The organism is Bradyrhizobium sp. SZCCHNS3016 (assembly GCF_032484535.1).
In the GTDB taxonomy this organism is placed as follows: Bacteria; Pseudomonadota; Alphaproteobacteria; order Rhizobiales; family Xanthobacteraceae; genus Bradyrhizobium.
This window is the reverse complement of the sequence record NZ_JAUETE010000001.1, coordinates 848,092-900,271: the sequence shown is the minus strand read 5'-3', so window position 1 is coordinate 900,271 and position 52,180 is coordinate 848,092. Positions and strand designations below refer to the sequence as shown.

The window sequence follows — 52,180 nt, the reverse complement described above, 5'->3', positions numbered from 1 at the left end:
CGGCTGCGCTTCATGCTCTGGTCCTCGTTGGGGCCAGAACGAACTTCAAACTGGATTAAGCCCCAGGGGCAAGGTCATCCTCGTCGGCGTGCTGGCATGCCGAGGGGATCGCTGGTTCTCGCTGCCGCCGCAATGGTCTTGTCGTCACCGGCGAAGTGTCTGAGATGCCGTGGCGCCGAATGTGGCCGGTAACACGCAGGCATTTTCTCGCGTACATCTAACCCCTCGCCGACGGCGTCGGCTTGCCGTATACGGCGCCCTGACAGCCTGAGACCGTGAGCCGAATGTCCCCGCCCCGCTTCCCTTCGCCGCGCCGCCTGCTCTACGTGGCCAACGAGGACTACGCCTTCCTGATGCATCGCCTGCCGATGGCGCGCGCGGCGCGCGAGGCCGGCTACGAGGTGCATGTCGCGACCAACGTCAATGCCGGCGCCGCCGCGATCGCCGCCGAGCGCTTCATGCTGCATCCGATCCCATTCCAGCGCGGCGGGCTGTCGCCGTCATCAGCCCTGCCCACGATCCGCGCGATCCGCGCCGTCGAGGCTGCGATCAGCCCCGATGTGGTGCATCATTCCGGGTTGCAATCGAGCGTGCTCGGATCGCTTGCCGCGCTCGGACGCACCACCCCGGTCGTCAATGCCATGACCGGCCTCGGCTATGTGTTCACGTCGGCGAGCTGGCGCTCGCGTCTGCTCAAGCAGGGCCTGCTGTGGCTGCTGCCCCGGCTGATGAACCGGGCACCGAGCTGCGTGCTGGTGCAGAATCCGGATGATCGCGACGCGCTTCAAGCCATGGGCGTCCGGGGCGACAAGATCACGCTGATCCCGGGCTCAGGCGTCGACACCGACCGCTTCCAGCCGCTGCCGGAGCCGGACGGACCGATCACCTTCGGCTTCGCAGGAAGGCTGCTGACCGACAAGGGCGTCCGCGCCCTGGTCGCTGCGCACCGCATGCTGCGCCAGCTGGGCCGCGACGACCAGTTGCTGATCGCCGGCTCGCCTGATCCGGCCAATCCTGCCTCGGTCTCGGCCGAGGAGGTCGAGGCCTGGCGGAAGGAACCCGGCATCACCCTGCTCGGCCAGATCAAGGACATCACCGAGCTTTGGCGCCGCTGCCACGTCGCCGTGCTGCCGTCGCATCGCGAAGGACTTCCGGTCAGCCTGCTGGAGGCCGCCGCCTGCGCCCGGCCGCTGATCTCCACCAATGCACCCGGCTGCCGCGAGATCGCGATCCACGGCCAGACCGGCCTCTCCGTGCCGGTCGAGGACGCGCCCGCGCTGGCGCAGGCCATGGCGCAGCTGGCGACCTCGCCCGAGCTGCGCGCCCGCTATGGCGCGGCGGCCCGTCAACTGGTCGAGGACAAGCTCTCGGCCAGGATCATCGGCCGCTCAGTGGTCGCGCTCTATGACCGCCTCACCTCGGCGCCGGACGCGCGCGGATGATCGCCCATCCAGTCGCAATTCTCGTCACCATTGCCGTGCTCGCGGCCGCGATGTGCGGTGTGCTGATCGTGCTGCTGCGCCCGGTGCTGCAGCGCTATGCGCTGGCGCGGCCGAATGCGCGCTCGTCGCACAAGATCCCGACGCCGCAAGGCGCCGGCATTGCCGTCGTCGGCGCAACGCTCGTGGTCGGCGGCGCCTTTGCATCCGTGATGGGCTTTGCACCGCTGCTCGTGCTGTTCGTCGCGGTGCCGATGTTGGCGCTGGTCGGCCTTGTCGACGACATCAGGCCGATTCCCGTGCTGCCGCGGTTCGTCCTGCAGGGGCTTGCCGTCGGCGTGGTGGTCTTCACCGCGCCGGACGATCTCAGACTCTTTCAGATCCCGCTGGCGATCGAGCGCACGCTGCTGCTGATCGCTGGCCTGTGGTTCGTCAACCTGGTCAACTTCATGGACGGTCTCGACCTGATGACCGTGGCCGAGGCTGTGCCGATCACGGCGACTCTCGCCCTGTTCGGCGTGTCCGGATTGCTGCCGTGGCCGGCAACGGCGATCGCCGCCGCACTTGGCGGCGCCATGCTGGGCTTCGCGCCATTCAACCGTCCCGTGGCGAAGGTCTTTCTTGGCGACGTCGGCAGCCTGCCGATCGGGCTCCTGCTCGGCTGGGGCCTGCTCCACCTGGCCTGGCAGGGCTACGTGGCCGCCGCGCTGCTGCTGCCGCTGTATTATCTGGTCGACGCCACCTTCACCCTGTTGCGGCGGATGGCGCGGTGCGAGCCGTTCTGGGCCGCGCACCGCACGCATTTCTATCAGCGCGCCACCGACAACGGCTTTACCGTCACGGGCGTGGTCGGCGAAGTGTTCATCCTCAATGTCATGCTTGCGACGCTCGCAGCCATCTCGGTCGCGCAGCGTTCCATGACGGTCGACGCCATCCTGCTCGTCTTCGGTCTCGGCGCCGTCACCTGGGTGCTGAGCCGCTTCTCGCGGCGGCGCCATTGAAGACTCAGGCCGCGCTCGAGCCGAATTCCGGCACCGCATCCTTCAGCACCGACTTGATCGTCACCGGATCATTGCGCGCGATCGCCTGATCGAGCGCCGCGATCCATGCCTTCAGCGTCTGCATCGGAGGCTCGTTCGGGGTCGCCGCCATGACGCCGGCGACGCCGATCTCGACCGGCGGCTCCTCGCTCGCAAACAGGATCTCGTTCAGGCGCTCGCCGGGCCGGATGCCCGTGAACACGATCTCGACGTCGTAGCCGGGCTGCAGGCCGGACAGGCGAATCATGCGCTCGGCCAGATCGACGATGCGGACGGGCTGGCCCATGTTCAACACATAGACCGAGACATCCGGGCGCTGCGGCGCCAGCGCATGCGAGGCCGCCGTGATCACGAGATCGCAGGCCTCGCGGATGGTCATGAAGTAGCGCACCATGTCCGGGTGCGTCACCGTGACGGGGCCGCCCGCCTCGATCTGCGCCTTGAACTTCGGCACCACCGAGCCGTTGGACGCCAGCACGTTGCCGAATCGCACCGAGATCAGCCGCATCGGCGGCCGTCCCGTCGGCCGGTCGGCGAGCTGGCGATCGAGCGCCTGGCAGTACATCTCGGCGAAGCGCTTGGTGAGGCCGAGCATCGACACCGGCTCGATCGCCTTGTCGGTGGAGATCATCACCATGGCCTCGGCGCCTGAGGCCACCGCGGCATCGGCCACGTTGATGGAGCCGAAGATGTTGGTCTTGACGCCCTCGCTCCAGTCGCGCTCGAGGATCGGCACGTGTTTCAGCGCCGCCGCGTGGAAGACCAGATCCGGCTTGAACTCGCCGATCAGCGCGAACACCCGGTCGCGATCGCGGATGTCGGCGATGCGCCCCTCGACGGCGACGTTCGCCTCGGGATCGGCCGCGAGCGCCTCGGTGATCGCATAGAGCGCCGGCTCGGAATTCTCCAGAATGAGCAGCCGCGCCGCCCCGAACGCAACCACGCGCTGACAGATCTCGGCGCCGATCGAGCCGCCGCCGCCGGTCACCACGACGGTTTTGCCACGCACCAGCGCTTCCAGCCGGCCGTAGTCGATCTTCTCGCTCGGCCGCAGCAAGAGGTCCTCGACCGCGACCGGCGCGAGCCTCGGCGCATCGCCACTCTCCAGCGACGGCAGGCGGCTCACGATCAGGCGCAACCGGCGCGCCCGCATCAGGAAGGTCTCCGGATGACAGTCCGGATCGAAGGCCGTCGGCATCATCAGGGCACGCGCAATCGGCCGATCGCGACGGGCGAAGTCGGCGGCGACGTCCTCGACATCGTCGATCCCGCCCAGCACCGGCACGCCGCGGATCAATTGGCCGCGGTCGGCGGTCGACGGCGAGAGAATGCCGATCGGCCAGATGCGCTTGACCGCACCACTCTCGATCCCGCGCAGCACGACCTCGGCATCGGCCGCACGGCCGATCAGGAGCGCAGGGGCAGCGTCCTCGGACCGAGCGTGCCGTCGCACCCGCGTGTAGCGGAAGTAGCGATAGGCGAAACGCAGCGCGCTTAGCGCAAAGATCTCCAGGAACCAATAGAGAATGATCGTGAGCTTGCCGAAGAAGAAGGTGCCGCGGACGTTCGGCGCGACGATGATGTAGTCGAGAACCAGCAGCGCCAGCGTCAGCACGGTCGCGACCCGCACGATGTTCAGCGCGTCCGGCAACGAGATGAACCGCCACTTCGTCGTCAGAAGGTTGGAGAAGTAGAAGACGACGAAGCTGAAGGCGATGAAGTACGGCAGGATCTGCAAGAGCAGCGGCACCCGCTCCCAGAAGGTGCTGGCGCCTTCGAAGCGGATATAGAACGCCGCGAACAGCGCGACGACGCTGACCAGGAGGTCATGCGCGGCGATCAGCAGGTTTCGGGAGGTGAGTTGCGAGAGGCGCGTCATGCTGTGACGGGCTCCGCATCGGGCTTTATCCTCGATCGCAGCACCATGCCGCCGGCCACGCCGACGCCGATGACATACATCCACCCCTCGTGGAAATCGAAGATGTGGGAGTTGAACAGCGAGGTGAAGATGTTCTGCACGACCACGAGAAGTCCGATCCAGGGCACCAGCCCGTCACCGCGGAACAGCAGGAGGTGCACGGCCCACATCGCGTAGAGAATGACGATCCCGAGCGCTCCCCATTGGACCGCGACGTAGAGCGTCTGATTGTGCGGATTGCCGACGACCTGACTTGAGGAGAGGTCGCGCGACCCGCTCACGGCCAGCTCGAACAAGTGACGCGTCGAGCCCGAGCCGTGTCCGATCAGCGGCGCGTCGGCCAAGAACCGCAATGACTTGCGCCAGAATTCGAGCCGCTCGCCGATCGACGTGACGGCGCGATCGTTCCTGTAGTCCTGATATTGGCTCGTGAACGTCGCCACCTTGCCCTGCAATTGCGGGGATACGGTCCATGCAGCGAGACCCAGCGCAAGGGCACCGGCCGCGATCAGCAGGTTGTCGCGCCATTTCAAATGGATCAGCCCGAACACCGCGAGCAGGATCGGGATCGTCACCAGCGCGGTGCGCGAGACCACGATGAAGATCATGTTGGCGAGGAACGCGATCATGATCGCAGTGAGCAGGCCGGCCGGCACGAAGCGGCGGGCGCGCAGCAACTGGGCTATCGGATAGGCCAGGGCCACGGCGCAGAGCGAGAATTCCTGGCCCTGGTCGATGTAGTTCTTCACGAAGATGCCGCGGTCGGCATTGGCCTTGAGCGCGAGCGCGGGATTGAACGCGACCGCGGTCGACATCACGACCATCAGCACGCAGGAGGCGAGAAACGCGGTGAAGACCCACAGGCCGCGCTCCGACCGCTGGAAATGGTAGAGCAGCGCGGGCAGCACCAGAAGCTTCGCCGCCGGTCCCACCGCGTAGAGCCGCGCGCCCCACGCCACGTCCGACCACAGCGTTCCGACCAGCGCCAACAGGAAGAGCGCGATCGGCGCCAGCGAGATCGGCCGCTTCAGGACCTGCAGCAGCCGCTCGACGTCGAGAAACGGCAGCATCGTGATCAGCATGACCACGCCCAGGATCGACACCAGCGAGGTCGACCACGGCAGCGACGCCGCGAGCAAGATCGCCACGACATCGACCGTCGTGCGCCATGCCGCCGGATCGCGCCAGCGGCGCGCCAGCAGCGCTGGGCCGGGATGACCTGCCAGCGCGCTCATCGCGCCTCGCTCCGGGCGCGATCGACCAGCGCAGTCGTGCTGTGCCCTTTCAGGATGTCGATCAGAATCACCTCGCCGCCGGCGGCTTCGACGATCTCGTGCCCCACGACCTGCTCGCGCGTATAGTCGCCGCCCTTGACCAGCACGCTTGGCCGGACCAGCTCGATCAAGCGGAGCGGCGTGTCCTCCGCGAAGATGGCGACGACATCGACCGCCTCGAGCGCGGCCAGCACCTCGGCGCGCGCGCGCTCGTCCTGAACCGGGCGGCTCTCGCCCTTCAGCCGCCTGACCGAGGCATCGCTGTTCAGCCCGACCACGAGACGGTCGCAGGCGGCGCGCGCCGCGGTCAGCACCTTGACGTGGCCGGGATGCAGAATGTCGAAGCAGCCATTGGTAAAGCCGACGCGCAGGCCCTCTCCCCGCCACCCCTCGACACGGGCGGCGAGTTCGTCATCGCTCTCGATGATCTTCTCCTCAGCGGCACGATAGGCATGCGGCAGGATCTTTCCGCGCAGTTCGGCCGATGTCACGCTGGCGGTGCCGTGCTTGCTGACGGCCACCGCCGCAGCGGCGCTCGCCATCCGCAACGCATCCGCCCAGGCGGCGCCGGCCGCGAGCGTCGCGGCAAGCACGGCAACAACCGTGTCGCCGGCGCCGGAGACGTCGCGCACCTTCACTTGATAGGCCGGCACGTGAATCGGATCGCCCTCGCGCGGGACCAGCGTCATGCCGCGCTCGCTCTGCGTCACCAGGATCGCCTCGCAGTCGGCGAGATAGATCGCATCCTGCGCGGCCGCGGCGATCTCGTGCTCGGTTTCGGCCCGGCTGCGGGTCGCTTCCGAAAACTCCTTGCGGTTCGGCGTCAGCACGCTCGCGCCGCGATAGATCGCGAGATTTGCGCTCTTGGGATCGACGATCACGCGCTTGCCGGCCTTGCGCGTCGCGTCGATCACGTTGCGCAGGACGCGCGCCGTGAGCACGCCCTTGGCGTAGTCCGACAGCAGCACGATGTCGGCCCGCGCAATCAGCGGCAGGATGGCCTCGATCAGCTTCTGCTCGACCTCGCCGATCGCCGGTGAGGCGCGCTCCCAGTCGGCGCGCAGCATGTGGGTGGAGAAATGCTCGGAGACGAAGCGCACCTTGCGCGTCGTCGGCCTCGAGGGATCGCGCACGAGCACGCTCTCGATGCCGCCCTCCTTGGCGAGCTCGGCCTCCAGCTGGTCGCCGGCCGCATCCTGCCCGACGAGACCGACGAAGATGCAGCGCGCGCCGAGCGCGGCGATGTTGCGCGCCACGTTGCCGGCGCCACCGATATTGGTCTCGCTGCGCTGGACCGCGATGACAGGCGCCGGCGCCTCGGGGGAAATCCGCGACACCTCGCCATAGACGAACTCGTCCAGCATCAGGTCGCCGATGCACAGCACCGTCTGGCGGGCGATCGCTTGCGAGAGATCGTCAAAGTCGAACATCAGCGGCAGTCTCGGTGAGTGGTCAGAACCAGATCGTCTAGCGGAAGCGGTCGGCGGAATCGAGATAGTCTCGGACATAGCGAGCGACCGCGTCCTCGAGCGACGTGAAGCCGCCGTTGTAGCCGGCGGCCAACAGCCGGTCGACCTTGCTCTGGGTGAAATACTGGTAGCTGCCGCGAATCGCTTCGGGCATGTCGATGTACTCGATCTGGGGTGTCGCACCGAGCGTGGCATAGACCGCCACCATCATGTCCTTGAAGCTGCGCGCCTGTCCCGTGCCGACGTTGAACAGGCCCGAGACGGAGGGAGAGGCCAACAGCCACAGCATCACGCGGACGACGTCGTCGACATAGATGAAGTCGCGGCGCTGGTCGCCATCGGCGATGCCTTCACGGTGCGACTTGAACAGTTGCAGGGTGTGCCCGGCCTTGATGTCGTCGAAGCGTCGGGTCAGCACGCTCATCATCGATCCCTTGTGGTATTCGTTGGGACCGAACACGTTGAAGAACTTGAGCCCGGCATATTGTGGCGGCAACCTTTCGCCGCGCTCGGCGCGCGCAGCGATCGCCATGTCGAACAGATGCTTGCTCCAGCCATAGAGATTCATCGGCCGCAACGTCTTCAGCGCCGCCAGCGACGGATCATCCACGAAGCCCTGCGCGCCGTCGCCATAGGTCGCCGCCGACGAGGCGTAGATGAACGGCGTGGAATTTTCGGTGCACCAGTCGAGCAGGCGCAGCGAACTCCGGAAATTCTGCTCCATCACGAGGTCGCCGTCGGTGACCGTCGTGGCGGAAATGGCTCCCATGTGCAGGACGGCGTCGAGCCGACGGCCCCTCAGCCATTCGCCCAGATCGGATGGCGGCACGACGTCCGCCAGCTGCCGCTTGGCGAGGTTGCGCCACTTGCCCTCGCTGCCGAGCGTGTCGCAGACGACGACATCCGTGCGTCCCGCGTCGTTCAACGCCGCAACCAGATTCGATCCGATAAACCCGGCGCCGCCGGTCACCAGCAACATTGAGCAACCCGTCCTGATCCCGAAAACCCCGCCCTCGCGTAGCGCATGCGACGGCAAAGTGTAAGCGCTTTGGTGTCGGCTCGCTCGGCCCACTTTACCTGCGGCGGCCGAGCGGCTACCAGCGCGCCAAAGCCAGGCAGACAAAGAATGAATTCGAATTCGACCAAGGTCGAGGTGGACGCGGCGGACACCAGCCCGATCCTGATCATTCCCTATATGTGGATCGGCGATTTCGTGCGCGGCCACACCGTCGTGCGGGTGCTCAAGGAGCGCTGGCCGAACCGGCCAGTCGACCTGCTGGTGACCTCGCTGTGCGCGCCGTTGGTGGATTACATGCCCGGGGTCCGCTCCGGCATCGTCTGGGATCTGCCGCGCAGCCGGCTGGCGCTCGGCCGGCAATGGCAGCTCGCCGCGATGTTGCGCGAACGTCACTATCAGACCGCCCTGGTGATGCCGCGAACCTGGAAATCGGCGCTGGCGCCCGCGCTGGCCGGCATCCCCGAGCGGGTGGGGTTCGTCGGCGAGGTCCGCTTCGGCCTGCTCAACCGCTGGCGCTGGGGCGAGAAGGCGCTGCCCCGCTTCATCGACAAGAATGCCGCGCTGGCGCTGCCCGACGGGGCGCCGCTGCCGCCGGAATGGCCGGTACCGCAGCTCCGGGTGCCGCCTGAGGACGTCGCGCGCTGGCGCGAGGCCAATGGCCTGGGGAACCGCCCGGCCGTGGCGCTGGCACCGGGATCGGTGGGTGCCGCCAAGCGCTGGCCCTATTACGGCGAGGCGGCCCGGCTGCTGCGCGAGGCCGGCCTCGACGTCTGGGTGGTCGGCGGCCCCGGCGAAAAGGCGCTGGCCGCCGAGATCGTCGCCACCGGCGGACCGGCCGTCCGCGACCTGACTGGAACCGACTTGCGCAACGGTATCCTGGCCATGGCCGCGGCCGGCGTCGCCATCTCCAATGATTCGGGGCTCATGCACATTGCCGCGGCGCTGGGGACGCCGACCATGGGTATCTTCGGTCCGACCAGCCCCTACCACTGGGCGCCGCTGAACGGTCTTGCGGCGACGGTTCAGACCAGGACACAGGTCCCCTGCCAGCCCTGCCACCGCCCGGTCTGCCGGATGAACGACCACCGCTGCATGCGCGACATTCCGGCGACCGATGTTGTCACCATCGCCCAGCGGATCCTTGCCGACGCGGCGATACCGGTCGCGCACTAGCTTGCGAAGCGGCACCGCGCCCCATACACCGGCCCTGACGTAACCCGAGCCGCCACGTGACCCGCGCACCCGACCCGATCGCCAACCATCTCGCCCGCTCCCGCGCCGCCATGGAGCGCGCCGCCGACGATGCCGCGATGCTCGCCAGCGCCCGACGGATCGCGGCGAGGATCATCGCGGCGCTGCGCGGCGGCCACAAGCTGCTCATCGTCGGCAATGGCGGAAGCGCGGCGGACGCCCAGCACATCGCGGCCGAGATCGTCGGCCGCTACAAGCAGGAGCGGCCGGCCTACGCCGCCATCGCGCTGACCACCGACACCTCGGCGCTGACCGCGATCGGCAACGACTACGGCTTCGATCACGTCTTCGCTCGCCAGGTCGAAGGGCTCGGTACACCGGGCGACGTGCTGCTGGCGATCTCGACCTCCGGCCGCTCGCCGAGTATCCTCAATGCGCTGCGCAAGGCGCACGAGCGCGGGCTGGTCACGGTCGGCTTCACCGGCGCCAAAGGCCTCGCGATGGGCGAATCGTGCGACGAGCTGCTGGTCGCGCCGAGCGACGACACGCCGCTGATCCAGCAGATCCACCTCGCGACGGCGCACGGCATCTGCGAGGTGATCGAAGCGGCGCTGATGCAGGACGAGGGCTAGATGACGACTGCTCAGCTCAAGCCGGCGGCGTTTCTCGACCGCGACGGCGTCATCAATCACGACGACAACTACATCGGCTCGCGCGAGCGCATCCGTTGGATGCCGAATGTGGCCCACGCGATCCGGCGTCTCAATGACTCCGGCTATCACGTCTTCCTCTTCACCAACCAGTCCGGAGTTGCCCGCGGTCTGTTCAGCGAAGACGACGTCATGGGTCTGCACGACTGGATGCGGGCGGAGCTCGCGGCGCAGGGGGCTGTCATCGACGACATCCGCTATTGCCCCTACCACACCGAAGGCTCGGTTGAGCGCTATCTGCGCGAGCATCCCTGGCGCAAGCCGGCGCCCGGCATGATCCTCGACCTGATGCAGCACTGGCCCATCAGGCGCGAGGGCAGCTTCGTGATCGGCGACCGCACCTCGGACATCGCCGCCGCCGAGGCGGCCGGCCTGCCCGGCTTCCTGTTCGCCGGCGGCGATCTCGATGCGTTCGTCGCCGACATCATCGCTCAGACCAGTCGCCGATAAACGGCGGCGATCTTGTCGGCCTCGGCCTCGAGGCTGAACCTCTCCACCACGCGCTGCCGCGCCCGCTCGCCCATCGCCCGCGCCGCATCCGGATCGCGCATCAACGGTTCGAGCGCAGCGACCAGCGCATCGACGTCGCCCGGCGGCACCAGCACGCCGGTGATGCCGTCCTCGACCACGATCTCCGCCGCGCCGGCGCGCGCCGCGACCAGCGCCGCTCCTGCCGCCATCGCCTCGATCAGCGTGAGACCAAAGCCTTCGTTGCGCGAGGTGAAGGCGTAGATCGTGAGACGCTGGTACCAGCGCTGCACCTCGGCGATGTCGAGCTCGCCGGTGATGACGATGCGCTGCTCCAGGCCCGCGGCGGCGATCTGCTTCTTCAGCTCGCTCGCGAACGGCATCTGCTCGGGCGTCACGGCGCCGACCAGCACGGCGGAAAAATCCGGAAAACGCGGCAGCAGCCGGCACATCGCGGCGACGAACACATCGCTGCCCTTCTGCGCACGGACGCGGCCGAAGCAGCCGATGGCATGTTTTCCCGGCAGTCCGCTCTCGGCGAAGGCCGCGGCGCGATCCGCTGGCGGCGTATAGATCTCGGTGTCGACGCCATGCGTGATCACCGTCGCGTCGCGCTTCAGATACGACGCCGAGATGTCGCTGGTGGCGATGATCGCGTCCATGCGGCGGATCAGCCAGCGCGTGATCCAGCTGTGATGGCGCTGCGCGGCCGAGGTGAACACCAGCTTGAACGGCCAGCCGAGCGCGCGCATGATCACGCCGACGATCATCTCGTTGTTGCGGCGCGCGTGCCAGATCAGCGGCCGCCGCCGACCCCACAGCTTGAAGAGACCGCTCGCACCGATCCGCGCAATCCCATCCGGCGCGTATGAACCGAGCCAGGCGGCGCGCACGCGCTGCGCCAGCTTCGGCGCCACCATCCGGTTGGTCGCCGTCACGCCGGAATAGCGCCGGTGCAGGTTGGGCACGATCACGTCGAGATCGGCGGCAGAAACACGCTCGGCTTGCACCACTCACTCCAATTGCAGCGGTTCCCTATACGCAACATTAAGCATCGCCGCCAGTTCGCTATGCACGCAAGAGGTCCTTCACTTCGCCGGCGTTAGTTTGCCGGAAAACAAGCAGGGATCGCGTCAAACAATGACCGTGCTCGTGACCGGCGGCGCCGGCTATATCGGCAGCCACATGGTGCTGGCGCTGGCGGAAGCCGGCGAAAGCGTCGTGGTGATCGACAACCTCTCGACCGGCTTTTCCGCATTCGTCCCGGACGGCGTACCGCTGTTCATCGGCGATGCCGGCGATGAAAATCTCGTGGATGGCGTCATCAGCCAGCACGGCGTCGACAGCATCATCCATTTGGCGGGCTCGGTGGTGGTGCCGGAATCGGTGCGCGATCCGCTGCTCTACTACCGCAACAACACGATGACCACGCGCAGCCTGTTGAATGCGGCGGTCAAGCGCGGCGTCAGCCGCTTCGTGTTCTCCTCGACCGCGGCCGTCTACGGCAATCCGGACGAGGTGCCGGTGCCCGAGAGCGCGCCGACCCGTCCGACCTCGCCCTACGGCACCTCGAAGCTGATGGCCGAGATCATCCTGCACGACGTCGCCTCGGCCTATGACCTCAACTACGTGGTGCTGCGCTACTTCAACGTCGCCGGCGCCGATCCGTTCGGACGCAGCGGGCTTGCCACGGTCGGCGCGACGCATCTGATGAAGATCGCGATGGAGGTCGCGACCGGCCAGCGCGCCAAGATCGACGTCTTCGGCACCGACTATCCGACCCCCGACGGCACCTGCATCCGCGATTTCATCCATGTCTGCGATCTCGTCCAGGTGCACCGCGCCGCGCTGGCCTATCTGCGCACCGGCGGCGGCTCGGTCACGCTGAATTGTGGGTACGGCCGCGGCTATTCCGTGCTCGAGACCATCGAGGCCGTCCGGCGCGTCTCCGGCCGCGCCATTCCCGTCCAATACGCGCCGCGCCGCCCCGGCGACATCATGAGCATGGTCGCCGACACCAGCCGTTTGAAGGCGCTGCTCGACTGGACCCCGACCTATGACGATCTGGAAACAATCGCCGCCCACGCCCTGACCTGGGAGGAGAAACTGTTCCTGGAACGCCACAGCGGCACGCTGCAGCGGGCCTCGGCCTAGAATCAACGACTTAGCCGGACGCCGGGGGGCTTGAAAAAGCCGCCCCGAGCGGGCAAGCACTGCTGTCCGCCCGGCGATTTGTCCCGGCGGCCAGGGACCAGAATGGCCGAATTTCCGAAGAAGATCACCGACGATCCCTATGGCGCCGCGATCCTGATCCGCCGCCTCGTGATGGAACAGGGCATCCTCTACTGGCGTCGCTATCTCACCGCTTTTGCGCTGATGGCGGTCTCGGCCGGCGCCAGCGCCGGCGCCGCCTACATCCTCGGCCAGGTCATCAACAAGGCCTATGTCGACAAGAGCATCCCCGGCATCGCGGTGCTCTCCGGCGTCACCGTGCTCCTCTTGTTCGTCAAGGGCGTCTCGACCTACGGCTACGCCGTCATCCTGTCGAAAATCTCGAACGCGATCCTCGCCAACAACCAGCGCCAGCTGTTCGCCAAGCTGATGAGCGAGAGCATCAGCTTCTTCTCCGAGCGTCACTCGTCCGAGTTCCTCGCGCGCCTCACCGCCGGTGCCAAGTCGATCACCGACGTCCTGACCATGCTGATCAACGCGATCGGCCGCGACCTGCTGCTGCTCATCAGCATGATCGCCGTGATGGTCGCGCAGGATCCCTGGATGTCCCTGCTCGGCCTGGTCGTCGTGCCGCCGGCCATGCTGGTGTTGCGCAAGCTGGTGAAGCGCATCAAGGGCCTCGCCCACAGCCAGTTCACCGGCAATGCGGACATCCTCGAGACGATGCAGGAATCGCTGCAGGGCATCCGCACCGTGAAAGCGTTCACGCTCGAGGACGCGATGCGCGCCCGCATCGACGAGAACATCGCGGTGGTCGAGCGCAACGCCAACAAGATGGCCCGCGTCTCCAACCGTTCCAACCCGCTGATGGAGATGCTGGGCGGCTTCGCGGTCGCCGGCTGTTTGATGTATGGCGGCTATGCCGTGGTCGCGCTCAACGCCACGCCCGGCCAGTTCTTTTCCTTCATGACCGCCTTCCTGATGGCGACCGAGCCGGCCAAGCGGCTGGCGCGGCTCAACATCGATCTCAACAGCCAGCTCGTCGGCGCGCGCATGCTGCTCGAAGTGGTCGACAGCCCCGCCAGCGAGCAGCCTGACGACGACAAGCCGGCGCTGAAGCTGACGCAGGCCAGGATCGAGCTGCGCGACGTCTCCTTCGCCTATCGCGACAACGAGCCGGTGCTCAACCGCATGAGTTTCGTCGCCGAGCCCGGCAAGGTCACCGCGCTGGTCGGCCCGTCCGGCGGCGGCAAGTCGACGGTGCTGGCGCTGCTCCTTCGCTTCTACGAGGCGACCGAAGGCGACATCCTGATCGACGGTCAGTCGATCTCGAACGTGTCGCGCCGCTCCCTGCGCGAGCAGGCCGCCTATGTCGGCCAGGACGTCTACCTGTTCCGCGACTCGATCCGCGCCAACATCGCCTTCGGCAAGCCGGGCGCGACCGAGGCCGAGATCATCGAGGCGGCGAAGGCCGCCTGCGCGCACGACTTCATCATGAGCTTCCCGCTCGGCTACGACACGCCGGTCGGCGAGCACGGCACCCAGCTCTCCGGCGGCCAGCGCCAGCGCATCGCGGTGGCGCGTGCGCTGATCCGCAACGCGCCGATCATCCTGCTCGACGAGGCCACCGCGGCACTGGACTCCGAGTCGGAGCGGCAGGTGCAGGAAGCGATCGAGCATCTTTGCCAGAATCGCACCACCATCGTCATCGCGCATCGCCTGCACACCATCATGAACGCCGACGCCATCCTGGTGGTCGAGGCCGGCGACATCGTCGAGCGCGGCCGGCATGACGATCTGTTGCGCCGTGGCGGCCGCTATGCTTCGTTCTTCCGCCTGCAACAGCGCGACATGGGGCCGAACGTCATCCCCATGACCGCCACCTCCTGACCCGCCCATTTCACCGCACCCGAGATCGTTTCATGAGCGCCTCCACCGTCATTCCGGCCCTGCCGCAACCGTCGCTGCCCGTGGTGGGCGAAGCCGGCGTTTTTCCCGTTCGCCGCATCTGGTGCGTCGGCCGCAACTATCTCGAGCACATCCGCGAGATGGGCAATGACGAGCGCGATCCGCCGTTCTTCTTCGCCAAGCATGCCGACATGCTGGAGCCGGACGGCGCCGTGATCCCCTACCCGCCGCTGACCAAGGACATGCATCACGAGGTCGAGCTGGTGGTCGCGCTGAAGAGCGGCGGCCTCAACATCCCCACCGACAAGGCGCTCGACCACGTCTACGGCTACGCCGTCGGCATCGACCTCACCCGCCGCGACCTGCAGCTCGCCTCCCGCAAGATGCAGCGCCCCTGGGAGGTCGGCAAATCGTTCGACCATTCCGCGCCCTGCTCGGCGGTGGTGCCCGCGGCCAAGATCGGCCACCCCGCGACGGGCAAGATCTGGCTGTCGGTCAACGGCACCGAGCGCCAGAAGGGCGACCTCTCCGAGCTGATCTGGAACGTGCCGGAGATCATCTGGAAGCTCTCCCAGCAGGTCGAGCTCGCCGCCGGCGACATCATCATGACCGGCACGCCCGCGGGCGTCGCGGCGATCGTCCCCGGCGACAAGATCGAATGCGGCGTCGACGGCGTGGGCACGCTGAAGGTCTCGATCGGGCCTGCGGCGGCCTGAGCGGCGGCTGCCTGAAGGCAGCGGCCTGCCCCTTGCTTGCAGACATCGCTTTCAAAAAGGCCGCGCCGTGCGCGGCCTTTTCGTTGGTCATCCTGCCCGAAGGCGGACACGCTGCCGACGCCACGGACGGTCCACTCCCCTCCCCCTTGCGGGGAGGGGTCGGGGGTGGGGGTCCACGAATCCCGCTCTCTCGATCGACCGAGACAAACTCGCGCAACGTCATCAACTCTCACATCGGCGCTCCAACGCGTAGCTCGGCCCATCTGCGTCCTCGCGCCCCCGAAGCGCCGTCCAAGAGGAAAGATCGGACGCGCTCCTCATATCGTTCAGCGCCCGGAGACCCCCACCCCCAACCCCTCCCCGCAAGGGGGAGGGGAGCTCACCGTCTCCGCGGCGAGACGTCGCGTCCCCGACGGACAAGGCCCGCACACCCCCTGCTCCGCCCGCGCTTGATCACCGCGCCCGACCACAGCTGATGACCGGGCTCCACCCTCCCCTGGAGGGGGAGGGTCGCCTCACGAGGAGCGCAGCGACACGTGAGGCGGGGTGGGGTGATCTCTCCATGGACGCTCGTGCCCGCGGAGAAATCACCCCACCTCGCTCGCCCGCTTCGCGTGCGATCGACCCTCCCCCTCCAGGGGAGGGTGAGCACCGCGCTCGCGGTATCGTCTGATCCACAATCTCAAACAGCATGCAGGGCTGAGTCAGGCATGAGCACCCACCTCTCGCGACGCATTCCGCGCCCGAGCTATGCCCGAAAGTCCCACCCTCACCGAATGGAGGGCGCGAGGAAGGCCGGACCTCGGCTGAGGCCCGTGGCCCGCCTGCAGAAAAAAAGCAGGCGGCAGTCACCACAGGTACAGCCGGACAGACCCGGCCTTCCCCGCGCGATGGTTTTAACAGGCTATAGCGCGCTCTTCCTGGTGCACCGGGCTTTCTGGCCACCATGTCGCGCAATGCGCTTATCGCGCATCGCGCTGGATACTAGCATCGGAGTATCAGAACCACGCGCCTTCACCGTCCGCAGGCCAGCGTTCGTCCGTGCTCATCACACTGCGCCGCCCGCGTCCACCGCTCCCCGCTGCCAACGTCCGTGACGACCGCGAACCGTCCCCTACCGTGCAACGGGATGGGCGGACTGTAATGCTGATTTGCAGAAGCCATCAAGAGATTTTTGTTTTTCAGAATACCTTGACAGGACTTTGGATGAGGGATGCGATTTGCCCGACGGGTCAGACTAAGCGCCGTGCGGCCCCTAAGGACGGATAGCTTTCTTTGCCCGTCAGCCTTACCGTGAGCTGCATTGCGATTCGCCCGCGCCCTGTCGGGAGGACATCGGTGGCGAAGAGACCGGAATTTTTTGAGGACCAGAAGGCTCAGTCGAGGATCAAGTCTACGATCGTCGTCAAGTACTTCAAGGCCTGGGCCAGAATTATGGCTGGCCAGGTTCAGGACAAGACGGACCCGCGCCTAGCCTACATCGACCTCTTCTGCGGGCCTGGCAAGTACGAGGACGGATCGGTCTCCACACCTCTCCAGGTGCTGGAGCATGTCGTCGCGACGCCGGACCTGAGAGACAAGATGATCGCCGTTTTCAACGACGAGGATACTGCCCGGACGGCGGAGCTTGAGAAGAACATCCTCGCTCTTCCGGGCATCGACACGCTGAAGCACAAGTTCCAGATCCGCACGGGAGAGGTGGATGACGAACTGGTGAAGGCGTTCGGTAGCATAAACATGGTGCCGGCGTTCAGCTTCATCGACCCATTCGGCTACAAGGGCGTTACGCTTGAGCTCCTCGAAGCCTTGATGAAGGGATGGGGCTCGGACATGGTCCTGTTCTTTCCCTTCGACCGTATCAATGCCGCTCTGACTAATCCGAAGGTGACGAAGCATGTAGACGCGCTATTCGGCAAAGACCGAGCCGACCGCCTGCGGGAGCTGACGTCCGGTATGCATCCGGAGAACCGCGAGGCGCTCATCATTGAAGAATTCGCGGAGGCACTCCGGGAGCGCGGCTATTCGTATATCATTCCCTACGTGTTTGAATACGAGCAGAGAGATCGGACGTCGCACTACCTCATCTTCGTGACCAAGCACCCGCTAGGATACGGGATCATGAAGAACATCATGTACAAGGCGAGCGAGGACAAGAACCAGGGCATCGCGCGGTTCGGGTATGTGCGTTCGGCGAGCGACAAGACGCCGCTCCTGAGCCTCCTGAACCGGCCTCTCGATGATCTGTGTGATGAGCTCCTTGAGTTCTTCGCGGGCAGAAAACTCACCATGGAGGCGATTCACCGGGAACACCAGAAGGCGCTCGGCATAAATCCATTCGTCGAAAAGAATTATAAAGACGCGCTGAACATCCTCGATGCCGCGAAGAAGATCACTACCAGCAAGCCAAACCGGCGCAAGGGGACTTTCGCCGACGACGTCGTGGTGACGTTCCCGAAGAAGGAAAATAAGTAATGGCCACGAACTCGAAGATCGAATGGACCGAGGCAACTTGGAACCCGGTCGCAGGATGCACGATCCTCTCGCCTGGTTGTACGAACTGCTACGCTATGCGGCTCGCGGCGCGCCTGGCTGTGATGGGGCAGGAGAAGTACGTGGGCACAACGCGGCAATCCGGTGGTAGGGCGAAGTGGAACGGCGTGGTGAAAATAGACCCTTCCTCGTTGGAGATCCCGCGCAAGTGGAAGAGGGGCCGGCTGATATTCGTGAATTCAATGTCTGACCTATTCCATGACAGGGTGCCGCTCGCATTCGTTCAGAAGGTCTTTATGGTGATGGAGGAGACGCCGCAGCACACGTATCAGGTGCTTACCAAGCGCGCCGAACGTCTCGAGGAGCTATCGAAGAAGCTCCATTGGCCGGACAACGTGTGGATGGGCGTATCGGTCGAGAGCGCGGACTATCTTTTCAGAATTGGTCATCTTCGCCGGACCCAGGCCAGGACCAAATTCTTGAGCCTGGAGCCGCTGCTCGGGCCGTTGGAAAAGATGGACCTGAGAGGCATCGACTGGGCCATCGCGGGCGGCGAAAGCGGACCGGGCGCGCGGCCTATGCCGCTAGAATGGGTTCGGTCGATACGCGACCAATGCGTCGCCGCCGACGTGCCGTTCCATTTCAAGCAGTGGGGTGGAAAGAACAAGAAAAAGACGGGTCGCACGCTAGACGGCCGCACATGGGATGAATGGCCGAACTCGAAGCGCCGTCAGCCGCGGCCATCGGGAACGGTTGTCGCACGCGCTGCGCGATAGGTTCCTGCGTCACGGATACGGCACGAAGAGCGGCACCGAAGGGTTGTTCACGACACCTGGCGAACCGAAAAAGGTCAATAGATGCCGTCGGGCTGGTTAGTCGCAGGCGTAACCCGCCGTTCATCCGTGAACAACAGCGGCGGATTACGCTCCGCTAATCCGCCCTACTCGCCCGCCCCTCACCGAAACGCCGACACCACGATCGCCCCGACGATCGCCACCGTCAGCGTATACTTCGCCGCATAGTACACCGTCCTGTTCCACGCCTTCACCTTCCGCGTCGCGAGGTGAAACTCGTACAGCTTGCCGAACACCTTGTTCAGCACGCCGACGTGCTCGCCTTCGACGTTCTGCGTGGCGGAGGCCTTGACGATGTGGTGGCTGACCCAGCGGTTGATGGCGGCGATGAAGCCGAGCTTCATCGGGCGCTCGACGTCGCAGAACAGGATGATGCGGTTCTGGTCGGTCGCGTTCTCGGCGCTGTGGATGAAGGTCTCGTCGAACATGAAGGCCTCGCCGTCGCGCCAGACGCAGGGCACGCCGTCGACGAGGATGCGGCACTTGTCGGAGTTCGGCGTGACGAGCCCCAGGTGATAGCGCAGCGAGCCGGCGAAGGGATCGCGGTGGGCGCCGAGCTTGCCGCCGGGCGGCAGCATTGCGAACATCGCGCCGTGCACGTTCGGGATGGAGTTGAGCAGTTCCACCGTCTTCGGGCACAGCGTGCGCGCCGACGGCAGGAAGTCGTCGTACCATTTCAGATAGAAGCGCTTCCAGCCGCTCTTGAAGAACGAATAGAAGCCCCAGTCGTTGTTGGCGGCGGCGGCGCGAATGAAGCCATCGTCGAACAGCCGCACCGCCTCCTCGCGGATCTCCTGCCAATTGTCGGTGAGCGTCTTCAGCTCGGGAAACTGCTCGACCGGGATCACCGGCGTGTTGGGCACGGCCGAGCCCGCATACATCAGCACGTTGTAGGGGGCGAGATAGGTCGAGTGGTCGCCGAGCTGGCGGGCGAAGCGCAGCCGCTGCTTGCCGCGGAAGTGGACGTAGAGGGTGGCCCCGATCAGGATGTAGAGGCCGATGAGCTGTGGCGCGAAGAGCTGTCTGAGCATGTCCGGGACCCATGATCCGGCCGCTCAGAGCGTGTTGCGCAGATGTGTCGCCTTCTGGGCGAGATCGAAGGGGTGCTCTGATGCCGGCCAAGCGCCTCAATTTAGCCGCAAGCGCGGCCGGCCGCATCCCTTCGCACATGGGTTGTGAACGGGAATCGGGGTTGAAAGTTCTGCGGCGTGACCCGGCTGCAACAGCCGCCGGCCCCGGCTGTAATCATGCTAAGCCCGCGTCAGCTCCTGCAGGCCCTTGAAGGTCAGCCGCTTGGGGTCCCGGACGCCGGCGAGATACATGCGCCGGATGAAGACGGTCACCGCATCGCGGTCGCAGCCGGTCAGGACGACGATGGCATCCACCGCGGTCTTCTGGGCCTCCATGGGACTGGTCCTCCTGGCAATGCACCCGGCACGCGCAAGCTGTCACGATGCCGATTAACATCGCGTTAACCGTGCGGACGGCCGCCAGTTCCCATGCCGCGATTTCCGCCTTCGCTCCATACGCGAAACCGCGCAGGCCGGAGCGGCCGCCGTCGAACGCCGCAGGAGCGCCGCCGTCACACCAAGAAGAAGTCCTCGGGCGCCCCGATCAGGCGGTCATCGCCGTGGGCCACGAGCTTCCGCCGCATCGGGCGCGCCGGCGGCGTGATCACCCGCCGCTCGAGCTCGTTGGCGCCGGCCAACTGGTCGACGAAGCGGACGGCGAAGCCACTGGGGAAATGCCTGATGACGCGGCCGATGCAGCTGCCGACCGCCAGCGGCGTGCCGATCTCCGGCTGGATCTCCGCCGAGACCGCCGCGCCCGACATCGAGGCATCGATCACGAAGCACGGGATGCAACGGCCGTCGGCGAGCGTCAGCGCCGAATGCGGCGAGTTCGGCACGAAGCGCGCATCGCGGCGGGAGTCGCGGATCGACGGATCCTTCTGCTTCTTCTCCAGCCAGACCAGCTTCTCGGCGAGCTTGGCGCGCTCGGCGCGCGTCATCTCCAGCTCGAGCAGAAAGCCGCCATGCACGGTGTCGCTGATCTCGCCTTCGAACTTGCCGAAGTCGCGGAAATACGAGGTCAGACGATCGCCGACCTTGCCGACCACGGGCACCTCGAGCAGCGCGCGAAACGGCGACACCCGCGTGGTGCGGCAGGCGAAGGATCGCAGCCGTCCTTCCGGGGAATACCAGTTCGGAAGCGTGTAGGACCCGACCGTCTGAATCCTGACCGCGCGCTGCTTCAGGAATCGAGCAACCGACATTGCACGTCTCCCCTCGAACCCATGATGTCCCCGACGATGGCCCGGCCCCCGCCGAGGCACGATATGCCTGTTGCAATTTCTGCGTGCATTTTCGGTCAAACTAAATCGAATTGGGCAAAGCCGCCATGCCCGGACCGTGCGCGCAAATTCTTGAGGAAATCTGAATCCGAAACGGAAATCCCGCTCAACGGAATCGTATGTCCAACCCGTTTCCGCTTTCTGAAAATGCCGGCCCGTCAGATTACGGTGGGGCGCGGCACGTGTTCGTCCCAGGCACGAACGGCTGATCGCATCAGCCGCGGCGCGATCGCGTCACGACGCACACCGTCTCACGATGAGCGTGCGTTCGCGTTCAACGTGATTAGTCAATGATTCATCCTAACGCGCGGCCACCGAGGCGCGGCTGCAACTCACAATTTCATTCAATCAGGCGAGCAACTATCAGCGCGAGCAACCGCGCTGCCAGCAAACAGCTAACACGTTCGTGTCGTTTCGCTATTTGCTCGCTAACAACCTGTTCACCACTTGCGCAATCGGTCCGCACGGCAGCGGCTGCCGCCTATGCTGTTCAATTTCGCATATACTATTGCCGCTTAGTCGTAAGTGAGGGGAACGGCTGTCAGTCGGCTCGCGCGTCGCCCCAGGCGTATGAGTAAGCAAAGTAGTCACGCGTATGATGACCGCACGCATCGTGGTGTTAACCATCGCTCTCGGCGCGGGCGGCGTTGCGGCCTATCTGGTCAGCAATTCCGACGGCCAGCGGCAGACGCCGGCGGCGCCGGTCGTGCAATTGCCGACGGTCGAGGTGCTGGTCGCCAAGAACGACATCGGGCTCGGTCAGGCGATCAAGCCCGGCGACCTGATCTGGCAGACCTGGCCCGAGGCCGCGAGCAACATCTTCATCCGGCGCGGCGACCGTCCCGAGGCGGCCAATCAGCTGGTCGGCACCATCGCCCGCTCGCCGTTCGTGATCGGCGAGCCGATCCGCGAGCAGAAGCTGGTGAAGGCGGACGGCTCCGGCTTCATGGCGGCGATCCTGCCTGCAGGCATGCGCGCGATCTCCACCGAGATCTCGCCCGAGACCGGCGCCGGCGGCTTCATCCTGCCGAACGACCGCGTCGACGTCATCCTGTCGAAACGCGACAAGAACCCGGACAAGCCCGGCGCCGCCGACTTCGTCAGCTCCGAGATCATTCTCTCCAACGTCCGCGTGCTCGCGATCGACCAGGCGCCGAAGGAGAAGGAAGGCCAGAACACCGTCGTCGGCAAGACGGTGACGCTCGAGCTCAAGCCCGAGCAGGCTGAGACTTTGGCACGCGCGCGACAGGCCGGCTCGCTGGCGCTGGCGCTGCGCAGCATCGCCGACGTGAACGCCGCCGACGGCAACAAGACCGAGACGCAGCAGCAGATGGCGCGACGGGGCAGCGCCATCGAGATCATTCGCTATGGGATCACGAGCTCGCTCACGGCGCAGAAGTGACCGAAAGGACGAGGAAGATGATGGGTGGGCATCAACGCGCAAAGTTCGGAACGTGGATCGTCCGCGCGCTATCGACATCGGCCGTGATCGGCCTCGCGCTCAATCCGGCGCTGACGCCGGTGAAGGCGGCTGACGACAGGCTGGAGACGCCTGTGGTGTCGGTCGGGTCGTCGAAGGTTCGCTTCCTCTCGCTCGGCATCGGCAAGTCCATGGTCGTCGACTTCCCGCAGGACGTCAAGGACGTGCTGGTCGCCGATCCCAAGGTCGCCAACGCCGTCGTCCGTTCGGCCCGGCGCGCCTACATCATCGGCGCGGCGGTCGGCCAGACCAACGTCGTGTTCTTCGACGGCGAGGGACAGCAGGTCGCGGCCTATGACATCGCGATCAAGCGCGATCTCAACGGCGTGCGCCAGGCGCTGAGCCAGAGCATTCCCGGCGTCAAGATCGACGGCGTCGGCGAGGGCGTGATCCTGACCGGATCGGTGTCGAGCCCGGTCGAGGCGCAGCAGGCCAGCGAGATCGCCGCTCGCCTCGTCGGCGGTGCCGACAAGGTGGTCAACTCGATCGTCGTGCGCGGCCGCGATCAGGTGATGCTGAAGGTCAACGTGTCGGAGGTCCGGCGCGAGATCGTCAAGCAGCTCGGCATCGATCTCAGCGCCAGCATGACCTACGGCACCGCGGTCGTGAACTTCAACAACACGAACCCGTTCACCGCCTATGGCAGGTCGCTGGTCGGCACCAACGGCCTCTCCGCCACCGGCGGCGGCTTGTCGTCGGTCTCGGCGACGATGCGCGCGATGGAGACGGCGGGCGTGACCAAGACGCTGGCCGAGCCCAATCTGACCGCGATCTCCGGCGAATCCGCGACCTTCATCGCCGGCGGCGAATTCCCGATTCCCGGCGGCTATTCCTGCGATCCCACCACGCGGGTCTGCAGCACCTCGATCACCTACAAGAAGTTCGGCATCTCGCTCAACTTCACGCCCGTCGTGCTCAGCGAAGGACGCATCAGCCTGCGGGTGATGACGGAGGTGTCGGAGCTGTCGAACGACAATGCGATCACGGTGTCGTATGCGCTGACCTCGGCCTCGACCTCGTCGGTGACGATCCCCGCGATCCGCACCCGCCGCGCCGAGACCACGGTCGAGATCCCCTCCGGCGGCTCGATGGCGATGGCCGGCCTGATCCAGAACCAGACCAAGCAGGCGATCAACGGCCTGCCCGGGCTCAATCAGCTGCCGGTGCTCGGCCAGCTGTTCCGCAGCCAGGACTACGTCAACAACGAGACCGAGCTGATGGTGCTGGTGACGCCCTATGTCGTGCGCGCCGTCGCCCAGAAGGAGCTGTCGCGTCCGGACGACGGCTTCGCGCCGGCCACCGACTCGGAGTCGGCGCTGCTCGGCCGCATGAACCGCCTGTACGGCATCGCCGCCAGGGTCGACGCGGCCACGGGGCAGCCGGCCGGCTTCGGCTTCATCATCGACTGAGATTGCGGGACGACGGGGTACGGGGGAACGATCATGTCGGCAACATCCACACCAGGCGGCGGACGCACGCTGCGCCGGATCGGCGCCATCGCGGGGCTGGCGCTCACGCTCGGCGCCTGCAACTACACCACCGGCGAGGTCGTCGCGACGATCCCGGACGACTACAAGATCCGCCATCCGATCGCGATCGAGGAAGGCCGGCAGTCGACGGTCGTCTTCATCGGCAGCGGACGCGGCGGCCTGACCTACCAGCAGCGCGTGGACGTCGCGGGGCTCGCGCGCTCATGGCTGCGCGAAGGCACCGGCGGGATCATGGCGGAGGTGCCGGCAGGCACGTCGAATGCGCGCGCCGCGGCCGACGCCTACCGCGAGATCCGCGCCGTGCTGACCGCCGGCGGCGTGCCCTCGCACGCGATCACCATGCGCAACACCATGCCCGACGACACGCGGCAGCTCGCCGTCATCCGGCTGAGCTATCCGAAGATCGCGGCCGTTGCCGGCCCGTGCGGGCTGTGGCCCGACGATCTCGGGCCGAACATCAACAATCCCGGCTACAGCAGCAACCAGCACTATCAGAATTTCGGCTGCGCCACGCAGCGCAACCTCGCTGCGATGATCGACAACCCGGCCGATCTCGAGCAGCCGCGCTCGGAGATGGCCGCCTACACGCCGCGCCGCTCCGCGCTGTTCGAGAAGTACCGCAAGGGCGAGTCGACGGCGGTGGCGTATCCGGAGTCAGACAAGGCCAAGCTCAGCGATACAGGCAAATGATCAACGCGTCCCGTCAGAGCCAGGATGAGCAGCCCGGCCCCACCGGCCCGGCCCTCGACGATCACATCGCGCCGGTCCCGCGCGTCTCGGTGCAGGCGTTCTGCGAGACCGACCAGACCTCGTCCGCGATACTCGCGGCGAGCCAGGACCGAAGACTCGGCAAGGCGCACATCACGATCAAGGCGGGCGGCATGCCGCGCGCGATCGAGACCTATCACTCGCAGCCGACGCCGAACGTCATCTTGATCGAGACCAGGCCCGGCGGCGACATTCTCGGCGGCCTCGACGACCTCGCCAGCGTCTGCGATCCCGGCACCCGCGTGGTGCTGATCGGCAGCCCGTCCGACGGCGTCGCCTATCGCGAGCTGGTCCGGCGCGGCGTCAACGACTATGTGATCGGCCCGGTCGAGACCATCGACGTGATCCGCTCGGTCTGCAGCCTGTTCTCGGCCTCGGAGGCCGTCATCACCGGCCGCATCATTGCCGTGGTCGGCGCCAAGGGCGGCGTCGGCGCCTCCACCGTCGCCCACAACGTCGCCTGGAGCATGGCGCGCGACCTGACGCTGGATTCCGTCGTCATCGATCTCGACATGGCGTTCGGCACCGCGGGACTGGACTACAACCAGGATCCGCTGCAGGGCATCGCCAACGCCGTGTTCCAGCCGGACCGGCCGGATACGGCGCTGATGGAGCGCCTGCTCGCCAAATGCACCGAAAATCTCAACCTGCTCGCCGCCCCCGCGACGCTCGACCGCGTCTATGATTTCGGCGCCGATGCGTTCGACGCGATCTTCGACACCCTGCGCATGACCCAGCAATGCATCGTGCTCGACGTGCCGCACCAATGGTCGGCCTGGACGCGGCATGCGCTGATCAATGCCGACGACATCCTGGTGGTCGCCGAGCCCGATCTGGCGAACCTGCGCAACGCCAAGAATCTCCTGAGCGTGCTCAAGGCCTCGCGCCCGAACGACCGGCCGCCGCTGTATTGCCTGAACCAGGTCGGCATGCCCAAGCGGCCGGAGATCGACCTGAAGCGCTTCGCCAAGACCGTCGAGGCCGAGCCGGTCGCGATCATCCCGTTCGACTGCAAGCTGTTCGGCACCGCCGCCAACAACGGCCAGATGATCGCGGAGATATCGGGGCTGAGCCGCACGCCAAAACTGTTCCAGGACATCGCGAACCGGCTCACGGGACGCATCGACCACAAGCCGCAGCGCGGCTCCCTGCTGGCGCCGATCGCGAAACTGCTCGGCGCGAAATAGCGCCTTAGATCATGATGCGATTCAACGGAATCGCATCATGATCTCATCTCCTTGTTTGAGCATGCTCTCCGCGCAAACGCCTTTGGCGTTTGTCACGAGGGAAAACCGGTTTCCACTTTTCCGGATCATGCTCTAATCGTCGGACCGGCTGAGCGCCCGCGCCAGCGCCTTGTCGGGCTCGCCGGCCACCGGACGGTCGCGGCGCGGCGACAGCTCGCGCTGCGCGATCTTGCGGCGCTCCAGGATGCGCTTCACATAGGCGACGCTGGCATTGGCCTGCTCCGGCGGCAGCCCCGACCGCGCGATGCTCTCGGCCTCGCTCATCCTGCCCTGCAGCCCGACGATGACGGCGAGATTGGTCCGGACCCGCGGGCTGGCATCGGGATGTGCGCTGGCCTTGCGCAACTGCTCCTCGGCCTTGGGCAGTTCGTTGGAGAGCGCGTAGGACAGGCCGAGATTGGACAGCACCGAGGGATCGTCAGGGGCGATCTTCAGCGCCGTCATGTAGTATTGCCGGGCCTCCTCGTTGCGCCCCATCTGGTCGAGCGTGGCGCCCTGCGCCGACAGGATGCGCCAGTCGGGATCCTCGGGCGAATGCGCGCGGCTGAGCACGTCGAACGCCTGCTGGAAATTGCCGTTGTCGGCGAGCGCACGGCCGTAGGCCGCCAGCAGCGCCTTGTTGCCGGGGCTGGCGATGCTCGCCTGCTCCAGCACGGCGACGGCCTGCGAGCGCTGGCCGGTGCCGCGCAGGGCGCTGCCATAGCGCAGCGCCACCTCGGGATCGTTGGGATTGGCGCGGAAGCGCTCGCGGAGCTGATCGATCTCGGCGCGCGGGTCGGTGGCGGCCGCGCGGCTCTTTTCGGGATTGCCGCCCAGTGCCCCCGTGACCTCGCTGAGATCGGTGGTCTGGCAGGCGCCGAGACCGAGCAGCACGGCCGTGAACGACAGCGCGAACGCAGCCGGCCGGAGCAGAGGGAGAGAGCGAAGGGGCCGCGTACGCATGCAACTGAACTACTTCGAGACCTGATGATCTGCACGCTGGCAGATTAACCCTAAGGTCCCGTTAAGCAGGCGCGGCCGGCCCGCCTCAATCGATGAATTCGGCGCCGAACTCGCAGCCGATGCGCCAAGCCAGCCGGCACTTGCGCTGGTGGTCGGGCGCGAAGACGATGGTGAACTGCGGGGGAATCTCGACAAATTCGGCGATCACCTTGACGCCGCCGTCGGAAATATCCGTGACCGTGCAGTCCCGCGGCAGGCTGCCGTTGCCGTAGTGAATCTTCGCGATCCTCCTGCACAGCCGACGTTCACTCTTGCGACGGTTCGCCAACATCAACATTTCAACGTCTCACCCACTCAATCGTCCATTCCGGAGAACTCGTTTGTAGCAAGGAAACCTTGGGATCTGACTAGCGCCAAGCCCGGAAATCCGAGGAGCGGATTTGGGTTTCGTTTACCCTCTCTCAGCGGACCGGCAGCAGCACGCCGTCGAAATACGCCGACAGCCTCCCGACGTCGTCGAGCGGCAGGACGTCGGCGACATACTGATCGGGCCGCACGATCACGATGCAGCCTGCGGCGCGATCGATGCCGCGCATCGCAAAGATGTCCTGGCCGCTCTTCAGATCGGCACAGAACATCTTCTCGTAGTCGATGAGGCCATAACGCCCCTTCCGCGGCAGCAGCAGCTCCGGCATGTGTTCGATCGCGAGCTCGCGATGCCCCTGCTGGAACACCGCGCGCAGATCGATCACGGAATCGATGTCGGCGCCGGCTTGGGTGTGGCGGCGCACGGGTGAGGCCGAATCCTCGCTGAGGAATTTGCACAGGCGGCGGATGGCGGACTCCGGCGCGGCTGGATCCTCCGCCGCCGCGAACGCAAAGATGCGGAAGCGGCCGTCGGCCTGGACGACATGGCCGAGCTGCACCGGCTTGGCATCGCCGAGCCGGATCACCGGCGCCGAGTGAAAGCGCTTGCCGATGACGAAGCCGGCGGCGAGCGGCTGGAAGGTGTCGTCGCCGGTGAGAACGGAGGGTCGATAGTGCGTGGCGGTGCCAGCCGTGTAGCGGCCGTGGCGGACGAAATAGTCCTGGGTCTTGGCCGCATCGGCGCCGCCCTGCTTGGCGGCGGAGGCAAGAATTCCTGCCCATTCGCGATCGAAATCGATCAGCTCCTGGGCGATGGCCCGCCGCTCCGCCGAATAGCTGTGCAAGAGCTGCGGCGCGCAACGCTTGCCCAGGACGGCGGCGAGCTTCCAGCCGAGATTGAACGTGTCCTGCATCGACACGTTCATGCCCTGCCCCGCCTTCGGGCTGTGGGTGTGGCAGGCGTCGCCGGCGATGAACACGCGCGGCAGCCGCGTTGCGACCTCGGCCTCCGGCACGTCGTCGAACTTGTCAGTGATGCGCTGGCCGATCTCATAGACCGACCACCACGCGACCTCCTTCACCTCGAGCGTATATGGCGCGAGAATGCGCCGTGCCTTGGCGATCACTTCGTCGACGGTGATGTTGCGCCCCGCCACGCGCTCGCCGACCTCGAGCTTGGCAAGCTCGACATAGAGCCGGACGAGATAGCCGCCCTCGCGCGGGATCACCAGAAGGCTGCCATCCTTGGCGGACTGGATCAGCGACTTGAAGCGGATGTCGGGAAAATCGGTCACGGCGAGCACGTCCATGACGCCCCAGGCATGGTTCGCCGAGTCGCCCTGCAGCTCGCGACCGATCGCCTTGCGCACGGTGCTGCGGGCGCCATCACAGCCGACGACGTAGCGCGCGCGCACCGTCTCCACCTGGCCTTCATGCTCCGGATCAATGCGGTCGAAGCTGACGGTCACGCCGTGCGCATCGACGCCTGCGGCCGGATCGATCCGCAGATCACGCAGCCGCCGCGCGTAATGCGGCTCGAGCTTCGCGGCCGACCGGCGCATCACGTCCAGGAAGAAATCGTGGACCCGAGCCTGGTTGAGCACGACATGCGGCATCTCCGACAGGCCGTCCTCGACGTCCTGCACGCGACCGCTGCGCGCGATGTGGGCGGTGTTGGCGTCATCGGGCTTCCAGAACGTGGTCTCGTTGATCCAGCACGCTTCCCTCAGCACTTTCTCGGCAAAACCATAGGCCTGGAACATCTCCATGGTGCGGCAGGCGATGCCGTCGGCCTGGCCGAGCAACAGCCGGCCCGGCTTCTGCTCGACGATGCAGGTCTTGATGTCGGGGAAGGCCGAGAGCTGGGCGGCGAGATTGAGGCCCGCCGGGCCGCAGCCGACGATGAGGACATCGGCTTCGCCCGGTAGCGCGCCTTGCGCACCCTGGCTTGCCACACGTTCGGCCGCGTCGAAGATCTCGGGATCGCCCGGCTGGAAGCCGTTGAGATGAAACTGCACGTGACCACCCTCCCTCGCCATTCTTATTGATCAGTATGCTGATCATCAGTATGCTTGTCAAGCTGGTGACAGGAGATTCGAATTGACCGAGATGCGGGACATGCCGGGGCACCTGGCGCGCCGGTTTCAGCAGATCGCCGTGGCGGTGTTCCTGGCGGAGGTGGAAGCGGCCGGCTTCGACCTGACGCCGGTGCAATATGCGGCGCTGGCGGCGATCGCGGCCAACCCGGCCATCGACCAGATCACATTGGCCGGCCTGATCGCCTATGACCGCACCACGATCACCGGCGTGATCGACCGGCTCGCACAGAAGGGCCTCGTCGTCCGCCGTGCGAGCGCGCGCGACCGCCGGTCACGGGAGCTGTTGATCACCGATGAGGGGAGAAGGACGCTGGAGGCGATCACGCCGGCGGTCGAGGCGGCGCAGCGGCTGATGGTGCGCGGCCTCAGCGAGGCCGAGGCGAACGAGCTGGTGCGCCTCATGCGCAAGGCGATTGCGGCCGCCAACGAACTCAGCCGCGCGCCGCTGCGGGAGGGGGCGGCGGAGCGGTGATGGAGGGCATTGCATTCGGACGTGGGGGGCGCACGCCGAAAGTGCCCTTCCCCCCGGGCGAACTGCCACCTAGTTGCTCATGGCCGGGCTTGTCCCGGACATCCACGTCGTGCTTGCCGGGATGTCGGCATGGATGGGCGAGACAAGCCCGGCCATGACGCCGTGGAGAGATCTCGACGCAGACTCACACCACGTTGCCGATTCCCCCTGCCCTCACGAATACCGCATCACGCCGTCGTCGACCTTGCCGAAGCGCAGCGAGACGATATCCAGCGCGTAGTTCTGGTACAGCCGCCACGGCCGCTTCGAGCCCTGCTTCGGCAGATCGGCAACCGCGCGCTGCACATAGCCGGAGCTGAAGCTCAGCGACGGCAGCGGCGTGACGGTGGAATCGTCATTGTGCGGCACGCATTGGCGATAGCCGTGCCGGTCCATATAGTTCAGGAGCCGGCAGACATATTCGCAAGTGAGGTCGCATTTCAGCGTCCAGGACGCGTTGGTATAGCCGAGCGTCGCCGCCAGATTCGGCACGTCGGAATACATCATGCCCTTGTAGTTGAGCGTCTTCGCGAAATCGACGGTACGGCCATCCACGACGACCTCGATGCCGCCGAGCACCTGCAGCACCAGCCCGGTCGCGGTGACCACGATATCGGCCTCGATTTCGCGGCCGTCGGCGAGGCGCAGGCCGCGCTCGGTGAAGGTCTCGATCCCGGCCGTCACCACCGAGGCGCGCTGCTCGCGAATAGTCTTGAACAGATCGCCGTCCGGCACCAGGCACAGCCGCTGGTCCCACGGATTGTAGCGCGGCGTGAAATGGGTGGCGACGTCGTAGTCGGGTCCGAGCGCGGCGCGCACCCCGCCCAGGATCAGCTGCTTGACCCGCTGCGGCTTGCGCCGGCTGAGCTGGAAGAAGTACATCCCGAACAGCACGTTGCGCCAGCGGATCAGGTGATAGGCGAGGCTCGCGGGCAGATGCCGGCGCAGCTTGTTGGCGAGCGCGTCCTGCGCCGGGCGCGACACCACATAGGTCGGCGAGCGCTGCAGCATCGTCACATGCGCAGCGGTCTTGGCCATCGCCGGCACCAGGGTCACCGCAGTGGCGCCGGAGCCGATCACGACGACGCGCTTGCCGGCATAGTCGAGATCCTCAGGCCAAGCCTGCGGATGCACGATGCGGCCCTTGAAGTCAGCCATGCCCTTGAAGTCCGGCAGATAGCCGGACTCATAGCGATAATAGCCGGAGCACATGAACAGAAAGCCGCAGGTCATCCGCACGGCCTCGACCGTGCCCTGCTCCGTCCGGCGCTCGGCCTCGACGGTCCAGCGCGCGTCCGCGCTCGACCACGACGCGCGCCGGACCCGATGGTTGAAGCGGATGTGGCGGTCGATGCCGTTCTCGGTCGCGGTGTCCTGGACATATTTCAGGATCTGCGGCCCGTCGGCGATCGCCTTCGGATCGGTCCATGGCTTGAACGAATAGCCGAGCGTGTACATGTCGCTGTCGGAGCGGATGCCGGGATAGCGGAACAGGTCCCATGTGCCGCCGATCGCGCCCCGGCCCTCCAGGATTGCGAAGCGCTTGCCCGGGCACTTGTGCTGCAGATGATAGGCGGCGGCGATGCCGGACAGCCCGGCGCCGACGATCAGCACGTCGACATGCTCTGTTGACATGAGGTGTTCCTGGCGTTTCCTGGTGCAGCTTTCTTGCTCTGGAACCGACAGTCGCAACCCCGCCCGGCGCTGTCAAATCCCGCCGCGTTCGCAGTCGGTCAACTCTCCTGCGCTATGAGCGGACAACACCCTCGATACGGATCCGGTGATGAACGCTCCCCACCCGCGCGACGTCAGGCCCGGCGACAATGACAGCCCGGGCGGCAGTGGCGCGCTGTCGCAGCGCGTCGCCTTGGGATTCTCGCTGTTCGCAATCGGGCTCGCGGCCTGGTCGCTGTTCCCGAGCTTTCCGGCCGGCCAGCTGATTGCGGTCGTCACCGTCATCCCGCTGCTGGCGCTCGTCCTCACCTTGCGCTTTCCCGGGCGGTTCCGCATCGGCCTCGGCTCCGGCCACGGCGCCAATCTCGGCACCGGTTGCATCGTGGCGGCCGGCACGCTCGCCGCGCGTACGCTGTCGGACGTCAACCTCGTGAGCTGGCTGCCGCTGACAGCGTTCGCGATCGCGGTCGCGACGATTTTCCTCATCGTCGCCGTCCGGTTCGAAACCCAGCTCCGCCGGCGCGGCTGGCGGCTGCTGCTGGCGGCGCTGTTCGTCGGCGCCTATGCATTCGGAGCGCTCGGCCAGTTCAACACCGCGCTCGACCGCTCCGCGCCGGCACTGCTGCGCAGCCGCGTGCTCGCCAAGCATCTCGGCCATAGCCGGCTTGCGACCTATCAGCTCACGCTCGAGCCCTGGGGTCCGTTCGCAACGCCGACCGACGCTCATGTGCCGCAGGACCTCTACGAGCGGCTGCAGCCCGGCGACACCGTCTGCCTCCGCCTGCGCGACGGCGCGTTCGGCATGGCGTGGTTCACGGTTGCGGCGTGCCGGTGAGGCGCCGCTCCGCGACCGTTGGCCATGACGGATCATTTGCGCAGCGCCGCGATGCTGCGTATGTCTGGACGAGCTTCGTAGCCCGCATGAGCGTAGCGATATGCGGGCTCTCGCGCGCAATCCCGGTGACCCCGGATATCGCTTCGCTCATCCGGGCTACGATACAGCGAACCACTCTGCATGACCGACTTTCTGCCTCGCCCCTTCGCCGTCGATCATCCCGATGTGCTGGAGCTCGACATCACGGCACTGGACGCACGCCCCGGCGCGGTGCTGCTGGCGCGCTCGCCGTTCTATCCCGGCGGCGGCGGCCAATTGCCGGACCGCGGCACGATCGCGTGGAACGGGATCGTCCGCGACGTCACCGGGTTCGAGCCGACCGCTGATGGCATCTGGCACCTGATCGGTGACGACGCCATCCCCGGCGGAACGATCGAGCTGCGCGTCGATCCGGCGTTCCGGCAGCGCATGAGCGAGCAGCACACGGTGGCGCATCTCGTCAACAGTGCCGTCTACACGCTGTTCGACGGCGCGCTGCTGACCGGCGTCCGCATGACCGAGACCGACGAGTTCAGTGTCGATTTCGATCTGCCCAAGGTGGCGCCGGAGCAGCTGCGCGCGGTGGAGGACGCGGTCAACGCGGCGATCTCGGACGATCGCCCGGTCCGCGCCTTCGACATGGGCTACGACGAGGCACAGGCGACCGCGGGCCTGTTCCGCGCCAAATCCGTCGCCCCGCCGCGCCAGGCCGACGGCCTGATCCGCATCGTCGACATCGACGGCCTCGACCGCCAAGCCTGCGGCGGCACGCATCTGGTCTCGACGGCGCAGGCCCGGCCCATCCGCATCCTGAAGGTGGACAACAAGGGCCGGCAGAATCGGCGCTTCAGGATCGGAATGCAGAGCGCTTAGGAGCGACTTGCAGCGGCTCACGACGCGTAGCCCGGATGAGCGAAGCGACATCCGGGGTCTCACGCAGTGTGCCGGTGAACCCGGATGTCGCTTCGCTCATCCGGGCTACAAGCACGTTGACGATCACTCTGTTTATTGCGAGCGGCATCACGTCCGATGCGCGATCACCTCGAATCCCTCCTCGGGCGTCGGCGCCACGAAGTAGGAGGTGAACAGGTCGAACTCCTCATCGGTCACGGTGAAGGCGTGGCGGCCTTCTGCGTTGCGGGCGCGCAGCCGCGCCTTGCAGACCTCGTCGGGGACATCGAGGTGATGCAATTGGTGCGGCACGCCGGCGGCTTCGAACAGACTGCGCGTCCAGGCGCGGCTCGCCGGCGTGTTGGCGGGGAAGTCGAGCACGACCGAAACGCCGGCTCGCAACAGCGCGACGACGTGCGGCCCCATCACGCTGCGCAGCCGAGACGAATTGCGCACGTAGTCGGCCAGGGTGCTCTGCTCGCCGGGATAGAGCCGCGCCAGCCAGTCGTCCTCAGCAATCACGACGGTGGCCGGGCGCCGGCCGAGCGCGGCAGTGAGCGTCGATTTGCCGGCAGCGATCTTGCCGCACACGAGGTGCAGCGTCGGTTGGTTGGGAGACACGGATACAGACCTCGCATACGGCGCCTCTTCGGGCGCCAAGAGCATTCACAGGAAATTCTCACAGGCAGAAGCGCCCGGCCCGACGGATCAGGCCGGGTCGGTAATTCGGCTGCTCAGTGCAGCGCCTGCGATGTGAATGCGGAAGGTCATGAGGATGTATTTGACAGTTATTGGCGACGGCGTCCAGACCCGGCCTCATCCGTCGCTCGAGAACGCATCGCGATTGAGTTTGACTCGCAAGACGCGGGCACCAGCATTTCACTCACGCTGCGGCTCACGACTGAGTTGAAGTCACTTCACTGTGGCCGAATTGATCCACCCTGACGGGAGTCGACGACGCCGCAGATACTCCATTGCCAATGCGATGTCCGCTCCTGTAGGTCATTCCAAGGGACGGGAGCGTCAGCCGGTGGCTCGTCAGGGGCGTCAACTACAAGGCATCGCATCAGGACGACGTGAGGCGCGCATGCGCTCGGCGCGGCGGCGCGCAGCGCTGTCGCGGCTCGGCGGCGCTCTCGTCTGGTTCGCGGCATGGGCCCTGATCTTCCAGTCCGCGCTGGCGCTCTCCGCAATGAGCGCTGCGGTTGCGGCTCCCGACACCGTCGCCATCATCTGTCAGAGCTCCACCGACGGTCCGTCGTCGGACGATATCGGCACTGCGGCCAAGCAATGCGCGAGTTGTCCGTTCTGTGCGCTCGGACGCGGCGTCGCCGTCCCGCACGTACCCACCGTGGCGCGGCCGATGCCGGTGGTCGTGGCGATCCTGATTGAGCGGATCGACGTCGTTGCGGCGCTCCGGCCGGCGCTCGAACTGCCGGTCGCTCGCGGACCACCGGCGGCCGTCTAGGCCGATCACCCCAGACATCTCATCCCGTCACGATGCGGCCGGTCTCGTCCGCGCGCGCTGTGGGCTGCCGTCCGGCGGTCGCCGCAGCCGTGCCCGCAGCCGCCTCGTCACGACATGTTCACGGGGCCACGGCGCGCTCGCCGCCAGACGCCTCTCCCATTCCTATTCCGAGATCCCATCATGGACCAATGTTCGACACCCGTCCGGCGGCGGTTGCTCCGCTCAACCACCGTGCTGACATCGCCCGCGCTGCTGGCATTCGCCCTTTCGAGCCCCGTGCTTGCGCAGGACCCATCGCGGGCTCGCTCTGCCGCCACGCTGCCGCAGGTGACGGTCACTGTCCCGCAGCCCCGCCCGGCCGCCCGAACGGCCGTCCGCCGCAGGGGCGCACATGCGGCGACGACCAATCCGGCAAGCGCGCCACCGCCGCAGGCGACCTCATCCGACGGCGTCGCCGCGCCTCCCGGCGCCACTTCGGTTGCGCCGGGTGACATCCTGGCGAAGCGCGCCATCACGAACGACACCGCTGCGCTGTTTGCCGATGTGCCCGGCGTCAGCCTCTATTCGGCCGGCGGGGTCTCGAGCCTGCCGGCGATCCATGGCCTCGCCGACGACCGCCTGCGCATCAAGGTTGACGGCATGGACACCATCGCCTCATGTCCCAATCACATGAACCCGGCGCTGTCCTACATCGATCCGGCCCAGGTCGCCGCAGCCAAGATCTGGGCGGGCATCACTCCCGTGAGCGTCGGCGGCGACTCGATCGGCGGCACCGTCGCCGTCAGCTCGCCGGCGGCCCTGTTCGCGGCGCCGGGGCAGAGCCTGCTGACCAAAGGCAGCATCGGCACGTTCTACCGCAGCAACGGCAACGTGCGCGGCGTCAACCTGTCGGCCACCATGGCCACCGAGAACTACAGCGTCAGCTACAGCGGCGCCGCCGTCAAAGCGGACAACTATACGGCCGGCGGCAACTTCAAGAACTTCACCCTGAGGAGCTCCATCACGCCGGTGCTTCCCCTCGATCAGGTCGGCTCATCCGCCTACGAGACCAGGAACCACCTGATGGGCATCGCCTGGAGCAAGGACGGCCAGCTCATCGAGCTGAAGGCGGGAGTACAGGAGGTCCCCTATCAGCTCTACCCGAACCAGCGCATGGACATGCTGGGCAACGATGCCTACAGCCTCAACCTGCACCATCTCGGCCGGTTCGACTGGGGCGATCTGGACACCCGCCTCTATCACCAGTCCGTCGATCACTACATGAACTTCGGCGGCGATCGGCTGCTCTCGTATGGCACGCTGCGCCCGCCGAACACGACGGGTGCGAGCTATCCGGTCAACGGCATGCCGATGTATACGCGCACCAAGACCAACGGCCTGACCTCCAAGGCCGACATCACGCTGTCGCCCCGCGACGTGGTCCGCGTCGGAGTGGATCTGCAGACCTATCGTCTCGACGACTGGTGGCCGCCGGCCCCCGATTGCGGCGTCGGCAACTGCATCGGCGGCATGGCGCCGCTGACGTTCTGGAACGTCAACGGCGGCAAGCGTGACCGGGCCGGCGTGTTCAGCGAGTGGGAGGCGAAGTGGAGCCCGTCCTGGCTGTCGCTGCTGGGCGTGCGGTTCGAGCGCGTCGAGACCGACACCGGACCGGTCGTCGGCTACAACACCAGCACCACGCCGCTGACATCGGGGTTCATGTCCGGCATGTACGAGACGAGCTCGGTCGGCTCCCGCGCGGCGTTCAACGCCATGGATCGCTCGCGAAAGGACAACAATGTCGATCTGACGGCGCTGTTCCGGAACACGCCAAGCGCCCATCTCACCTTCGAGTTCGGCGCGATGCAGAAGACCCGGTCGCCGAATCTCTACGAGCGTTATTCCTGGTCGCGCAACACCATGGCGCTGGAGATGAACAATTTCGTCGGCGACGGCAACGGCTATCTCGGAAACCCCAATCTGAGACCCGAGGTCGCCCATACTGTGAGCTTCACCGGCGCCTGGCACAGCGCCGACCATGAGGCAGAGATACGGCTCACACCCTATTACACCCATGTGCGCGACTACATCGATGCGGTGCAGTGGAAGGCCGCCACCAACACCGCTGCCGTGCCTGCCGTCGCCAACCAGTTCGTGATCATGAAGTACATGAACCAGCAGGCACGGCTGTACGGCTTCGATCTGTCCGGCAAGGTGCCGCTGGGCAGAACGCCGATCGGCGATTTCGGCCTGAAAGGAGTCCTGAGCTATACCAACGGCAGGAACCTCGACACCGGAGGCGGCCTCTACAACATCATGCCGATCAACGGCAAGCTGACGCTCACGCACCGGCTCGACGGCTGGGACAGCGGCCTCGAGCTGGTGATGGTGGGCCGCAAGTCCGACGTCTCCGTCGCGCGCAACGAGCTCAAGACCCCGGCCTACGGCCTGGTCAACCTGCGCAGCAACTACAGCTGGCAGAAGCTGCGCATCAGCTTCGGCGTCGAGAACCTGTTCAACAAGCTCTACTACCTGCCGCTCGGCGGCGCCTATATCGGCGAGGGTGCATCGATGTCGTTCAACAAGGAGGCCGGCACCGTCGCTGCCACCGGCGGCGGCGTATCGGGCACCGCGACGATGTGGGGCACCGCCGTTCCCGGCCCCGGACGTTCGTTCTATCTGGGTGCGAACCTGGAATTCTGACGCCGGCATTCGCATCTCGCCCTGTCCCGCCAGCGGGACCGGGCGAGAGCGGACGCCAGACGACCACAGTGTCGCGATGAGCAGCGCGAGCGAGACGTAACGTCGCGCATCACACCGTCTTGCGATTCTCGGCTGAAAAATCGCGGAGCTGGCGAATTTGGAAAAGCTCTAAGAGCAATTCCAGCCGCCGCTCCGTTGACACATCGGGGCGGTTGCCGTCTCCACTGATCCCACGGTGCATCGTATTTGAATTTGCTCATTGGAGGGATTGATGAGACTGACCATTGCGGCCGCGCTCGCTGTCGCGTTTACCGCCATCTCGCCGGCCTTGGCCGACGGCTACAAGGACTGCACCAAGCTCGACAAGGCGTCGTGGAAGCCGGCGGCCGAGGCGGAAGCCAAGGCGAAGGATGCGGGCTACGAGGTGCGCCGCTCGAAGGTCGAGGGCACCTGCTACGAGGTCTACGGCGTCAAGGGCGGCAAGCTGTATGAGCTGTTCTACAGCCCGGAGGATCTCAGCCTGAAGCACACGATCGCCAAGTAGTTGGCGCAAGCGTCGTCCAGCGTGCTGGATGACGTGACGTGAGAGCCATGCACGGCACAGCCCCCCGCGCCAGCCTGAAACACCGGGACGCCGCCGAGACCGTACGGGTCTGGGACCTGCCGCTGCGGCTGTGGCACTGGATGCTGGCCGTGCTGGTGCTCGTCGCCTGGGTGACGCCGAACGTCCATGACGGCCTGCACCGGATCGCGGGCTACGCGATCCTCGGACTGCTTGCGTTCCGCCTGATCTGGGGCATCATCGGCACCCGCCATTCGCGCTTCCGCAGCATCGGCGCCCGGCTGCGCGCGACGCCCGCTTATCTGTGGAATCTGCGGCGCGGCAGGACCGGACGCTATCTCGGGCTGAACCCTGCAGGCACGGCGATGCAGCTCGCACTGCTGCTTCTGCTCATCGTCTCCGTGGTGACCGGCGCGATGCAGGTGACCGTGCGCTTCTTCGGCATCTGGTGGGTCGAGGACACCCACGAGGTGACGTCATATCTCCTGGTCCCGCTGGTGGTGCTGCATGTCGCCGGCGTGGTGCTGGTGAGCCGCCTGCAGCGCGAGAATCTCGCCCGCGCCATGCTGACAGGGCGGAAGCTGCTGCGGCGCAGCTCGCGCGCGAGCTGACCGGACGGCTCAGCCGCGTACGGCGTAGGGCGTCTGCGCCAGACGGTCAGCCCCCATGGCGAGATCGCGCTGCGCATCGGCCAGCGCCTTGCGTTCGCGCTTTTCCTCGGGCAACGACCAGATCGAGTCGTCGGGCGCGTAGTCCCGGATCAACCTCGTGCCACCGACGATGATCTCGATGGTGCTCATGACGTCAGCTCCACGAACCAGTTCCAATAGAGTACGCGGCGCGGCTGGCGGTGGCAACCGAGCGTCAGCCGGAGGCCCTGCGGTCTCCAGCATCTGTCATCGCCGAACGATCGTTCGCGGCGAGTCGCGCCACACACGGAACTCACGAGCGTTGCACGCAGGCCACAGTTCTCGCAAAAGCTGCGCGGGCGCGGAGATGCGTTATTGCGCCGGGCCGTCTTGCGCCGAACAATCGCAGGTATCGGATGCCTGACCGCCCCTCACCAGCAGGGGCTCGGATTTTGGGGAGGCCGGATGATGAGCTCGCAGCAGCTTTCGACGCGTGCGTTGTGTCGGTCCGTTGTCCTGATAGCTTGTGCGGCGGCATGGCCCGCGGCCGCCGCCGAGATCGAGGCGGCGACGCCGCCCGTCGTCGCGGAGCCGATCGCGACGTCGCCGCAGCCGACCGCAGCCGAGCCTGCGCTGACGACCGCGTCGATCACGCCATCGGCCGTCCTGCCAGCGGACGAACAGGCCGCGCCCAGCGCAGCGACCGAACCGCCTCGGCCCACCGTCGCCAGCGCCGACCGCATCGAGATCCTCGACGAGTGCCCCGACATCGATGCCTGCATCGATCGCTATCTGTGGGCGCTGTACGAGCGCGCGCCGAAGCTCGACAAGATCCGCGAGACCGAGCGCCGCGTCGTCACGGTCAAGCGCAAGGGCCGCATGGTGAAGGTGACGCGCGCGTTCACAAAGCTCGTCGACAATGATTTCACCTGGAAGGATCCGAAGGCGGCCGAGCGCGTCGGCCGCAGCATGATGGAGTACGTGATCGGCGGCATGGACCGCGGCTTCAAGCTGAAGCTGTTTCACACCCTGCACGCCGCCGAGGCCGCAGGTCTCGCGCCGGGCATCACCAGCGGCTTCCGCGACGATTATCGCCAGGAGATCGCGAGCGGACTGAAGGCCGCGACCAACCGCTCCTATCACGGCGGCAGCCTGCGCGGCGGCTACGGCCATGGACTCGCGGCCGACATCGTCAGCGTCAATGGCGCGACGCGCGCGCAGCGCTGGGTGGCGACCGAAGCGTTGTGGAAATGGGTCGACGCCAACGGCAAGAGCTTTGGCATCGGCCGGCCCTATCTCGATCGCGACCCGCCGCATGTCGGCCCGGTCGACGGCGAGGAATATGCCAAGCATCGCGCGCCTGCGGTGAAGGTGGCCGCGGCGGAGACGAAGAAGGGCAAGCGCCTCGCCGCGCGGCCGGAGCATCACGCCGCGAAGCGCGCGAAGGCGGTGCGCGCGTCGGCGCTGGCGTCGCGGCGGACGGGTTGATTGTCACGTACACAGCAGGTGGCAGTATCTCGTTGATTTCGTAGAGCGCACACTCTCTCCGTCATTGCGAGGAGCGAAGCGACGAAGCAATCCAGAGTCGCGCGCGACACCCTGGATTGCTTCGCTTCGCTCGCAATGACGACGTCCCATCTTCGGAGCATCGATGACGACAAAACAAAAGGCCGGGGCAATGCCCCGGCCTTCACCGTCTCCGCAGCGCGTCGCGCCGGATGTCAGTAGCGGTAATGGTCCGACTTGAACGGGCCTTCCGGCTTGACGCCGATGTAGGAGGCCTGGTCGGGGCGCAGCTTGGTGAGGTTCACGCCGATCTTGGCGAGGTGCAGCATCGCCACCTTCTCGTCCAGCGACTTCGGCAGCACGTAGACTTCCTTCTTGTACTTGCCGTCCTTGTTGTTGGCGTAGAGCTCGATCTGCGCCAGCGTCTGGTTGGTGAAGGACGCCGACATCACGAAGGACGGGTGGCCCATCGCATTGCCGAGGTTCACCAGGCGGCCTTCGGACAGCAGGATCATGCGCTTGCCGTCGGGGAAGGTGATCTCGTCGACCTGCGGCTTGATGTTGGTCCACTTCAGGTTCTTCAGCGAGGCGACCTGGATCTCGTTGTCGAAGTGGCCGATGTTGCAGACGATGGCGCGATCCTTCATCGCGCGCATGTGCTCGATGGTGATGATGTCCTTGTTGCCGGTGGCGGTGACGAAGATGTCGGCGCGCGGCGCGGCGTCCTCCATCGTCACAACCTCATAGCCCTCCATCGCCGCCTGCAGCGCGCAGATCGGATCGATCTCGGACACCATCACGCGGCAGCCGGCCTGGCGCAGCGAGGCGGCCGAGCCCTTGCCGACGTCGCCGAAGCCCGCAACCATCGCGACCTTGCCCGACATCATCACGTCGGTGCCGCGGCGGATGCCGTCGACCAGCGACTCGCGGCAGCCATAAAGGTTGTCGAACTTCGACTTGGTGACGCTGTCGTTGACGTTGATCGCGGGCCACAACAAAGTGCCGGCCTTCTGCATGTCGTAGAGACGGTGCACGCCCGTGGTGGTCTCCTCCGAGACGCCCTTGATCGACTTGGCGATCTCGGCGAAGTAGCCCTTCGGCTTCTCCTTGAGCTGCTTCTTCAAGAGCGCGAAGAACACCTCCTCCTCCTCGGAGGCAGGCTTGTCGAGGAACGCCGCGTCGCCGTTCTCGGCGCGCAGGCCGAGATGGACGTACATGGTGGCGTCGCCGCCGTCATCGAGGATCATGTTGGGATGGCCGCCGCCGTGCCAGTCGAACAGCTTGGCGGTGTAGTCCCAGTAGTCGACCAGCGTCTCGCCCTTGACGGCGAACACCGGAATGCCGGCGGCGGCGATCGCCGCGGCGGCGTGGTCCTGGGTCGAGTAGATGTTGCACGAGACCCAGCGGATGTCGGCGCCGAGCGCCTTCAGCGTCTCGATCAGCACCGCGGTCTGGATGGTCATGTGCAGCGAGCCCGCAATGCGCGCGCCCTTCAGCGGCTGCTTCGGGCCATACTCCTCACGCGTCGCCATCAGGCCGGGCATCTCGGTCTCGGCGAGCGAGATCTCCTTGCGGCCGAACTCGGCGAGCGAAATGTCCTTGACGATGTAGTCGGTGAAACCTGGCTTGGCGGTCATGTGGGGTTCCTGTTTGTCAATAAACGTCATTCCGGGGCGCGTAAGCGCGAACCCGGAATCCATCACTTCGAGATTCCGGGTTCAGCGCTATCGCGCTGCCCCGGAATGACGGCCCTAACAACTACACCGCGCGCTTGAACGCTTCGGCGAGGTCGGTCTTCTCCCAGGAGAAGCCGCCCTCGTTGTCCGGCGTGCGGCCGAAATGGCCGTAGGCCGCGGTGCGCGCGTAGATCGGGCGGTTGAGGTCGAGGTGCGAGCGGATGCCACGCGGAGTGAGGTTCATCACCTCGGCCGCCGCCTTCTCGAGCTTGTCCTCGGAAACCTTCCCGGTGCCGTGGGTGTCGATGTAGATCGACAGCGGTCGCGCCACGCCGATGGCATAAGCGAGCTGCAGGGTGCAGCGGTCGGCGAGACCGGCAGCGACGATGTTCTTGGCGAGATAGCGGGCGGCATAGGCCGCGGAGCGGTCGACCTTGGTCGGATCCTTGCCGGAGAAGGCGCCGCCGCCGTGCGGGGCCGCGCCGCCATAGGTGTCGACGATGATCTTGCGGCCGGTGAGGCCGGTGTCGCCATCGGGGCCGCCGATGTAGAACTTGCCGGTCGGGTTGATGTGCCAGATCGTGTCTTTGGTGATCCAGTCCTTCGGCAGCGCCTCGCGCACATAGGGCTCGACCCGCTCGCGCACCTGCGCCGAAGTCATGTCCTCGACCAGATGCTGATGCGAGACGACGATCTCGCGCACGCCCACCGGCTTTCCATTCTCATAGCGCACGGTGACCTGGCTCTTGGAGTCCGGGCCGAGCACCTTCTCGACTCCCGAATGACGGGCTTCCGAAATCAGGCGCAGGATCTTGTGGGCGTAGAAAATCGGCGCCGGCATCAAATCGGGCGTCTCGTTGCAGGCGTAACCGAACATGATGCCCTGGTCGCCGGCGCCCTCTTCCTTCACTTCGCCCGGCTGCAGCGCGTCGACGCCCTGCGCAATGTCGGCCGACTGCGGATGCAGCAGGATCTCGATGTCGCAGGTCTTCCAGTGGAAGCCTTCCTGCTCGTAGCCGATGTCCTTGATGGCCTCGCGGACGACGTGCTCGATGTGCTCGTTGGTAACCGAAGCCGGGCCGCGGGTCTCACCGGCGATCACGACCTTGTTGGTGGTGGCGAGCGTCTCGCACGCGGCGCGGATCTGCCAGGGGTCGATGCCGGCCTTCGGCCCTTCGCGGTAGAACAGGTCGACGATCTCATCGGAAATACGGTCGCAAACCTTGTCCGGATGGCCTTCGGACACCGACTCCGAGGTGAACAGATATGACGCGCGCATCAAGCAACCCCTTCTTCGCCGCCCACGGCGGTCGTTTGTATTGATCCCTAAGGAATGTCAGTCGCGACGCCGCGAGATGACGTAGGACTCGTCGTAGAACCACAGCCCGTTGTGCTTTCGCAGAACCTCTCTGGCGGCGTCGAGCGCACGAGACGAGTGTGCGACCTCCGTCAGGCGGTCTTCCTCGATCTGCGCGACATACACCGCCGCGTTCCAGGCTGCAAAGGCCGTCGAGGTTCCGATGGTACCGGTGACCTCGTTGGGCAGAGCCTCCATCTCATACCTGAAAATCGAGCGATTGTCCGCATAGGCGTTAAAATTTAAGTCCCGCCCACTGGACCCCAACTCGTACTTGACGGCGCGCAATAGCTCATGGCGGCTGACCGAGAAAGGATTTTCTCCGGGCCAGACCGCCTGGATGATCTCCAGGCCCGGATCCTCGCCATGGGAGTGGATTCCGATCAGCCGCCCGCCCGGCTTCAGCGCCCTCGCCAGCGGTGCGATGATGCGCTTGGCGCGGAAATTGACGGAGGAACGGGCCCGGTAGGGCTGCGAGGCGATGATCAGGTCGAAATTGGCCTCGACCCGCCCGGCCCTGGGGATGATGCCATCGAGCAGGAAGCGGTGATCCTCGCGGTAGAGCACCAGCGCGATCGGCCGCTCATAGACCGGCATGCCCGTGCGCTGGGAGACGTTGGCGCGCCAGTTCTGCTCCAGGAACGGCTTCAGCGCCGCGATCTGGGTCTCGAAATCCCCCGACGAATCGCCCTGCAGCACGACCTCGTGCCAGATCATCGAGGCCGCCACCGACGGCGAGGCCGGGGTCAGCCAGGGCGCCTCGGCATAGTTCATGTTGGTGAACACGAACACGCTGGCGGGGTGCTCGAACAGCCGGTCCGGCACCTTTTCCAAGGTCAGCCGGACGTCCTCGAGGCTCAGCTCCTTGCCGGCGACATAAAACGGGATGTGGGGAAAGCGGCCATGCATGGTCCGCAGCACCTTCGACAGCACGGTGCCGTCGCCGACGCCGGCGTCGAACAGCCGCAGCGCCGGCGGCCGCGGATGGATGCTGGCGAGCTCGAGCCCCACCCGTTCCGCCACCACCCGCTTCTCGCTGCAGGTGTGCACGAACAAGAGATATTTCTGGCGGTTCTCGAAGAAGCGGAAATTGCTCTTGGGATCGCGCTTCTCGGGCACGACATCGAGCCGCGGTGGCGGCAGGGTGCCGGTCGACGCCGCGATATAGGCCTGGATGCGGTCGAGCGTGTCGATGGTGATGCGCTTGCCCTCGCGCAGCCGCTGCACCAGCTTGCCGTCGTTGACGGCGCGCCGGCCGAACGTCGACTCCGCCATGTCGGACTGGCGGCAGAACTCCGTGATCTGGGCGAGCAGCTGGTCGTTCTTCATTCGGCCCGGCGGGGTGGGAAACATGAGTGGGCAGCGTGCCCCTGGCCCAACCTCCTAGCACCATCTGCCCACCATTGGAAAGAGCCCGAACCCGGAACCTTCCGGACGCAGAAACACCGGATACGGCGCTGTCGCGCCAGATCGGCACGCCCGGTCGCGAGATGCAGCATGTCCGAATCCTGCTATCCTTGTTGAACAATGGAGACGAAGCGTATCGCCGTCGGCCCGCCGCATCGCCGACACGATCCGCCAGCAACAAGCTCGTCTCGAAGGATTAGGGAGGCACGCATGATCGGTCGTTTTGTCCTTGGACTTGGGTTCTCGCTCGCGCTGGCCGCAGGCCCGGCGCTCGCCGACGACGTCACCGGCGTCTGGCTGCGCGAGAGCGGCGCCTCCAAGGTCAAGTTCACCCCCTGCGGCGGGGCCATCTGCGGCACACTGGTCTGGATCAAGGAGGGCACCGACACCCCGGCCAAGGTCGGCCAGCGGCTGTTCTCCGGCATGAAGCCGACCGGACCCAATGCCTGGGCCGGCAGCTACAGCAATCCCGATGACGGCAAGACCTACGATGCCAAGATGACGCTGTCGGGCGGCACCTTGACGACCGCGGGCTGCGCGCTCGGCGGCATCGTCTGCCGATCCTCGACCTGGACGCGGGCGAATTAGAGCTCCGTTTGCGAATTTGCACTACGGTCTCACCGATCGAGGGCACCAATCGTCCACATGGCAGCGAAGGCACAGGCGCGACTGGGTTTCGTGCTGTTTGCGGTGATTGCCGCGGCAGCCGCGACGTTCGTGCTGGTGCGCCGCTCTGCGACGCCGTCTGGCAGCGACCACCGGACGGTTCGCCAGCTCATCATCCACTACAACCTGCTGGCGCGCCCCGATGATCCGATCATCGTGCTTGGCGACAGCATCGTCGAGGCGGCGACACTGCCAGCCAGCGCCTGCGGACATCCGATCATCAACGCCGGTCTCGCCGGCGCCGGCACGCGCAGCGACCTCGCCGGCTGGCTCAAGCCCGCACTCGGACCGAAGCGGCCGTTCGCGATCATCGTCTCGCTCGGCGTGAACGATGCGCTGACCGCCAAGCCCGACTCCCGCGAGACCTTCGCCGGGCGGTACGAGGCCCTGCTGCGCGAGCTGTCAAAGCTCACCACGCGCATCTTCATCGCTGAGTTTCCCCTCGTCGAGGCGCGCGGGCCATTCACGCCGGCCATGGAGAAGGCCGCCATGGCGAGCATCACCGGCTATCGCGCCATGCTGCCGGACCTCGCGAGGCGCACCGGCGCGACCTTCCTGCCCCTGCCGCCGATGGAGTCGCCGTTCACACTCGAAGGCATCCATCTGAATGCCACAGGCTATCGATCCTGGGACCAGGCGATCCTGCAGGGAACCGAGCTCGCCTGCCGCTGATCCCCGCAGGCAGCGAAAACAATCCTTCACTTCGCGCCGGCTAGGATTGGGCCGCACATCCCATCGAGACGGTTAACGATCACCGCATGGCCCTGCCTCACACATCGACATCGCCTGGGACTCACAAGCTGCTCGGGCTCGAGCTGCTGCGTTTCCTCGCCACCATCTCGGTGCTGCTGTGGCACTACCCGCACTTTGCCTACATCGCCGATGCCCCTGTCGATCTCGTCCGCAGCGAGCTGCCGTTCTACAATGTCCTGTTTCCGTTCTATGAGCTCGGCGAATACGGCGTCGTGATCTTCTGGTGCATCTCTGGCTTCATCTTCTTCTGGAAGTACAGCGCGATCATCCCCGACGGCACGGTCGACGGCTGGACCTTCTTCGTCAACCGGCTGTCGCGGCTCTATCCGCTGCATCTCGCAACGCTGCTGCTGGTCGCGGGTCTGCAGGCCCTCTATGCCGCGCAGCACGGCTTCTTCTTCGTCTACCAGAGCAACGATCTCGCTCATTTCGTCGCCCAGCTTTTCATGGCGAGCGACTGGCTGCCGCCGACCGGGATCAGCTTCAACGGCCCGATCTGGTCGGTATCGATCGAGGTCCTGGTCTATGCGGCGTTCTTCCTGGCGCTGCGTTTCGTCACCACATCGCCGCTCTTGAACCTGGCGATGATCCTGGCCGGCATCGCGAGCGGCACACTGGTCGGCAAGTGTTTCGTGTTCTTCTATGCCGGCGGACTGGCCGCCATGGCGCGGCAGAGCGTCGCCGATGCCCCGTACCGCGCGCGGCTGGAAGCGTTCGCCGCGTGCGCCGTCGTTACAATTCCGCCGGCCCTCTGGCTCTCCGGCGTTGAGCTTGCCGAGCGCTCCGCAGCGCTCCTGCTCGTTTATACACCCATCCTCTTGTTCGTCTGCGCGACGCCCATCACGCTGCCACGGCGTACCGAAGTCCTGCTGCAGGCCGCCGGCAACATGACTTATTCGTGCTACCTGTTGCACTTCCCGATCCAGCTCACGATCGCGCTGGCTTTCGGCGCGCTTGGACGAGCGATCCCCTACGGCAGCCCCTCGTTCTGGGTCAGCTTCATGGGGCTGACCCTGACCACGGCGCATCTCACCTATTCCGGGTTCGAGGCCCCGGCACAGCGGCTGATCCGCCGCGCGCTGCTGCGCAAAAAAGAAGCGGAGCGGATTGCTCCGGCCCCGCTTCCGCATCACTGATCAGCACACCCGATGTCGAGGCGTGCAGTGTTCGCGGCGCGCTTACTTCCCCCAGATCTCCTCGGCGAGCTCGACGCACAGGCGCAGCTTGGCCCACTGCTCTTCCTCGGAGAGGATGTTGCCTTCCTCGGTCGAGGCGAAGCCGCATTGCGGGGACAGCGCGAGCTGGTCGAGCGGGGCGAACTTCGAGGCCTCCTCCAGGCGGCGCTTGATGTCGTCCTTCTTCTCGAGCTCGCCGACCTTCGAGGTGACAAGACCGACCACGACGACCTTGTTGCCCTTGGGCAGGAAGCGCAGCGGCTCGAAGCCGCCGGCGCGCTCGCTGTCATACTCCAGGAAGTAGCCGTCGTAGTTGGTGTTGGCGAGCATGGTCTCGGCCACCGGCTCGTAGCCGCCCGAGGAGATCCAGGTCGAGCGGAAATTGCCGCGGCAGACGTGGGTCGTGATCGTCATGTCGGCGGGCCGCTCGGCGATCGCGTAGTTGATGATGCGCGAATAGATCTGCTGCAGGCCATCGGGATTGTCGCCACGCTCCCTGGCCTTCTGCAATTCGTCCTGCGAGCACAGATAGGCCCACACGGTGTCGTCGAACTGCAGATAGCGGCAGCCGGCGTCGTAGAACGCCTTGACGGCCTTGCGATAGGTCTTGCCGAGATCCTCGTAGAAGGCGTCGAGATCGGGATAGATGTCCTTGGAGATCGACTTGCGGCCGCCACGGAAGTGCAACACGGCCGGTGATGGGATCGTCATCTTCGCCGTCACATGCGCAGTGTCGGCGTGCTTCTTCAGGAAGCGGAAATGGTCGAGCATCGGATGATCGGTCGGGAAGTCGAGCTTGCTGATCACGCGCACCGCGTCATGACGGGTCTGCACGCCCGTGAACTGGATGCCGGTGTCGGGATGGAACAGCTCGCAGCCAGTCAGCTTGGCGAGGAAGTCGAAATGCCACCAGGAGCGGCGGAACTCGCCATCGGTCGCAAGCTTCAGGCCGGTCGAGGCCTGGCGGTGCACGACCTTCTCGATCTCCATGTCCTCGATCTTTCGGAGATCGTCGGCCGAGATTTCGCCCTTCTCGAGTTTGGCGCGGGCTTCCTTGATCTTCTGGGGCCGCAAGAGGCTGCCGACTTCGTCGGCGCGGAATGGGGGCTTGGTGCGTTGCATGTGCTCACTCCTTGGAAGGCGTCGATTCGTTGGATAGACTTGTTGGGCCGGTTGCGATCTGCCTTGGCGTGCGATCCGGGCAAAGCGTCATGGACGGGTCCATCCCCTACCCCGTATCCGATCGGTATACAATTCCGTTGGAACGGGGAGCTTGGCCCGGTCCCCCGCCACACCGCTCGCCTGGGCTGCCAGAAATCATCCAGGGGTGATTTTGCGACCGTCTCCGGGTGGGGCGAGGCGGAAGGGCCGGGTTGCCCTTTGTCGGCGCTTCACGATCGTTCCCTGCGATGGCGAATCCTGCATACCAATGTGGCAAAGGCTGCACGGCACACCGCAATTGCCCCCCGCACCGCTTGCGTGAACCATATCACAACTGCAACCGAAGATGACGCTGCCCGACTGTCGTCGAGCCGGTTGATCGGGTCAATGCGCCGCCGCGCTCGCAACCCCCAGATGCCGCTCAAGCGGCGCCGGATCGGCCTTCAGCGCGCTCGACGAGGCATCATGCACGATAGTGCCGCGCTCCAGGATGACGACGCGGTCGGCCAGCGCGAGCAGCTTCTGCGCGTGCTGCTCGACAATGATGGAGCACAGCCCGCCGGCCCGGCTGATGGTGCCGATCGCGGCCAGCAGCTCCTCGACGATGATCGGCGCCAGGCCCTCGGTCGGCTCGTCCAGCAGCAGCACCTTCGGGTTCAGGGTCAGCGCGCGGCCGATCGCCAGCATCTGCTGCTCGCCGCCCGACAGCTGGTTGCCGAAATTGTTGCGGCGCTCCTTCAGCCGCGGAAACATCTGGTAGACGCGCTCGACCGTCCAGGGGCCGGGCTGCGCCACCGCGGTCATGTTTTCCTCCACCGTGAGCGAGCGGAAGATGTTGCGCTCCTGCGGCACCCAACCGATGCCGGCACGGGCGCGCTGATCGGCGCGCAGGCTCGTGATGTCGGTGCCCGCCAAGGCCAGCTTGCCGGAGAAGCGGCGGGTGACGCCAACGATGGAATTGATCAGCGTGGTCTTGCCGGTGCCGTTGCGGCCGAGCAGCGCCAGCACCTGGCCCTCGGGCAGCTTGAGCGACATGTTCGGCAGCACGACCGCCTGGCCGTAGCCGGCGCGAAGATTTTCAATCGTGAGCAGATCGGTCATCACGCAGCCTCGCCGAGATAGACCGCCTTGACCTGCGGATCGCGCGCGACCTCGTCGGGCGTGCCTTCGACCAGCAGAGCGCCGGAGACCAGGACCGAGATGCGGTCGGCGAAGGAGAAGACGAGATCCATGTCGTGCTCGATCAGCAGCACCGTCACGTCGCGCGGCAGCGCGGCGACGGCGGCGAGAATGTCCTTGCGCTCGCCCTCGGGCACGCCGGCGGCGGGCTCGTCGAGCAGCAGCACACGGGGCTTGGCGGCGATCGCGACGGCGATCTCGAGCAGGCGCTGCTTGCCATAGGGTAAGGTCGAGGTACGATCATTCATCACGTCGAGCAGGCGGAAGCTCTCCAGCGTCTCGGCGATCTCGGCATTGATGTCGTCGCGCGTGCCCATGCGCCGCCACCAATTGCCGCCGCCGCCGAGGCGCTCGGACACGGCAAGCCCGATGGTCTCCAGCGGCGTCAGGTCCGGATAGAGCTGATTGATCTGGAAGGTGCGCGACAGGCCGCGCAGCACGCGCTTGTGCACCGGCAGGTCGGTGATGTCCTGGCCTTCGAGCAGGATGCGGCCCGCGCTCGGCTCCAGCACGCCGGTGAGCTGATTGATGACGGTGGTCTTGCCGGCGCCGTTCGGGCCGATCAGCGCGTGGCGCGCGCCCGGCACGATCTGCAGCGACAGGTCGCGGGTGACGTGAAGGCCGCCGAAATGCTTGTCGAGGCCGCGGGTTTCCAATGCGTAGGTCATGGCGCCTCGTTATCGGTGAGGGCCACCGCGGCCTTGCGGCCGGCGATCTGGCGCAGGATGAGGTTGGGCAACCACAGCGCATAGGCGTGGATGCGGTGGCGGCCCACCAGCACGATGACGACGAGCACGAGGCCGATCCAGAACATCCAGTATTGCGGCGTGATCCACTGGAACAGCTCCTGCAGCATCCGGAACACGGCGGCGCCGATCAGCCCGCCATAGAGATAGCCGGAGCCGCCGATGACCAGCATCAGCACCAGGTCTGCGGAGCGCTCGAACGAGAACACGTCGAGCGAGGCCAGTGCCGTGGTCTGGGTGAACAGCGCCCCGGCAATGCCAGCATAGAACGCCGCGACCGTGTAGATCGCGATCAGGCGCTTGTTGACGGGAATGCCGACGGCGGCGGCCCGCAGCGGATTGTTCTTGATCGCGCGCAGCGACAGGCCGAACGGCGAGTGCACGATCGTCCGCGCCAGCAGAAACAGCACGAACAGCACCGCAAGCGCATAGAAGAACCCGGTCTTGCCGAACATGTCGAAGGCGAACACGCCGAAGATCGGCTGGATGTCGATGCCCTGGAGACCGTCGGTGCCGCCGGTGATGTTGGAAAAGCGCTCCGCCAGCGCCTCCATCAAGAGCGCGATGCCGAGCGTCACCATTAGTCGCGTCAGGTCGACGCCGCGGATGACCAGGAAGCTGGTGGCGAAGCCAAGCACAGTGGCGGCAAGTCCTGCCACGATCAGCGCCAGCACCGGCTCATTGATGATGCCGTGCACCGAGAGCAGGCCCGCGCAATAGGCCCCGACGCCGAAGAAGGCCGCGTGCCCGAGCGAGACGATGCCGGCATAGCCGAGGATCAGGTCGAGCGACAGCGCGAACAGCGCCAGCCGCAGGATCTCGGTCATGATCAGGTAGCGCGATGGAAACGCGAGGCCAACCGCCAGCACGACGATCCAGAAGGCGAACTCGCTCCAGTGCCAGCGGCCGTGCTGCCTGGCGTGAAATCCGACCTCGGTTTGTGCATTCGTCGTCATGCGATCCTCACCGCGTCGCCGTGCGACCGAACAGGCCGTTCGGGCGCCAGATCAGGATCACGATCATGATGGTGTAGATGACGAAAGGGCCAAGCTTCGGCACGTAATATTTGCCGGCAACGTCGCCGATGCCGAGCAGCAGCGAGGCCAGGAACGGCCCGGTGATCGAGGACGAGCCGCCCACGGTGACCACAATCAGGAAGTAGATCATGAACTTGAGCGGGAAATACGGATCGAGGCCGAGGATCTCGGCGCTGAGCGCACCGCCGAGGCCGGCCAGTCCGCAGCCGAACGCGAAGGTGAAGGCGAACACCTGCGGCACGTTGATGCCGAGGCCGCTCGCCGCGCGCGGATCATCCACCGCGGCACGCAGCCGGCTGCCGAACCGCGTCTTGGAGAGCACGAGCTGCAGCCCCACCGTGAGCAGGCCGCAGATCACGATGATCATCAGCCGGTAGCGGCCGATGCCGACGCCGAAGACGTCGAACTGGCCCTGCAGCACGTCCGGCAGCTTGATGAAGATTCGCGAGGAGCCCATGATGTAGTCGACCGCGGCCACCGTCATGAAGACGAGTCCGATCGAGAACAGCACCTGGTCGAGATGGCTGCGCGCATAGAGATGCTGATAGAGTGTCCGCTCCAGCAGCGCGCCGATCATGGCGCTCGCGACGAAGGCCAGCGGCAGCGCTGCGAAGAACGGCCATCCCATTCGGTTGACGAGCACGGCGCAGACATAGCCGCCGGCCATGGCGAAGGCGCCGTGGGCGAGGTTGACGAAGTTCATCAGGCCGAGCGTCACGGCGAGCCCGCAGGCCAGCACGAACAGCAGCATGCCGTAAGCGACGCCGTCGAACAGGTTGGTGAGGATGGCGGTCATGGAGTCTAGTTTCAGTCC

The 52,180-nt window shown here is 66.0% G+C and carries 47 protein-coding genes; 25 read left to right on the top strand and 22 right to left on the bottom strand.

Translation table 11 applies throughout. The features are described from left to right. Positions 1-284: 284 nt before the first annotated feature. Together QW881_RS04300 and QW881_RS04295 are read left to right on the top strand one after the other, a co-directional pair. Entirely contained in the window at positions 285-1,442 is a 1,158-nt protein-coding gene (locus QW881_RS04300) for a glycosyltransferase family 4 protein (RefSeq protein WP_315759116.1), read from the top strand. Next, a complete protein-coding gene (locus tag QW881_RS04295) occupies positions 1,439-2,440 on the top strand; it encodes a glycosyl transferase (protein ID WP_315759117.1) in 1,002 nt (333 codons plus the stop codon). Before QW881_RS04300 ends, QW881_RS04295 begins: the two co-directional genes overlap by 4 nt. A gap of 4 nt (positions 2,441-2,444) precedes the next feature. Here the strand turns inward: QW881_RS04295 and QW881_RS04290 are convergent, their stop codons facing one another. The 4 genes from QW881_RS04290 to rfaD are packed head-to-tail and all read right to left on the bottom strand — an operon-like array spanning position 2,445 to position 8,119. Then, a complete protein-coding gene (locus QW881_RS04290; protein WP_315759118.1) occupies positions 2,445-4,358 on the bottom strand; it encodes a nucleoside-diphosphate sugar epimerase/dehydratase in 1,914 nt (637 codons plus the stop codon). Continuing rightward, positions 4,355-5,632, bottom strand: a complete 1,278-nt coding sequence (locus QW881_RS04285; RefSeq protein ID WP_315759119.1) for an O-antigen ligase family protein — start codon at positions 5,630-5,632, stop codon at positions 4,355-4,357. Before QW881_RS04285 ends, QW881_RS04290 begins: the two co-directional genes overlap by 4 nt. Then, the gene (gene rfaE1 / locus QW881_RS04280; RefSeq protein WP_315759120.1) at positions 5,629-7,101 is read right to left on the bottom strand and encodes a D-glycero-beta-D-manno-heptose-7-phosphate kinase; all 1,473 of its coding nucleotides are present in this window, start codon (positions 7,099-7,101) and stop codon (positions 5,629-5,631) included. Before rfaE1 ends, QW881_RS04285 begins: the two co-directional genes overlap by 4 nt. Before the next feature lie 37 nt (positions 7,102-7,138). Then, entirely contained in the window at positions 7,139-8,119 is a 981-nt protein-coding gene (rfaD, locus tag QW881_RS04275) for an ADP-glyceromanno-heptose 6-epimerase (protein ID WP_315759121.1), read from the bottom strand. Positions 8,120-8,266: 147 nt separating this feature from the next. Between rfaD and waaF the strand changes: the two genes are divergently transcribed. The 3 genes from waaF (at position 8,267) to QW881_RS04260 (ending at position 10,509) form a co-directional block, all read left to right on the top strand. Continuing rightward, on the top strand, positions 8,267-9,331 hold the full coding sequence (waaF, locus tag QW881_RS04270) for a lipopolysaccharide heptosyltransferase II (protein ID WP_315759122.1): 1,065 nt from the start codon (positions 8,267-8,269) through the stop codon (positions 9,329-9,331). Positions 9,332-9,441: 110 nt separating this feature from the next. Next, a complete protein-coding gene (locus QW881_RS04265; protein ID WP_409999047.1) occupies positions 9,442-9,981 on the top strand; it encodes a D-sedoheptulose 7-phosphate isomerase in 540 nt (179 codons plus the stop codon). Then, on the top strand, positions 9,982-10,509 hold the full coding sequence (locus QW881_RS04260) for an HAD family hydrolase (RefSeq protein ID WP_315759124.1): 528 nt from the start codon (positions 9,982-9,984) through the stop codon (positions 10,507-10,509). Here the strand turns inward: QW881_RS04260 and QW881_RS04255 are convergent. Next, a complete protein-coding gene (locus QW881_RS04255) occupies positions 10,491-11,537 on the bottom strand; it encodes a glycosyltransferase family 4 protein (RefSeq protein WP_315759125.1) in 1,047 nt (348 codons plus the stop codon). The genes QW881_RS04260 and QW881_RS04255 overlap by 19 nt on opposite strands. Before the next feature lie 130 nt (positions 11,538-11,667). Between QW881_RS04255 and galE the strand changes: the two genes are divergently transcribed. The 5 genes from galE (at position 11,668) to QW881_RS04230 (ending at position 18,589) form a co-directional block, all read left to right on the top strand. Continuing rightward, positions 11,668-12,681 carry a UDP-glucose 4-epimerase GalE gene (gene galE, locus QW881_RS04250; RefSeq protein ID WP_315738944.1) on the top strand — a complete coding sequence of 338 codons (1,014 nt, stop codon included), beginning with the start codon at positions 11,668-11,670 and terminating at the stop codon, positions 12,679-12,681. Positions 12,682-12,783: 102 nt separating this feature from the next. Beyond that, on the top strand, positions 12,784-14,589 hold the full coding sequence (locus QW881_RS04245; protein WP_315759126.1) for an ABC transporter ATP-binding protein: 1,806 nt from the start codon (positions 12,784-12,786) through the stop codon (positions 14,587-14,589). A gap of 32 nt (positions 14,590-14,621) precedes the next feature. After that, the gene (locus QW881_RS04240) at positions 14,622-15,323 is read left to right on the top strand and encodes a fumarylacetoacetate hydrolase family protein (protein ID WP_315759128.1); all 702 of its coding nucleotides are present in this window, start codon (positions 14,622-14,624) and stop codon (positions 15,321-15,323) included. 1,338 nt (positions 15,324-16,661) lie between these two features. Next, the gene (locus QW881_RS04235) at positions 16,662-17,795 is read left to right on the top strand and encodes a three-Cys-motif partner protein TcmP (RefSeq protein ID WP_315759129.1); all 1,134 of its coding nucleotides are present in this window, start codon (positions 16,662-16,664) and stop codon (positions 17,793-17,795) included. Further along, positions 17,795-18,589, top strand: a complete 795-nt coding sequence (locus tag QW881_RS04230; protein ID WP_315759130.1) for a phage Gp37/Gp68 family protein — start codon at positions 17,795-17,797, stop codon at positions 18,587-18,589. The genes QW881_RS04235 and QW881_RS04230 overlap by 1 nt, the downstream gene beginning before the upstream one ends. A gap of 179 nt (positions 18,590-18,768) precedes the next feature. On the opposite strand, the gene QW881_RS04225 is transcribed toward QW881_RS04230, so the two are convergent. From QW881_RS04225 to QW881_RS04215, 3 genes are all read right to left on the bottom strand, one after another. After that, positions 18,769-19,698, bottom strand: a complete 930-nt coding sequence (locus QW881_RS04225) for an aspartyl/asparaginyl beta-hydroxylase domain-containing protein (protein ID WP_316158006.1) — start codon at positions 19,696-19,698, stop codon at positions 18,769-18,771. Between the two features lie 219 nt (positions 19,699-19,917). Then, on the bottom strand, positions 19,918-20,073 hold the full coding sequence (locus QW881_RS04220; RefSeq protein ID WP_315759132.1) for a hypothetical protein: 156 nt from the start codon (positions 20,071-20,073) through the stop codon (positions 19,918-19,920). Positions 20,074-20,249: 176 nt separating this feature from the next. Beyond that, the gene (locus tag QW881_RS04215; RefSeq protein ID WP_315759133.1) at positions 20,250-20,942 is read right to left on the bottom strand and encodes a PilZ domain-containing protein; all 693 of its coding nucleotides are present in this window, start codon (positions 20,940-20,942) and stop codon (positions 20,250-20,252) included. A gap of 673 nt (positions 20,943-21,615) precedes the next feature. Here QW881_RS04215 and cpaB point away from each other — a divergent pair. The 4 genes from cpaB to QW881_RS04195 are packed head-to-tail and all read left to right on the top strand — an operon-like array spanning position 21,616 to position 25,945. Beyond that, a complete protein-coding gene (gene cpaB, locus QW881_RS04210; protein ID WP_315759134.1) occupies positions 21,616-22,422 on the top strand; it encodes a Flp pilus assembly protein CpaB in 807 nt (268 codons plus the stop codon). 17 nt (positions 22,423-22,439) lie between these two features. Continuing rightward, the gene (locus tag QW881_RS04205; RefSeq protein ID WP_315759135.1) at positions 22,440-23,909 is read left to right on the top strand and encodes a type II and III secretion system protein family protein; all 1,470 of its coding nucleotides are present in this window, start codon (positions 22,440-22,442) and stop codon (positions 23,907-23,909) included. A 33-nt stretch (positions 23,910-23,942) separates the two neighbouring features. Beyond that, positions 23,943-24,680, top strand: coding sequence for a CpaD family pilus assembly protein (locus tag QW881_RS04200; RefSeq protein ID WP_315759136.1), 738 nt, complete (start codon positions 23,943-23,945; stop codon positions 24,678-24,680). Then, positions 24,677-25,945, top strand: a complete 1,269-nt coding sequence (locus tag QW881_RS04195; protein ID WP_315759137.1) for a CpaE family protein — start codon at positions 24,677-24,679, stop codon at positions 25,943-25,945. The genes QW881_RS04200 and QW881_RS04195 overlap by 4 nt, the downstream gene beginning before the upstream one ends. Before the next feature lie 132 nt (positions 25,946-26,077). Here QW881_RS04195 and QW881_RS04190 read toward each other — a convergent pair whose 3' ends face one another. The 3 genes from QW881_RS04190 to QW881_RS04180 form a co-directional block, all read right to left on the bottom strand. Then, positions 26,078-26,947: a tetratricopeptide repeat protein gene (locus QW881_RS04190; RefSeq protein ID WP_315759138.1), complete on the bottom strand. Its 870-nt coding sequence runs from the start codon at positions 26,945-26,947 to the stop codon at positions 26,078-26,080. Positions 26,948-27,032: 85 nt separating this feature from the next. Beyond that, entirely contained in the window at positions 27,033-27,278 is a 246-nt protein-coding gene (locus tag QW881_RS04185; RefSeq protein ID WP_315712872.1) for a PilZ domain-containing protein, read from the bottom strand. 130 nt (positions 27,279-27,408) lie between these two features. Next, complete coding sequence (locus tag QW881_RS04180) at positions 27,409-29,331, bottom strand: FAD-binding monooxygenase (RefSeq protein ID WP_315759139.1); 1,923 nt, start codon at positions 29,329-29,331, stop codon at positions 27,409-27,411. A gap of 100 nt (positions 29,332-29,431) precedes the next feature. On the opposite strand from QW881_RS04180, the gene QW881_RS04175 reads away from it, so the two are divergent. Continuing rightward, positions 29,432-29,884: a MarR family winged helix-turn-helix transcriptional regulator gene (locus QW881_RS04175; protein WP_315739133.1), complete on the top strand. Its 453-nt coding sequence runs from the start codon at positions 29,432-29,434 to the stop codon at positions 29,882-29,884. Between the two features lie 213 nt (positions 29,885-30,097). Here QW881_RS04175 and QW881_RS04170 read toward each other — a convergent pair whose 3' ends face one another. Then, positions 30,098-31,609, bottom strand: coding sequence for an NAD(P)/FAD-dependent oxidoreductase (locus QW881_RS04170; protein WP_315759168.1), 1,512 nt, complete (start codon positions 31,607-31,609; stop codon positions 30,098-30,100). A gap of 97 nt (positions 31,610-31,706) precedes the next feature. On the opposite strand from QW881_RS04170, the gene QW881_RS04165 reads away from it, so the two are divergent. Both QW881_RS04165 and QW881_RS04160 read left to right on the top strand, forming a co-directional pair. Beyond that, the gene (locus QW881_RS04165) at positions 31,707-32,432 is read left to right on the top strand and encodes a hypothetical protein (RefSeq protein ID WP_315759140.1); all 726 of its coding nucleotides are present in this window, start codon (positions 31,707-31,709) and stop codon (positions 32,430-32,432) included. 180 nt (positions 32,433-32,612) lie between these two features. After that, a complete protein-coding gene (locus QW881_RS04160; protein ID WP_315759141.1) occupies positions 32,613-33,344 on the top strand; it encodes an alanyl-tRNA editing protein in 732 nt (243 codons plus the stop codon). 147 nt (positions 33,345-33,491) lie between these two features. Here QW881_RS04160 and QW881_RS04155 read toward each other — a convergent pair whose 3' ends face one another. After that, a complete protein-coding gene (locus QW881_RS04155) occupies positions 33,492-33,983 on the bottom strand; it encodes an ATP-binding protein (protein ID WP_315759142.1) in 492 nt (163 codons plus the stop codon). Between the two features lie 466 nt (positions 33,984-34,449). Between QW881_RS04155 and QW881_RS04150 the strand changes: the two genes are divergently transcribed. The 4 genes from QW881_RS04150 (at position 34,450) to QW881_RS04135 (ending at position 38,685) form a co-directional block, all read left to right on the top strand. Next, positions 34,450-34,830, top strand: a complete 381-nt coding sequence (locus QW881_RS04150; protein WP_315759143.1) for a DUF2946 family protein — start codon at positions 34,450-34,452, stop codon at positions 34,828-34,830. A 327-nt stretch (positions 34,831-35,157) separates the two neighbouring features. Then, a complete protein-coding gene (locus tag QW881_RS04145; protein ID WP_315759144.1) occupies positions 35,158-37,512 on the top strand; it encodes a TonB-dependent receptor in 2,355 nt (784 codons plus the stop codon). 271 nt (positions 37,513-37,783) lie between these two features. Continuing rightward, positions 37,784-38,056 carry a PepSY domain-containing protein gene (locus QW881_RS04140; RefSeq protein ID WP_315759145.1) on the top strand — a complete coding sequence of 91 codons (273 nt, stop codon included), beginning with the start codon at positions 37,784-37,786 and terminating at the stop codon, positions 38,054-38,056. A 47-nt stretch (positions 38,057-38,103) separates the two neighbouring features. After that, the gene (locus QW881_RS04135; protein WP_315759146.1) at positions 38,104-38,685 is read left to right on the top strand and encodes a cytochrome b/b6 domain-containing protein; all 582 of its coding nucleotides are present in this window, start codon (positions 38,104-38,106) and stop codon (positions 38,683-38,685) included. Positions 38,686-38,694: 9 nt separating this feature from the next. Here the strand turns inward: QW881_RS04135 and QW881_RS04130 are convergent, their stop codons facing one another. Continuing rightward, positions 38,695-38,874, bottom strand: a complete 180-nt coding sequence (locus QW881_RS04130) for a hypothetical protein (RefSeq protein WP_315759147.1) — start codon at positions 38,872-38,874, stop codon at positions 38,695-38,697. A 294-nt stretch (positions 38,875-39,168) separates the two neighbouring features. Here QW881_RS04130 and QW881_RS04125 point away from each other — a divergent pair, with 294 nt between their 5' ends. Further along, on the top strand, positions 39,169-40,191 hold the full coding sequence (locus tag QW881_RS04125) for a hypothetical protein (RefSeq protein ID WP_315759148.1): 1,023 nt from the start codon (positions 39,169-39,171) through the stop codon (positions 40,189-40,191). 233 nt (positions 40,192-40,424) lie between these two features. Here the strand turns inward: QW881_RS04125 and ahcY are convergent, their stop codons facing one another. From ahcY to QW881_RS04110, 3 genes are all read right to left on the bottom strand, one after another. Then, entirely contained in the window at positions 40,425-41,846 is a 1,422-nt protein-coding gene (gene ahcY / locus QW881_RS04120) for an adenosylhomocysteinase (protein WP_315759149.1), read from the bottom strand. A gap of 121 nt (positions 41,847-41,967) precedes the next feature. Then, positions 41,968-43,164 (bottom strand): methionine adenosyltransferase, encoded by a 1,197-nt coding sequence (metK, locus tag QW881_RS04115; protein WP_315759150.1) that lies wholly within the window; start codon positions 43,162-43,164, stop codon positions 41,968-41,970. A gap of 57 nt (positions 43,165-43,221) precedes the next feature. After that, positions 43,222-44,571 (bottom strand): hypothetical protein, encoded by a 1,350-nt coding sequence (locus tag QW881_RS04110; RefSeq protein ID WP_315759151.1) that lies wholly within the window; start codon positions 44,569-44,571, stop codon positions 43,222-43,224. A 288-nt stretch (positions 44,572-44,859) separates the two neighbouring features. On the opposite strand from QW881_RS04110, the gene QW881_RS04105 reads away from it, so the two are divergent. The 3 genes from QW881_RS04105 (at position 44,860) to QW881_RS04095 (ending at position 47,204) form a co-directional block, all read left to right on the top strand. Next, positions 44,860-45,237, top strand: a complete 378-nt coding sequence (locus QW881_RS04105; protein ID WP_315738976.1) for a DUF2147 domain-containing protein — start codon at positions 44,860-44,862, stop codon at positions 45,235-45,237. Between the two features lie 57 nt (positions 45,238-45,294). Next, positions 45,295-45,987 (top strand): SGNH/GDSL hydrolase family protein, encoded by a 693-nt coding sequence (locus tag QW881_RS04100; protein ID WP_316158007.1) that lies wholly within the window; start codon positions 45,295-45,297, stop codon positions 45,985-45,987. A gap of 86 nt (positions 45,988-46,073) precedes the next feature. Next, positions 46,074-47,204: an acyltransferase gene (locus QW881_RS04095; protein WP_315759153.1), complete on the top strand. Its 1,131-nt coding sequence runs from the start codon at positions 46,074-46,076 to the stop codon at positions 47,202-47,204. Between the two features lie 42 nt (positions 47,205-47,246). Here the strand turns inward: QW881_RS04095 and QW881_RS04090 are convergent, their stop codons facing one another. From QW881_RS04090 to QW881_RS04070, 5 genes are all read right to left on the bottom strand, one after another. Next, positions 47,247-48,365 (bottom strand): cobalamin-independent methionine synthase II family protein, encoded by a 1,119-nt coding sequence (locus tag QW881_RS04090; protein WP_315759154.1) that lies wholly within the window; start codon positions 48,363-48,365, stop codon positions 47,247-47,249. A gap of 423 nt (positions 48,366-48,788) precedes the next feature. Beyond that, a complete protein-coding gene (locus QW881_RS04085; RefSeq protein WP_315759155.1) occupies positions 48,789-49,505 on the bottom strand; it encodes an ABC transporter ATP-binding protein in 717 nt (238 codons plus the stop codon). Further along, positions 49,505-50,251, bottom strand: a complete 747-nt coding sequence (locus QW881_RS04080) for an ABC transporter ATP-binding protein (RefSeq protein WP_315738986.1) — start codon at positions 50,249-50,251, stop codon at positions 49,505-49,507. Before QW881_RS04080 ends, QW881_RS04085 begins: the two co-directional genes overlap by 1 nt. Beyond that, positions 50,248-51,285: a branched-chain amino acid ABC transporter permease gene (locus tag QW881_RS04075; RefSeq protein ID WP_315738987.1), complete on the bottom strand. Its 1,038-nt coding sequence runs from the start codon at positions 51,283-51,285 to the stop codon at positions 50,248-50,250. The genes QW881_RS04080 and QW881_RS04075 overlap by 4 nt, the downstream gene beginning before the upstream one ends. A 7-nt stretch (positions 51,286-51,292) precedes the next feature. Continuing rightward, positions 51,293-52,162: a branched-chain amino acid ABC transporter permease gene (locus QW881_RS04070; RefSeq protein WP_315738988.1), complete on the bottom strand. Its 870-nt coding sequence runs from the start codon at positions 52,160-52,162 to the stop codon at positions 51,293-51,295. Between the last annotated feature and the right edge of the window lie 18 nt (positions 52,163-52,180).

Coding starts and splice junctions, on each gene's coding strand:
- QW881_RS04300 (WP_315759116.1), top strand. CDS start 285: ATGTCCCCGCCCCGCTTCCCTTCGCCGCGCCGCCTGCTCTACGTGGCC.
- QW881_RS04295 (WP_315759117.1), top strand. CDS start 1,439: ATGATCGCCCATCCAGTCGCAATTCTCGTCACCATTGCCGTGCTCGCG.
- QW881_RS04290 (WP_315759118.1), bottom strand. CDS start 4,358: ATGACGCGCCTCTCGCAACTCACCTCCCGAAACCTGCTGATCGCCGCG.
- QW881_RS04285 (WP_315759119.1), bottom strand. CDS start 5,632: ATGAGCGCGCTGGCAGGTCATCCCGGCCCAGCGCTGCTGGCGCGCCGC.
- rfaE1 (WP_315759120.1), bottom strand. CDS start 7,101: ATGTTCGACTTTGACGATCTCTCGCAAGCGATCGCCCGCCAGACGGTG.
- rfaD (WP_315759121.1), bottom strand. CDS start 8,119: ATGTTGCTGGTGACCGGCGGCGCCGGGTTTATCGGATCGAATCTGGTT.
- waaF (WP_315759122.1), top strand. CDS start 8,267: ATGAATTCGAATTCGACCAAGGTCGAGGTGGACGCGGCGGACACCAGC.
- QW881_RS04265 (WP_409999047.1), top strand. CDS start 9,442: ATGGAGCGCGCCGCCGACGATGCCGCGATGCTCGCCAGCGCCCGACGG.
- QW881_RS04260 (WP_315759124.1), top strand. CDS start 9,982: ATGACGACTGCTCAGCTCAAGCCGGCGGCGTTTCTCGACCGCGACGGC.
- galE (WP_315738944.1), top strand. CDS start 11,668: ATGACCGTGCTCGTGACCGGCGGCGCCGGCTATATCGGCAGCCACATG.
- QW881_RS04245 (WP_315759126.1), top strand. CDS start 12,784: ATGGCCGAATTTCCGAAGAAGATCACCGACGATCCCTATGGCGCCGCG.
- QW881_RS04240 (WP_315759128.1), top strand. CDS start 14,622: ATGAGCGCCTCCACCGTCATTCCGGCCCTGCCGCAACCGTCGCTGCCC.
- QW881_RS04230 (WP_315759130.1), top strand. CDS start 17,795: ATGGCCACGAACTCGAAGATCGAATGGACCGAGGCAACTTGGAACCCG.
- QW881_RS04225 (WP_316158006.1), bottom strand. CDS start 19,698: ATGCTCAGACAGCTCTTCGCGCCACAGCTCATCGGCCTCTACATCCTG.
- QW881_RS04220 (WP_315759132.1), bottom strand. CDS start 20,073: ATGGAGGCCCAGAAGACCGCGGTGGATGCCATCGTCGTCCTGACCGGC.
- QW881_RS04215 (WP_315759133.1), bottom strand. CDS start 20,942: ATGTCGGTTGCTCGATTCCTGAAGCAGCGCGCGGTCAGGATTCAGACG.
- cpaB (WP_315759134.1), top strand. CDS start 21,616: ATGATGACCGCACGCATCGTGGTGTTAACCATCGCTCTCGGCGCGGGC.
- QW881_RS04205 (WP_315759135.1), top strand. CDS start 22,440: ATGATGGGTGGGCATCAACGCGCAAAGTTCGGAACGTGGATCGTCCGC.
- QW881_RS04200 (WP_315759136.1), top strand. CDS start 23,943: ATGTCGGCAACATCCACACCAGGCGGCGGACGCACGCTGCGCCGGATC.
- QW881_RS04195 (WP_315759137.1), top strand. CDS start 24,677: ATGATCAACGCGTCCCGTCAGAGCCAGGATGAGCAGCCCGGCCCCACC.
- QW881_RS04190 (WP_315759138.1), bottom strand. CDS start 26,947: ATGCGTACGCGGCCCCTTCGCTCTCTCCCTCTGCTCCGGCCGGCTGCG.
- QW881_RS04185 (WP_315712872.1), bottom strand. CDS start 27,278: ATGTTGGCGAACCGTCGCAAGAGTGAACGTCGGCTGTGCAGGAGGATC.
- QW881_RS04175 (WP_315739133.1), top strand. CDS start 29,432: ATGCCGGGGCACCTGGCGCGCCGGTTTCAGCAGATCGCCGTGGCGGTG.
- QW881_RS04165 (WP_315759140.1), top strand. CDS start 31,707: ATGAACGCTCCCCACCCGCGCGACGTCAGGCCCGGCGACAATGACAGC.
- QW881_RS04160 (WP_315759141.1), top strand. CDS start 32,613: ATGACCGACTTTCTGCCTCGCCCCTTCGCCGTCGATCATCCCGATGTG.
- QW881_RS04150 (WP_315759143.1), top strand. CDS start 34,450: ATGCGCTCGGCGCGGCGGCGCGCAGCGCTGTCGCGGCTCGGCGGCGCT.
- QW881_RS04140 (WP_315759145.1), top strand. CDS start 37,784: ATGAGACTGACCATTGCGGCCGCGCTCGCTGTCGCGTTTACCGCCATC.
- QW881_RS04135 (WP_315759146.1), top strand. CDS start 38,104: ATGCACGGCACAGCCCCCCGCGCCAGCCTGAAACACCGGGACGCCGCC.
- QW881_RS04130 (WP_315759147.1), bottom strand. CDS start 38,874: ATGAGCACCATCGAGATCATCGTCGGTGGCACGAGGTTGATCCGGGAC.
- QW881_RS04125 (WP_315759148.1), top strand. CDS start 39,169: ATGATGAGCTCGCAGCAGCTTTCGACGCGTGCGTTGTGTCGGTCCGTT.
- ahcY (WP_315759149.1), bottom strand. CDS start 41,846: ATGACCGCCAAGCCAGGTTTCACCGACTACATCGTCAAGGACATTTCG.
- metK (WP_315759150.1), bottom strand. CDS start 43,164: ATGCGCGCGTCATATCTGTTCACCTCGGAGTCGGTGTCCGAAGGCCAT.
- QW881_RS04110 (WP_315759151.1), bottom strand. CDS start 44,571: ATGAAGAACGACCAGCTGCTCGCCCAGATCACGGAGTTCTGCCGCCAG.
- QW881_RS04105 (WP_315738976.1), top strand. CDS start 44,860: ATGATCGGTCGTTTTGTCCTTGGACTTGGGTTCTCGCTCGCGCTGGCC.
- QW881_RS04100 (WP_316158007.1), top strand. CDS start 45,295: ATGGCAGCGAAGGCACAGGCGCGACTGGGTTTCGTGCTGTTTGCGGTG.
- QW881_RS04095 (WP_315759153.1), top strand. CDS start 46,074: ATGGCCCTGCCTCACACATCGACATCGCCTGGGACTCACAAGCTGCTC.
- QW881_RS04090 (WP_315759154.1), bottom strand. CDS start 48,365: ATGCAACGCACCAAGCCCCCATTCCGCGCCGACGAAGTCGGCAGCCTC.
- QW881_RS04085 (WP_315759155.1), bottom strand. CDS start 49,505: ATGACCGATCTGCTCACGATTGAAAATCTTCGCGCCGGCTACGGCCAG.
- QW881_RS04080 (WP_315738986.1), bottom strand. CDS start 50,251: ATGACCTACGCATTGGAAACCCGCGGCCTCGACAAGCATTTCGGCGGC.
- QW881_RS04075 (WP_315738987.1), bottom strand. CDS start 51,285: ATGACGACGAATGCACAAACCGAGGTCGGATTTCACGCCAGGCAGCAC.
- QW881_RS04070 (WP_315738988.1), bottom strand. CDS start 52,162: ATGACCGCCATCCTCACCAACCTGTTCGACGGCGTCGCTTACGGCATG.